The organism is Paraburkholderia sp. BL25I1N1 (genome assembly GCF_003002025.1).
In the GTDB taxonomy this organism is placed as follows: Bacteria; Pseudomonadota; Gammaproteobacteria; order Burkholderiales; family Burkholderiaceae; genus Paraburkholderia.
This window is the reverse complement of record NZ_PVZB01000013.1, coordinates 1-56,766: the sequence shown is the minus strand read 5'-3', so window position 1 is coordinate 56,766 and position 56,766 is coordinate 1. Positions and strand designations below refer to the sequence as shown.

The 56,766-nt window shown below is 61.0% G+C and carries 49 protein-coding genes and 7 pseudogenes (1 of these 56 only partly in view); 24 read left to right on the top strand and 32 right to left on the bottom strand.

The window, feature by feature from the left end; genetic code table 11:
• From B0G73_RS20190 to B0G73_RS20175, 4 genes are all read left to right on the top strand, one after another.
• A protein-coding gene (locus B0G73_RS20190) for a CaiB/BaiF CoA-transferase family protein (RefSeq protein WP_106283058.1) crosses the window boundary here: on the top strand, positions 1-1,137 show its 3' portion. The gene continues 150 nt to the left of window position 1, outside the view; only the last 1,137 of its 1,287 coding nucleotides appear in the window; its start codon lies beyond the left edge, outside the window; its stop codon occupies positions 1,135-1,137.
• 97 nt (positions 1,138-1,234) lie between these two features.
• The gene (locus B0G73_RS20185; protein ID WP_258193386.1) at positions 1,235-1,855 is read left to right on the top strand and encodes a hypothetical protein; all 621 of its coding nucleotides are present in this window, start codon (positions 1,235-1,237) and stop codon (positions 1,853-1,855) included.
• A gap of 373 nt (positions 1,856-2,228) precedes the next feature.
• Positions 2,229-2,753 carry a TetR-like C-terminal domain-containing protein gene (locus tag B0G73_RS20180; protein ID WP_258193385.1) on the top strand — a complete coding sequence of 175 codons (525 nt, stop codon included), beginning with the start codon at positions 2,229-2,231 and terminating at the stop codon, positions 2,751-2,753.
• A 130-nt stretch (positions 2,754-2,883) separates the two neighbouring features.
• Positions 2,884-3,318: a PaaI family thioesterase gene (locus B0G73_RS20175; RefSeq protein ID WP_106283056.1), complete on the top strand. Its 435-nt coding sequence runs from the start codon at positions 2,884-2,886 to the stop codon at positions 3,316-3,318.
• A 137-nt stretch (positions 3,319-3,455) separates the two neighbouring features.
• Here B0G73_RS20175 and B0G73_RS20170 read toward each other — a convergent pair.
• Positions 3,456-3,641, bottom strand: a pseudogene (locus B0G73_RS20170) (SDR family oxidoreductase); the annotation flags it as partial.
• A 42-nt stretch (positions 3,642-3,683) separates the two neighbouring features.
• A complete protein-coding gene (locus B0G73_RS20165) occupies positions 3,684-3,965 on the bottom strand; it encodes a hypothetical protein (protein WP_106283055.1) in 282 nt (93 codons plus the stop codon).
• On the opposite strand from B0G73_RS20165, the gene B0G73_RS20160 reads away from it, so the two are divergent.
• From B0G73_RS20160 to B0G73_RS41335, 5 genes and pseudogenes are all read left to right on the top strand, one after another.
• Positions 3,964-4,206: a hypothetical protein gene (locus B0G73_RS20160; RefSeq protein WP_106283054.1), complete on the top strand. Its 243-nt coding sequence runs from the start codon at positions 3,964-3,966 to the stop codon at positions 4,204-4,206. The genes B0G73_RS20165 and B0G73_RS20160 overlap by 2 nt on opposite strands.
• Before the next feature lie 10 nt (positions 4,207-4,216).
• A complete protein-coding gene (locus B0G73_RS20155; protein WP_106283053.1) occupies positions 4,217-4,513 on the top strand; it encodes a CsbD family protein in 297 nt (98 codons plus the stop codon).
• Between the two features lie 65 nt (positions 4,514-4,578).
• A complete protein-coding gene (locus B0G73_RS20150; protein WP_106283052.1) occupies positions 4,579-4,953 on the top strand; it encodes a phage holin family protein in 375 nt (124 codons plus the stop codon).
• Positions 4,950-5,294 carry a hypothetical protein gene (locus tag B0G73_RS20145; protein WP_258193384.1) on the top strand — a complete coding sequence of 115 codons (345 nt, stop codon included), beginning with the start codon at positions 4,950-4,952 and terminating at the stop codon, positions 5,292-5,294. The genes B0G73_RS20150 and B0G73_RS20145 overlap by 4 nt, the downstream gene beginning before the upstream one ends.
• A pseudogene (locus tag B0G73_RS41335) lies at positions 5,266-5,493 on the top strand (IS3 family transposase); the annotation flags it as partial. The gene B0G73_RS20145 and the pseudogene B0G73_RS41335, both read left to right, overlap by 29 nt.
• Positions 5,494-5,744: 251 nt before the next feature.
• On the opposite strand, the gene B0G73_RS20140 reads toward B0G73_RS41335, so the two are convergent.
• The 3 genes and pseudogenes from B0G73_RS20140 to B0G73_RS40090 all read right to left on the bottom strand — a co-directional run.
• Positions 5,745-6,020 (bottom strand): GlsB/YeaQ/YmgE family stress response membrane protein, encoded by a 276-nt coding sequence (locus tag B0G73_RS20140; protein ID WP_106283231.1) that lies wholly within the window; start codon positions 6,018-6,020, stop codon positions 5,745-5,747.
• Positions 6,021-6,049: 29 nt separating this feature from the next.
• Positions 6,050-6,331 (bottom strand): YqjD family protein, encoded by a 282-nt coding sequence (locus B0G73_RS20135; protein ID WP_106283051.1) that lies wholly within the window; start codon positions 6,329-6,331, stop codon positions 6,050-6,052.
• A gap of 76 nt (positions 6,332-6,407) precedes the next feature.
• Positions 6,408-6,491 (bottom strand): annotated as a pseudogene (locus tag B0G73_RS40090) (DUF892 family protein); the annotation flags it as partial.
• On the opposite strand from B0G73_RS40090, the gene B0G73_RS40565 reads away from it, so the two are divergent.
• On the top strand, positions 6,460-6,615 hold the full coding sequence (locus B0G73_RS40565) for a hypothetical protein (protein ID WP_181196613.1): 156 nt from the start codon (positions 6,460-6,462) through the stop codon (positions 6,613-6,615). The pseudogene B0G73_RS40090 and the gene B0G73_RS40565 sit on opposite strands and share 32 nt — an antisense overlap.
• A 258-nt stretch (positions 6,616-6,873) precedes the next feature.
• Here the strand turns inward: B0G73_RS40565 and B0G73_RS20125 are convergent, their stop codons facing one another.
• Positions 6,874-7,554 (bottom strand): hypothetical protein, encoded by a 681-nt coding sequence (locus B0G73_RS20125; protein ID WP_106283050.1) that lies wholly within the window; start codon positions 7,552-7,554, stop codon positions 6,874-6,876.
• 254 nt (positions 7,555-7,808) lie between these two features.
• On the opposite strand from B0G73_RS20125, the gene B0G73_RS41325 reads away from it, so the two are divergent.
• Entirely contained in the window at positions 7,809-8,096 is a 288-nt protein-coding gene (locus B0G73_RS41325) for a ParB-like protein (RefSeq protein ID WP_258193383.1), read from the top strand.
• Positions 8,097-8,360: 264 nt separating this feature from the next.
• Here B0G73_RS41325 and B0G73_RS20115 read toward each other — a convergent pair whose 3' ends face one another.
• The 8 genes from B0G73_RS20115 to B0G73_RS20075 form a co-directional block, all read right to left on the bottom strand.
• The gene (locus B0G73_RS20115; RefSeq protein WP_258193382.1) at positions 8,361-10,397 is read right to left on the bottom strand and encodes an alkaline phosphatase family protein; all 2,037 of its coding nucleotides are present in this window, start codon (positions 10,395-10,397) and stop codon (positions 8,361-8,363) included.
• Positions 10,398-11,150: 753 nt separating this feature from the next.
• A complete protein-coding gene (locus B0G73_RS20110; protein ID WP_106283049.1) occupies positions 11,151-11,807 on the bottom strand; it encodes a TetR/AcrR family transcriptional regulator in 657 nt (218 codons plus the stop codon).
• Between the two features lie 421 nt (positions 11,808-12,228).
• Positions 12,229-13,092, bottom strand: a complete 864-nt coding sequence (locus B0G73_RS20105) for a 4Fe-4S dicluster domain-containing protein (protein WP_106283048.1) — start codon at positions 13,090-13,092, stop codon at positions 12,229-12,231.
• A 10-nt stretch (positions 13,093-13,102) separates the two neighbouring features.
• A complete protein-coding gene (locus B0G73_RS20100; RefSeq protein WP_106283047.1) occupies positions 13,103-16,081 on the bottom strand; it encodes a molybdopterin-dependent oxidoreductase in 2,979 nt (992 codons plus the stop codon).
• A gap of 271 nt (positions 16,082-16,352) precedes the next feature.
• Positions 16,353-17,093: an OmpW family protein gene (locus B0G73_RS20095; RefSeq protein WP_106283046.1), complete on the bottom strand. Its 741-nt coding sequence runs from the start codon at positions 17,091-17,093 to the stop codon at positions 16,353-16,355.
• Positions 17,094-17,604: 511 nt separating this feature from the next.
• On the bottom strand, positions 17,605-19,629 hold the full coding sequence (locus B0G73_RS20085; protein WP_106283044.1) for an acyl-CoA synthetase: 2,025 nt from the start codon (positions 19,627-19,629) through the stop codon (positions 17,605-17,607).
• On the bottom strand, positions 19,626-20,582 hold the full coding sequence (locus B0G73_RS20080) for a fumarylacetoacetate hydrolase family protein (RefSeq protein WP_106283043.1): 957 nt from the start codon (positions 20,580-20,582) through the stop codon (positions 19,626-19,628). The genes B0G73_RS20085 and B0G73_RS20080 overlap by 4 nt, the downstream gene beginning before the upstream one ends.
• Positions 20,583-20,616: 34 nt before the next feature.
• A complete protein-coding gene (locus B0G73_RS20075) occupies positions 20,617-21,687 on the bottom strand; it encodes a VOC family protein (RefSeq protein ID WP_106283042.1) in 1,071 nt (356 codons plus the stop codon).
• A gap of 1,049 nt (positions 21,688-22,736) precedes the next feature.
• Here B0G73_RS20075 and B0G73_RS20065 point away from each other — a divergent pair.
• Positions 22,737-25,192: pseudogene (locus B0G73_RS20065) on the top strand (DUF3772 domain-containing protein).
• 378 nt (positions 25,193-25,570) lie between these two features.
• Positions 25,571-26,323 (top strand): TetR/AcrR family transcriptional regulator, encoded by a 753-nt coding sequence (locus B0G73_RS20060; protein ID WP_106283040.1) that lies wholly within the window; start codon positions 25,571-25,573, stop codon positions 26,321-26,323.
• A 91-nt stretch (positions 26,324-26,414) separates the two neighbouring features.
• Here the strand turns inward: B0G73_RS20060 and B0G73_RS20055 are convergent, their stop codons facing one another.
• From B0G73_RS20055 to B0G73_RS20025, 7 genes are all read right to left on the bottom strand, one after another.
• On the bottom strand, positions 26,415-26,747 hold the full coding sequence (locus B0G73_RS20055; RefSeq protein WP_106283039.1) for a hypothetical protein: 333 nt from the start codon (positions 26,745-26,747) through the stop codon (positions 26,415-26,417).
• Positions 26,748-26,786: 39 nt separating this feature from the next.
• Positions 26,787-27,464, bottom strand: a complete 678-nt coding sequence (locus B0G73_RS20050) for a membrane integrity-associated transporter subunit PqiC (protein WP_258193381.1) — start codon at positions 27,462-27,464, stop codon at positions 26,787-26,789.
• Entirely contained in the window at positions 27,461-29,056 is a 1,596-nt protein-coding gene (locus tag B0G73_RS20045) for an intermembrane transport protein PqiB (RefSeq protein ID WP_106283038.1), read from the bottom strand. Before B0G73_RS20045 ends, B0G73_RS20050 begins: the two co-directional genes overlap by 4 nt.
• A gap of 65 nt (positions 29,057-29,121) precedes the next feature.
• Positions 29,122-30,462, bottom strand: a complete 1,341-nt coding sequence (locus tag B0G73_RS20040; RefSeq protein ID WP_106283037.1) for a paraquat-inducible protein A — start codon at positions 30,460-30,462, stop codon at positions 29,122-29,124.
• A 183-nt stretch (positions 30,463-30,645) separates the two neighbouring features.
• A complete protein-coding gene (locus B0G73_RS20035; RefSeq protein ID WP_106283228.1) occupies positions 30,646-32,109 on the bottom strand; it encodes an efflux transporter outer membrane subunit in 1,464 nt (487 codons plus the stop codon).
• 2 nt (positions 32,110-32,111) lie between these two features.
• The gene (locus tag B0G73_RS20030) at positions 32,112-35,285 is read right to left on the bottom strand and encodes an efflux RND transporter permease subunit (RefSeq protein WP_106283036.1); all 3,174 of its coding nucleotides are present in this window, start codon (positions 35,283-35,285) and stop codon (positions 32,112-32,114) included.
• The gene (locus B0G73_RS20025; protein ID WP_374957023.1) at positions 35,282-36,460 is read right to left on the bottom strand and encodes an efflux RND transporter periplasmic adaptor subunit; all 1,179 of its coding nucleotides are present in this window, start codon (positions 36,458-36,460) and stop codon (positions 35,282-35,284) included. Before B0G73_RS20025 ends, B0G73_RS20030 begins: the two co-directional genes overlap by 4 nt.
• A gap of 413 nt (positions 36,461-36,873) precedes the next feature.
• On the opposite strand from B0G73_RS20025, the gene B0G73_RS20020 reads away from it, so the two are divergent.
• On the top strand, positions 36,874-37,629 hold the full coding sequence (locus B0G73_RS20020; protein WP_106283035.1) for a TetR/AcrR family transcriptional regulator: 756 nt from the start codon (positions 36,874-36,876) through the stop codon (positions 37,627-37,629).
• Between the two features lie 117 nt (positions 37,630-37,746).
• On the opposite strand, the gene B0G73_RS20015 is transcribed toward B0G73_RS20020, so the two are convergent.
• Entirely contained in the window at positions 37,747-37,878 is a 132-nt protein-coding gene (locus B0G73_RS20015; protein WP_258193407.1) for a hypothetical protein, read from the bottom strand.
• A 687-nt stretch (positions 37,879-38,565) separates the two neighbouring features.
• Positions 38,566-38,748, bottom strand: coding sequence for a hypothetical protein (locus tag B0G73_RS20005; RefSeq protein ID WP_106283226.1), 183 nt, complete (start codon positions 38,746-38,748; stop codon positions 38,566-38,568).
• Positions 38,749-39,268: 520 nt separating this feature from the next.
• Between B0G73_RS20005 and B0G73_RS20000 the strand changes: the two genes are divergently transcribed.
• Positions 39,269-39,640: a hypothetical protein gene (locus tag B0G73_RS20000; RefSeq protein WP_106283033.1), complete on the top strand. Its 372-nt coding sequence runs from the start codon at positions 39,269-39,271 to the stop codon at positions 39,638-39,640.
• A gap of 57 nt (positions 39,641-39,697) precedes the next feature.
• Positions 39,698-39,955 carry a hypothetical protein gene (locus B0G73_RS19995; protein WP_106283032.1) on the top strand — a complete coding sequence of 86 codons (258 nt, stop codon included), beginning with the start codon at positions 39,698-39,700 and terminating at the stop codon, positions 39,953-39,955.
• 252 nt (positions 39,956-40,207) lie between these two features.
• Here B0G73_RS19995 and B0G73_RS19990 read toward each other — a convergent pair whose 3' ends face one another.
• On the bottom strand, positions 40,208-40,825 hold the full coding sequence (locus tag B0G73_RS19990) for a TetR/AcrR family transcriptional regulator (RefSeq protein WP_106283031.1): 618 nt from the start codon (positions 40,823-40,825) through the stop codon (positions 40,208-40,210).
• 189 nt (positions 40,826-41,014) lie between these two features.
• Here B0G73_RS19990 and B0G73_RS19985 point away from each other — a divergent pair, with 189 nt between their 5' ends.
• The 4 genes from B0G73_RS19985 (at position 41,015) to B0G73_RS19970 (ending at position 46,491) form a co-directional block, all read left to right on the top strand.
• Complete coding sequence (locus B0G73_RS19985; protein ID WP_106283030.1) at positions 41,015-42,523, top strand: efflux transporter outer membrane subunit; 1,509 nt, start codon at positions 41,015-41,017, stop codon at positions 42,521-42,523.
• Between the two features lie 17 nt (positions 42,524-42,540).
• Positions 42,541-43,755, top strand: a complete 1,215-nt coding sequence (locus tag B0G73_RS19980; protein WP_106283029.1) for an HlyD family secretion protein — start codon at positions 42,541-42,543, stop codon at positions 43,753-43,755.
• A gap of 12 nt (positions 43,756-43,767) precedes the next feature.
• On the top strand, positions 43,768-45,309 hold the full coding sequence (locus B0G73_RS19975) for a DHA2 family efflux MFS transporter permease subunit (RefSeq protein WP_106283028.1): 1,542 nt from the start codon (positions 43,768-43,770) through the stop codon (positions 45,307-45,309).
• Between the two features lie 105 nt (positions 45,310-45,414).
• Positions 45,415-46,491: an AI-2E family transporter gene (locus tag B0G73_RS19970; RefSeq protein WP_106283225.1), complete on the top strand. Its 1,077-nt coding sequence runs from the start codon at positions 45,415-45,417 to the stop codon at positions 46,489-46,491.
• A gap of 60 nt (positions 46,492-46,551) precedes the next feature.
• Here B0G73_RS19970 and B0G73_RS19965 read toward each other — a convergent pair whose 3' ends face one another.
• Positions 46,552-47,175, bottom strand: coding sequence for a TetR/AcrR family transcriptional regulator (locus tag B0G73_RS19965; RefSeq protein WP_106283027.1), 624 nt, complete (start codon positions 47,173-47,175; stop codon positions 46,552-46,554).
• 197 nt (positions 47,176-47,372) lie between these two features.
• On the opposite strand from B0G73_RS19965, the gene B0G73_RS19960 reads away from it, so the two are divergent.
• Positions 47,373-48,290, top strand: coding sequence for a LysR family transcriptional regulator (locus B0G73_RS19960; RefSeq protein ID WP_106283026.1), 918 nt, complete (start codon positions 47,373-47,375; stop codon positions 48,288-48,290).
• Between the two features lie 221 nt (positions 48,291-48,511).
• Here B0G73_RS19960 and B0G73_RS41315 read toward each other — a convergent pair whose 3' ends face one another.
• The 4 genes and pseudogenes from B0G73_RS41315 to B0G73_RS19935 all read right to left on the bottom strand — a co-directional run bounded on the left by B0G73_RS41315 (position 48,512) and on the right by B0G73_RS19935 (position 50,434).
• Positions 48,512-48,892 (bottom strand): hypothetical protein, encoded by a 381-nt coding sequence (locus B0G73_RS41315; RefSeq protein ID WP_258193406.1) that lies wholly within the window; start codon positions 48,890-48,892, stop codon positions 48,512-48,514.
• A 36-nt stretch (positions 48,893-48,928) separates the two neighbouring features.
• A complete protein-coding gene (locus B0G73_RS19945; protein ID WP_106283025.1) occupies positions 48,929-49,888 on the bottom strand; it encodes a helix-turn-helix domain-containing protein in 960 nt (319 codons plus the stop codon).
• A 13-nt stretch (positions 49,889-49,901) separates the two neighbouring features.
• Positions 49,902-50,102: pseudogene (locus B0G73_RS19940) on the bottom strand (acetoacetate decarboxylase family protein); the annotation flags it as partial.
• A gap of 86 nt (positions 50,103-50,188) precedes the next feature.
• Positions 50,189-50,434 carry a hypothetical protein gene (locus B0G73_RS19935; protein ID WP_106283023.1) on the bottom strand — a complete coding sequence of 82 codons (246 nt, stop codon included), beginning with the start codon at positions 50,432-50,434 and terminating at the stop codon, positions 50,189-50,191.
• 505 nt (positions 50,435-50,939) lie between these two features.
• On the opposite strand from B0G73_RS19935, the gene B0G73_RS19930 reads away from it, so the two are divergent.
• The gene (locus tag B0G73_RS19930; protein WP_106283022.1) at positions 50,940-52,178 is read left to right on the top strand and encodes a CdaR family transcriptional regulator; all 1,239 of its coding nucleotides are present in this window, start codon (positions 50,940-50,942) and stop codon (positions 52,176-52,178) included.
• Between the two features lie 141 nt (positions 52,179-52,319).
• Positions 52,320-53,561 carry a CdaR family transcriptional regulator gene (locus B0G73_RS19925; protein WP_106283021.1) on the top strand — a complete coding sequence of 414 codons (1,242 nt, stop codon included), beginning with the start codon at positions 52,320-52,322 and terminating at the stop codon, positions 53,559-53,561.
• Positions 53,562-53,580: 19 nt separating this feature from the next.
• On the opposite strand, the pseudogene B0G73_RS41920 reads toward B0G73_RS19925, so the two are convergent.
• A pseudogene (locus B0G73_RS41920) lies at positions 53,581-53,748 on the bottom strand (fatty acid--CoA ligase); the annotation flags it as partial.
• A gap of 411 nt (positions 53,749-54,159) precedes the next feature.
• On the opposite strand from B0G73_RS41920, the gene B0G73_RS19915 reads away from it, so the two are divergent.
• On the top strand, positions 54,160-54,609 hold the full coding sequence (locus B0G73_RS19915) for a hypothetical protein (protein WP_106283019.1): 450 nt from the start codon (positions 54,160-54,162) through the stop codon (positions 54,607-54,609).
• 30 nt (positions 54,610-54,639) lie between these two features.
• On the opposite strand, the gene B0G73_RS19910 is transcribed toward B0G73_RS19915, so the two are convergent.
• Together B0G73_RS19910 and B0G73_RS19905 are read right to left on the bottom strand one after the other, a co-directional pair.
• Positions 54,640-56,127 carry an MdtP family multidrug efflux transporter outer membrane subunit gene (locus B0G73_RS19910; RefSeq protein ID WP_106283018.1) on the bottom strand — a complete coding sequence of 496 codons (1,488 nt, stop codon included), beginning with the start codon at positions 56,125-56,127 and terminating at the stop codon, positions 54,640-54,642.
• A pseudogene (locus B0G73_RS19905) lies at positions 56,124-56,766 on the bottom strand (FUSC family protein); the annotation flags it as partial. The pseudogene B0G73_RS19905 and the gene B0G73_RS19910, both read right to left, overlap by 4 nt.

Here is a 56,766-nt window from a genome sequence, read left to right as displayed (position 1 = left end):
CGTGACGGCATGTCCGGCTACTACGCCCAGCAAAATAGCGGCAAGCGCAATATCAGCATCGATCTGAACGCGCCGGGCGCGCGTGAGTTCGTGCTACGCCTGTGCGACGAAGCCGACATTGTCGTCGAAAACTTTCGAGCCGGGACACTCAAGGGTTTCGGACTCGACTACGACACGCTTTCCCGCCGCAATCCAAAGCTGGTCTATGTATCAATCACAGGCTATGGCCAGCGCGGTCCGTGGGCGTCGCGCATGGCTTACGCACCGACCGTGCAGGCCGAAACGGGATTCACGCACAACACGTTGCGACATTTCGACAGTGCAAGCGAGGGCCGCAGATGGACCGATCCCCTATCGCATGCGGACGTCTATGCGGGACTGCAGGCGACCATCGCCGTGCTCGCGGCAGTGCGCAAGCGTGAAGTCACTGGGCGCGGCCAGTATATCGACGTGGCCATGGCGGCAGTGATGCTGTCGATCAACGAGCGCGCGCACCTCGATCTCGCGAGCGTCGATACGGGCGCCGAACCGGGCATCCTCGGCGCCGCCGATGGACCGCATTTCGTCGGCCCCGGTGGCGAAGAGTTCGTGGCGGCGCAAAGCATCGTCGGCAGCAACACGTTTCCGAACTACTTGCGCGCCATGCGCCGTATGGACCTTGCACAGGACCCGCGTTTCAGTACCGCTGAGCGCCGCCTGCAGAACTACAAGGCGCTGCACGCGGTGATCCAGACGTGGATGCTGTCGTTCCGCGATCTCAAGTCGCTCGATGCGCAACTCGACGAGGCCAAAATCGCGATGGGGCAAATTCGTACGCTGAAAGAACTCGCCGAGACCGATTGGGCAAAGCAATGGGGTGCTGTACACGAGATTTCGGATCGTCGCGGCGGGTCGTATCTGATACACGGCTATCCATGGAACTTCTCCGATGACGAGCTTGGCATGCGCAGCGCGCCCGCGTTTCGCGGCGAGCATAACGAGCAGGTGTTCCGCGAAGCAGGAATGGCCGATAGCGAAATACGCCATGCAATCGATACCGGCGTTCTGGTCGGCGGCCCAGTACCGTCCGCAACGAAGATCGGGGCCACCGTTCTTTCGCAAGCGCGTGAGTTACAGAATGTGACGGAAGATCTTTGATCGCCGCGATATGCGTCGTAGTACCTGTATCGACACAAGACATCGGAGGACCGAATGGAAGTGGTCAATCAAGCCCGTCAAGAGGAGGCATCGTCTGATGACGACGCCCTCCTTCCCCACCATCTGGATCTTGAGCGCCGCCTACTTTAGCCTGCTGGCCGCTACCGCCGCACTGTTTTTCTTCTCCCCGACGATACTGCGTGAAGCGGGATTCGGCGGATTCAAAGAGATCGGCCGTGCGGTCGCTGGTGCCTGCGCATTGGGGGCATTGGGCAATGTACTTATCTGCAGCATCGGGGGCAGTGCGCAGCGTCGCCGGATCTTCTGTGCGCTGGCGTCGGTCTTTACTGCTGTGAGCCTTTCGGCGCTCGTTTTCGTATGGCATGGCAGTACGACCGCGACGTTTTTCCTGCTAGTTCTTGGTTTCGCGGGAACGGGAGCCGGTATAACGCTCTTCTGGCAAATGTCTGTCGGTCTTCTCAGCGGCAAGTCGATGGTGGTCGGCGTGCCATTGATCAGTTCCGTCGCCAACATCGCCGGCTTCGTTACACCGTTTCTGATTGGATATGTCCGCGACGCGACGGGCACTTACGCGAGCGGGTTCATTATGATCGCCTGCGTCCAGGCACTCGGCGTCGTGGTGCTTCTTTTCGGCGTGCAACGCATTGTCAGGAAGCGATCGCCCGTTGACGATGTATCGGTTCGATGCCCAATGTGATGAGAAGATGCCGGCGTGGGCGCGCAGGTACTCGTGGTGGGCCCACCGGCAGCCTACCGAGCCATCACGCGGCTAGAATGCCCGTAGCGGACTACGGTTGTCAGCGCGCGATCAGCAATACTGCGTGCCTCTTCGCGCAGAATATATAATCGATTCCTTGTTTTACTCCACGAACGAAGGCCACGTGAGTCCCAAGTCACCTATCGCGAAGAATGCGGATTACCACCACGGCAATCTCCGCAACGCGCTCATCGAAGCGGGGCGCAGTGCGCTCATGGAAGTATCCGCACAGGACTTGAGCCTGCGTTACCTCGCGCGCATGGTGGGCGTATCGGAAGCCGCGCCCTCGCGTCATTTCTCGGGTATCGACGAATTGCTGGCGACGATCGCGGCGAGTGGTTATCGTGATCTCGCTGCGCTGCGCGTTGCGATCCGTGACAGCGAAGATACGGCGCTTTCCAAAGCGTACCGGATGATGCGGGAGTATGTTGAGTTCGCACAGCGCCACAATGGACTGTTCGGCCTGATGATCGGTCCTCGCATCGTCGCGCATCAGGCGTATCCAGAGCTCATCGAGCAAAGTAACCGGTCTTTTGGCTTGTTTTCCGAAACGATCGAGGCACTGGCGATCGAAACTGGCTGGTCCCAGGCCGATCTGAAGCTGGTGACGCACGCCGCGTGGAGCATGGAACATGGTCTCGCCACGCTCATCCTGGCAAATCGCGCACCACGAGCTGACACAAAAGTCTCAATCTCAAAGCTGATCGATTTTGTATTGATGACCTTGCTTAGCGCGATCACGGCCGGTCCGGATCACCTCGAGCGCGTGATCCAGCAATGCGAACTCTCCGGAAAGAAAGCGGTGTCGCGCACGGCTCGCAAACGCGCCAAAGCGTAGTCATCGCCGCTATTGTCCTGATGTCAAGTTTCAGTTAACAGCGCGTTAACTCCGACGACGTTCAATTCCGCGCCAATACATCTACACTTCGAAGCGAATATTCAAACGCAAAGGCGTTTCGGAGGAAGGGATGCAACCATTGGAAATGAGCGGTCTTGAATTGCTGCGTGCAACTGCCTCGGGCCAATTGCCTCGCGCTTCTATGGGAGAGACGATTCCCATGTCGTTTGCCGAGGTCGATGCCGGATATGTGAAGATGACAGCGCGCGCCAGCAGCCAGCATCTGAATCCTCTAGGCGGGGTACACGGCGGCTTCACGGCAACCGTACTGGATTCCGTGACCGGTTGCGCCGTACATTCGATGTTGGAGCCAGGCGTCGGGTATGGCACGATCGACCTGCAAGTGAAAATGTTGCGACCTGTGCCGCGCGATCAGGACGTCGTGGCGGAAGGCAGAACGGTCCATCTCTCGCGGAACATCGCAACCTCCGAAGGTACGTTGAAGTCTCTCGACGGCAAGCTGCTCGCCACGGCAACGGCTACCTGCTTCCTGAAGAGAACCTGAGCCACTCCGACAATGCCCCCGCGGTAGCAGATGGCGAGAAATGCCGTGTGTGACGCGGACGCCTCTCGTAACGGCGCTTGCACATCTGTCGCACGAGATTAGAAACCAGTTCGAGCGCCAGTTCGGCGGCGCCGACCGATCCAGCTTTCGTACATCGCCTGATCTGCGAACAGGGCGCCGGCGAATTTGGTTTTGGTGAGGCCCGGCAGCAACGCATTCACGCGAATGCCAAGCGGCACGCACTCCTTGGCGAATGCGCGCGTCATGTAGACCACGGCCGCCTTTGTACCTTGCGGCGCCTGCGTGACGCTAGCGCCCTGCATCGCCGGCCCTGATCGTGCAGCCCCTACACCACTTGCTCCCGCCTAATGGGTTGCACCCGTGTCTTGCGCGGGTCCGGTCGCCGCACAGGTCGACATCAGCGCGGCAACTGTGAAGTTTCTGAAGCGCAAGTCCATATTCGTCCCCATGGTCACGCGTTCATTGATGTGCGGGCGTGTCGACTCGACAAAGCGCTGCTGACACAGGAGCTTTTTCCATAGCGGCAGCCCGAAATCGCCGGATCCTCCCTCACGCGATCTGATGATCGCCGTGGCCAGGATACAAGCCAGCGGGCGCAACGCTTTGCCGCGGCGATCACTTTCCATGTTCGATCCGTTAATGGACGGGACCGGTATTTTTGTTACCTACGACGAAATCGCGATGGAGCGCCGACTTTGGAAAGCGCAAGCGCTGCGAGCGCGCGTCAACGAATTGCCGAATTGGGCCCGGATTTTGCGCAGCATCTTGCACGCCTCCCGCTGCCGATCCAGTGCTTTGCGCAGGGGCGTGGTTCACGACATTCAAACGAGCGCATTGTTTCGGTGCGGCCTGATCGCACCGACCTGAGGAGCAGACCATGGAAACGACAAACGGAGAAGGAACTGAGAAGGAAGTCGCCGGCGATTTGCAGCCAGCCGCCGGGGACCTGCTCGGCAATGTCGGCGCGCAAGTTAGCGAAACGGCAAGCGAATTGAGTGGCAAAGCGCAGCAACTCTATGCCGACTTTGTGGATGTCGTACGCGAATCTACGGTGGAGCGGCCGCTCGCGGCGCTGGCAATTGCCGCCGGCGTCGGATTCATCCTCGGGGCGTTACGCGCGGCAAATCGCTCGAGGCCCGATAACAGCCGAAGCGACTGGAGAGATCGGGAGTAAGGCCATTTACATCAGGTGGCGCGCCAGGGCGCTTCCACAACAAGCCGACCTCGAGGAGTTCCGCAATGTCCATGCGTTCGAAAGTCACGAAGTGGCGAAACGTCGGCAGATTTTGCGTCGAGCGAGCCACCGATTATGGTGAGTTGCTTGGGGTCGAACTTGAGGAGACCAGGACGCGCCTGGTCCGCGAGTTGAGCGCACTGGTTGCCCTGGCCGTCGCCGGGCTGTTCACACTGTCGTTCGTGTGCATTGCGATCATCGCGACCGCGTGGCGTACACCGTACTTTCTCCAGGTGGTATGGGGCGTTGCCGCGACGTGGCTGGTGGTTTCCGTGATTTCTTTGCTCTTCGTCCGCGCCCAGAAACCTGGACGCTCGCTTCATCTTTTGCAGAGAGAAATCCGGAGCGATCTCGACACGTTAAAGGAGGCGCTGAAATGAACCGCACCGTTAGCATCAGGGAAGCCGAGACCGCCATCCTGCTGCGCATGGCGGAAACACGCGCAGGGCTGCTACTGGCAAATAGCCTCCCACCATCGACCCCGAGCATACGGGGACAGACGCGCTCTCCTGCGCTTGGCCTCGTCGTCTCGCTGACGGAGGCGCCGCGCGTCACGCTGCTGCTGGCGCTATGCGTCGGCGCCATCGTCCTCGGACCTCGCCGGACTGTCGTCGTTGCCGGCCGCTCCGGGATCACCGCATGGCTCGGAGGCACCGTCCGGAAGGTCTTGCGCGGCGAAACCCAGGCTGCAGCGGCAGACAGTCGGTCACGAAGTGCATGATGCGGCGTCGGCTGAACTGGCTGCGTCGCTGATGCGACGTCCCAGCGTGGCGGAGCGCGTGGCAAGGACGTCCGCTGCTGCACTGCGATAACGGCAGCCGGATGAAGGGCGCGACGATGCTCGCCACCCTGAGAAACCCAAGGGCGTGGCCTCGTTCAGCCGGCCCCCGGTGAGTGACGACAACCCGTTCGCGGAATCGCAACGGAAAGAACTAAAACCGGTTGCTTGAAGTGATGCGACAACTGGCGCCGGGCCAACAAGACAGGACCGGCACCAAGGCGTTCCGACGTTGAAATATCGTGCGGAAATGCGCTTTAGTTGATTCGGCGATGAAGATGCGGTCGGGCGCGTCTTCATCGCTTTTCGTTGGTACTCGGCCGCCTGCCGGACTGATTCTGGCCCGGCCCACTCACGGTCGGTAGCGGCCCACCCAGTGTAAAAGTGAGCGCTCTAGAGTGGACGCGTGCGACCTCGGCTGAAAAGTCGCAGAACAGCGAGCAGGATGACCGCGCCAATGAGCGCCGTTATCAATGAGCCGATGATGCCACTGCCCAGATGAAGTCCGAGGGCTCCCCCAAGCCATCCTCCGATAAACGCTCCAACAATTCCGACGATGATATCGACAACGATGCCGAAGCCGCCGCCGTCGACTATACGACCAGCCAGAGCGCCGGCGATGCCGCCAATAATCAGCCAGAAAATGATTCCATGCGAGACCGGGTCCATGTTTCTTTCCCTATAGAGGTAAATCCGCATTAGCGGCGAGCAAGCATTCCGATGATGAGTCCGCCGATGAGTGCCATAGTGACCGCTTTCCACGGAGCCTCATGAACGTAATCGTCGGTCGATTCAGAGACGACACGGTACTTCGTCTTGACCACTTCCTGTGCACCGGCAATCTTGTCCTTCAGGTCGGCCAGAACCCGGGCACCGTTTGGTCGTTCGCGGTCATTGTCGTCGGACTTGGGTGTCGAGCTACTGGCCGGCTGAGATAAACCGGCGGAGCCGCCGTGGGTGGATTGAAGAGACTCGTCCATTTAAACCTCCATTCTGTTAGTGCTCAAGACTGAGCAAGTGGTGTGCCTTCCAGATAGCGCAGCCAATAATCGTGAGAAGCGACTCTGTCATCTGCTTTTCAGCACTGTAAATGTCGGACAGCGAATGAATGAACAAATCCTTCAATGTCCTCGCAGGCATGTCTCTCCTTCAGTCGGTAGGGAACCGCAACTGGAAAAAGCGCGGTGTGAGCGCAGCGGCGCAAACACCATTCGCGCTCGGCAACATGTCTGAACCTGACGGGACACCGGCGCGCAGCGTATGACGAGACGATTCACAAACGTCTCCGGCACTTACTGTCTTGCAAACTTCTTGTTGCAACAAATGGTGCAGCACCGCTTGAATATCTTCGCGATGGGCCGCGGTAGAGACGGTTCGACGCCGGGCGATGAAGACTCGGGTCCCTGGAACGAGGGCGCCGGTTGGCAATTTGTTGAGACGCCCGAACCTGCCGTCACGGCGGCGACGGCTTGGCGTCAGTGAACATATTGGGCGCGGACCTGTCGTCTTCTGGGCCAGTCGCCTACACCGCCCCTCGCACGGACGAAGATGTTGCCGCACTGCCGGCTTCGACCGGCGGCTGATGACGGAATCCGAGGCTTCCTGCCCCCAGCGCTATGATGGCACCGACGAACAGGGCGGCGACGGAGAACCAGCTCGCACGCGCGACGGCACGCGCCGCGGTGTCGGCGGCCTGTCGAGCATCCGCTTCCGCTTGGGGGCTGGACGCTGCTGCTGTGACAGATGCGATAGCGTTGCCCGCCTTTTGCGTCAGGGAATTGATCGGATTGTTTCCCGCATTCGTCTGGTTCGCGGGCGCGCCGATCGCCGCGCCGGCCGACGCGACGTTCCCGACGACACTGACCGCACCGCCAATTAGTGATGCCATCTCGAACACAACGAAAAGAATCATCACCGCCCACGCCAGCAGTCCATGCAGCCAGCCCAGAACTGGCGCGCAGCGGCCCGAAAAGTACGCTCCGGCAAATACGGATACGACGGTCGTGACAATCATCCAGGCGCCTGAGCCGAAACCAAATGCACGGGAAGGGTTTGGCTGGGATAACGGATTGAGCAATGACGCACCGATGGCCGTGCCAAGTACGCTCATTACAAGGTAGACAAGGAGCGAGATAATGACGCCGGTGAAAACCGCACCCCACGAAACGCGCGGCAGTCCTTCTTGGGTTACTAGGAGTCGCATGGCAAGTCTCCGGTTGAATTGGCTGTTTCAGGTGGATTCGCCGGAAATGCCCCGGCACGCGAGACCCCGCAAGCGGCATTCCACTGTCGCTGCTCGGTGCTAACTCAGCGAGCAACTGGGTGAAGTCTGCTGTCCCGATTGTTCCGGTAGCGGACCTGTCGTCACTCGCGCAAGACGACTTCTGACTGACCTTGGAAAACCACCGTTAGACCTATCCGTACGATGTTGAAGGTCGGCGAATATCCTTCACAGCGATGCCGGAACACGCCTGGGAAATGGCCGACGACGAATGTCGAAGCCTCGCGGCGTCGGTGTGCGACGCGGTCGGCTACGAGCAAACGACCGCCCCGGTGGAAGAGTTCCGATGGGCGGACCTGTTTCGCAGCAACCGGCGCTCCACCTGCAATTCCGACCGTTATCGCGTCGCTGATCATCGTGCTCATACATCGCGTGCTTCCGTGGGCGTGTGTCGCCGGATTCGCGCAACAGGTCCGTCGCCATGGAGATGCACAGAACCGCAACGACGGCCAGCGCGGCGATAACGATACCGGTCACGATGATCTCCACGACATGTCTCGTCCGACGGGTTCGGTCAGATTCAGACCGGGCGTGTTGAGCGCAGCAACCGCGCACCGAGCCTTATTGTTGTGATCAGCAGTCGAGCAAAGACCTTCAGGTACGGAGCTCCGACAGGCCAGAAGCGCGGGACCAGTCGGGGTACCAGTGGAGCGAAAGGGAGCGCCGCCGGATGAGCCGCACTCCCCCGTCCTGATTAAGTCCTCACTGCGCGAACGCGCGGGACAGGATCAGAATGGCCACCAGCCCTTACCGCCGCTGCCTCCGTCGTCGTTGCGGGACCGGCCGTCATCGCGTGCGTGATCGTCATGATCGTCGGAGTCCCGCCCGAAGTCGAAAAGATCGAACAGGTCGCCGATCGCGGGCGCATTAACCGGGACGTACGGGTTGTCGCTGCGCTGGACCGGGTTTGGCAGGTTGTCACGGCTGCGCCCCGTAATCGGCGGCAGCCCCCAGTTGCGCTCGATGAATTTGACCAGCGATGCGTGATCCGCGTACCCGTGCGAAATGCGCCCTCCCGACGAATACTTCGACACAGCGATCATTGGAATACGCGATCCATCGCCAAAGAAGTCGATGGGCTGGATGTAGCCTGAATCGTAGTAGCCGCCGCCCTCGTCCGTGGTGATGAGAATCGCCGTAGTGGCCCATAGTTTCGGATCGCTCTTCACCGCATCAACCAGTTTCCTCACGAACGCCTCGTAAAGCCCGAACTTCGACGACGTCGGGTGCCCGTCGAGCAGTCCACCCGGCTTCACGAATGAAACGGCGGGCAGATTGCCGTCGCCGATGTCCGCATACAGATCCGGCAGGTCGGCAAGGTGCGTCTCGCGGACCTGCTGATTTGTCATGATTGACGTCTCATACAGGAACGGATTGCAGATGTTGCAGTAGACGCTTTTCGACGGATCGCTGATGAAGCTGCGCCACCCTTCACCGTAGTACTTCCACGGGATCTTGCGCTCGAGCAGCGTGTCGCCGATTGTGCGCACCGGCGAGGGCGGTATCGTGAACGGCGACTTCGTCCTGTCGAGCACCGTGCCGTCCCCGTTGTAACCCGGGTTGTAATTGTTGAGGAGGTAATAGTGCTTCGGCGCACAATTTGGCTTTGGGTCGTAGGGCAGCGCTTCAAGGTATCGACGGATCGGGCGGACACCGGGCTGGCCGGGATCCGAACAGTTACTGTAGCTGCCGCCCGAGTAGCCGTCCTGCGTGTACCAGTTGTTCGTGCCGGCCAGCGGGTTGGGGTTTTCAATCTGGTCCGACGGCGGCGTTGCCGCGTTGCCGGCGTCGTCGGTGTAGTAGTACGCATCGGCCGCGCCGATCATGATGCTGTTGGCTCCAGTGCCGCCCATCACCGGTTGATGATAGTTGTCGCTCATCGCGTATTGGCGCGCCAGCTGCGTGAAGTACGGCATGTCGCCGTTGTTCACATTGTAGAAGCCGAGCGCATTCGAGCCTTCACCAGTAGTCTGGTCGGTGAAGGGCGTGGGTTGCGGCTTCCCGTTGCTGCCCGCACCGATGCTGGTCTCGACCCACGCGAACAGATCGGCCAGACAGCCGCTGGGATTTGCGTGGCTCGCATGCGCGACTGCGCAGTCCGCCTGCTGCCACGCCTGGTAGAAGCGATGAACCGGACCACCCATGTAGGCATCGTAGAGCGGTGGCTGCAGGAGATACGGACCGTTCAGCAGCGAGTTGTAGTTGGCCACCCGCGAATCCTTCGCATCCGTCGGCAGCCCTGAAGCGCCGGTCAACAGTTGATCGATGTCGGACACCTCCAGAGCGTCGCTTTCGGCTTGCGCGGCCGCATCGTGCGTCAAGAAAGGTGGCGGGCTTGCGTCGCTAGCCGCGGTCGCGGTCCCACCGGTGTTCGGTGCGGGCAGTGTTCCGTACGGAGTTTTGTTCGAGGGGGCGAGCGAGAAGTCGGCCGGTCCCATCAATTGCGCCTGGTATTGCTGAGCCTTTTTGAAGTGTGGGCCTGGTGAGCCGTCCGCGTTGACAATGCCCTGCGACAGCAGGTTCCACACTGATTGACCCCGTTTCGGTTGGTAGGTGCCGAACACGTGGTCAAACGTCCGGTTTTCTCCGACAACCACGATCACATGTTTGATCGGCGTGCGCGTTTCGGACTTGTGGTCATCACCTGCTGCCGTCACGCCTGTGGGCCACGTCGCGAATGCGAGCGCGGCCGCTCCCGCACATGCGCTGAGCGAAACCCGTACGCACACCTTATTGCATCTTTGTGACAAGTGGAACATCGCCATCTCCGTCTCCTTACCGTTGGTTACGACGGTAAGACCTTAGGGTGCGCCGATGAACCTTGGGAGTCGCTGGCATTACACTTAGCTGTCGTTGGGCGGTCCGACCGCGTGAAGCACGATATAAGGCGATGGATTGCTAGTGTGTGTCCGATATCGGCGAGCCCTCGTTACGGCGATGATAGTTCGCTGCCATCGGGTGTGCCGCTTCGTGTCGGGCGGGGAAAAACGGTGCGCGTGGCGACACGCATGTCGATCTATGCGTTCGTCAAGTACGCGAATACGATTCGTACATGACGGCTGCGTCAACTGTGAGGCGCATGCACGCATACGGCGACGAGCCGAACTACACCTCGGGTCGTCACTCGGACGGAGTTGCCGCAGGAAATGGACTGTGCCAGTCCATCCAGTCATATGCATCGCCAGAGTGCGCCCATGCCCAGTTCCTTGCCGAATTCGGACTGGTTGCCTCAACAACAGGATTCTTCACCGAATCGAACTTGCTCGGGTCATTCGTGCTGCTCTCGGCATCGGTATTCTGGAAATTCGTATGCTTGTAATACATAACAGCTTGGAAAACATATAACTATTTGCATCGACCGCTCAAGACCGAAGTGCTGGCGGGGCGGTTATCTCTGGCGAACGAAACGCGAGCAGGATACAGCGCGTCACACAGACGCTTGCCGCTCGACTTCCTCGTACGAGACCTTGGTCGCGGATCCTGTATGCGCACACGACGGCGCTCGGACGTCCGCGGACTCAGTCGGGCACGACCGCGCGATGATCGACCAGCGCCATGTCTTTCGAAGACCGCCACAGTGCACACGAAAAAAATGCGGCAAGCACGGTATGCATCACCTTGTCGCTCATCAATTGCGGATCGCACATTCTGAAAAACTGCACACCATCGCACAGGCTCATCAAGCCAAGCGCGAGAGCGTCGGTCGAGAGAACCATTGGTCCATCATTCCGGTCCGAAATCGTGTCGACGTACGCGCCAATCTGTTCGAACCTGTTGTGCCGGAAGGCACTAAAGCACTCCTGAAACGCGGCATCTCGGCCTGCGAGTAGCTTGGCTTCGACCCAAAGGGGAAAGCAATCGTTTTCAAGAAAAGATCTGCTGTAGTGCGCGACGACGCACTCCTTCATTTCCTCGGCCGTGCCACCCTCCTTCATGATCCCCTGAAGATTCGCTAGCGCCCTATCGTCTTCGCGTCGTAGTAGCTCGATCAGCAGTTCCCGTTTGCCGCCGAAATTCGAATAGAACGCGCCGCGCGTATAGCCAGCCGCCTCTGCGATTTCCTCCACGCTTGTTGCGGCCACGCCTTTTTCAATGAACATCTTCCGCGCAGCCTCAAACAGGAACTCTCGAGTCCGTTCTCTGCGCTGTGAATGTGTCAGGCGTTCGCGCTTCATGGAATAGCGTACCGGTCAGGCCGCCATCCGAGTTGTCGCCAATGGGCGCGTGTGTCAGATGACGCGTTTCAAAATGGTTCAGTCAATAACGGATATGTGTCTCACAGACTGCAACCAAATGACATTAGACTCAATACTGATGCTTACGTCAAATTGATTAATAGGGTCTCCAACAAAGTGCGCTGGGTACACGGGGCGTCGTAGCGAAAAGCGGAATCCGGAAAAAGGTACGGAATGGTCAGACGAGGCGCCAGAACGCCCTTCGTGAGGAATCGGTGCAGTATGTCGAGAGCGCCTTCGTCGCGTTGGAATGTGTTCTAGCGACAGGGCGCTCCGTTCGAGTGGCCCAGCGACTGCCTATGCAGCTAGTCCGCCGATGAGCGGGGCCCATCGCTCTCAGCAAAGCAGCTTCATTGCGCGATCATGCGACCACAGCGTCATTAGTGGCCTGGACGACACTGACCTCGCCCAGGTAAGCGCTTTCGCCCAGTTCGCATTCGCACGAAGCGTTGCCGAGGTCATGACGGATCTCGACCCGGTACATGCCGCTTCCCTTCACCAGGCCGCCGAACCTGAAATCACCGAAGCCGTCCGAGACAGTTTCAGCCAGCTTCTCGTTGCCGGCGTACAGGGCCACTGCTGCATCCGCGACGCACTCGACCACGTCACCGATACGCGCGCTGACGCTTCCGCCAATGAAGCAGGTTTCCCAGCGCTCGAGGCCGCTATACCAGACGCGAGGCTTTGCGCCCAGGTTGGGCCGCAACACTTTGAGTCCCTCGCGCCGGGCCTTTTCTGCCATCGTTGCATCATCGAGTTTGACCGTCTCGAAGACGTCGGTGGGACATGACTGCTGGCAACGCGGCTGAGGCCAACCCTGATCGAGCAAATGGGCGTCGAAGATCCAGGTCTGCGGCAGTTGCAGTTCTTCATTCCAGACGATCGCCTTGTACGGGCAGGACTTCACGATGTCCTTGCGGCCCCGCGCCTTGTCCGGGTCGATGATGACGATGCCGTCGGCGCGCTTGCGAATGGCGTCGCCGCCCACCCGCATGCAAGGTGCTTCGTCGCAGTGGTTGCACATGACAGGCAGATACGTGGTCTCAACCATATGCGAATCGCCCTGAACACGGCGCAGGATACGCACCGTGCTGTCGGCGTCGGCTGCGGCGGGCGCGGCATAACCTGGGAAGTCGTTGCCGACGTGCTCGTCCCGCGCGGCAATGACGCAGTTCTGGCAGTTCTCGCAACGCCCGACTTTGATAACCAGATTCCACTTGCTCATTCCATGTTCCTCACGCTGCGCGACCGAGCATGAACGCCTCGGCACTTCTCCATTTTTCGACCTGCACCAGGCAGGAATTGGGACTCATGCTGCTCGTGCCGGCGGTTTGAGGCCGGTCGGGGGTCAGCATATTCATACAACCGCCGATCTCGACGCGCTCGCCATCGATTTCAATCAGCTTGAATTCAGCACTTGCCTCGTACGACTTGACCACTCCCGCGGTGACCAGCGCCGAGACGTCGGCCGCGCAGATCACGGCGCCACGGTCGTTGTAGACCTTGACGAGGTCACGATGGGCAATGCCTCGAATGGCCGCATCGGCCGGACCAAGCCTCAGCAGCCAGAAGCGGTGGCCGCCAATCAGCGCGCGATGGTCCTCGACACTGTTGACCGAGGAGTTCTTGCCGTCACAGTGGGTATGGAAGCTGTAACGGCTGTGAGTGGCGATCAACTGCAACGGATAACGCTGAGCCAGGTTCGAGCGCAGCCCCTCCCACGAGGGGATATACCGGTTAAGTGGTGGCCGCTCGGGATTGTCCGCAGTGTGCCGCTTCAGCAACTCGGGCACGAACTCCAGCTTGCCGCTCGGCGTCTGCAGGCCCATGCCGAATTTTTCCGAAAACTGGGACGGCAGCGGATGGGGTTCCTGCAGGTCCTTGCGCCGTCCCTCCGCGAACCAGCGCATGTCCACCGGGTGGCGCAATTCGGATTTCTCGGGCGGCACGACGAAATAGCCCTTGCGGCAGAACTCGCGCCACGAAATGTGATCGGGCAGATCCGACGAGTCGAAGACCCGCCTGACCCAATCCAGTTCACTGCACCCCTCGGTGAACACCCCGCCAAGGCCCAGCCGCGTCAGGATGGCGGCGAAGATGTCGTAGTCGGAACGGGACTCGCCCAAAGGCTCAATGCACTTGTGCTGCAGTGTCATCACGCGATGATTGACCGTGCTAAACCCGTGGTGGGCATAGCCGCCGGAATTCGCCCATTCGCCGATATCCCAGCGCTCCAGCGCGGTACATGCAGGCAGGATGATGTCGGCGAACTGGGCCTCGCCCTCCATCCAGATCGACTGGTTGACCACGAACTCGATGCTCGGATGCCGGTAGGCCTCGGGCCAGCGTCCGGAATTCGTCACCGTGCTGAAGGCGGACCCGCCGTAGCGGTAGATCATGTGGATGGGCGAATAGCCGGGCATGGGGTAGCTGAACGGCGCGAACTGGGCTTCCTGCGACATGCCGTCCCAAAGGTAGCCCGTCGCATGGCCGTTGATAATGGCGTCGGGCAGTTGCTGCCGCGGGACCATTTGCTTGACCGGATTCATGGACAGAATGTGCGGCATGCGCTGGTAATTGTTCACCGCATTGGCGGTCCACGCCAGGTCGCCGGATATGCCGCCGTCCGCGTAGCCAGGGAAATAGAAATGGAGGTCGTGGGGCACGCCGGCTTCAAGGCAGCCGAAATTGACCCCCGGCTTACCCCAGCCCTGCATCGCCATCATCATGATCATGCACCGCGCCCATTGCGCTCCGGTCGCACCTCGACCTGCTCCACCGAATCCCGCGCCGGTCATCCCCACCGCGAGATGGACCTTCCTGTTCCCCCATCGGCGCGCAAGCGCACGAACATCTTTGGCGGGCACACCGGTCTCGCTCTCCTGCCACTCGGGAGTCTTGGGAACGCCATCGGATTCGCCGAGAAGATAGGCCCTCCACTCGTCGAATCCGGTCGTGCGCGTGGCAACGTAATCCTTGTCGTACAGGTCCTCCACTGCCCACACATACATGATGGCGGTGGCGAGCGCGGCATCGGTTTGTGGCCGGACCGGAATCCAGCGCCCGCCCAGCAATTGCGCGGTCGGGTTGCAGTGCGGGTCGATATGAACGAACTCAATGCCGAGCTCCTTGGCCCACAGGCGCCGCGGCGTGCCCTCGAATCCCGCGTAGGCCCCGTTGGTACTTTCTGGGTCGCAGGACCAGAAGACGATCATGTCGGCTTCCTGCAGGCAATCCTCCACTCCACCATAGCCGGATGGCACGCCGACGCGCATCGAGTTGCCGAAATGATGCATGGCACCCCAGTACCAGCCTTCCCAGCTGTCCGGATTGGCCGCGACCCGGGTGAAGCCGATCAGGTTGGCAAAGCGCGTCAGTGCGCTGAGGTAGTAGCCCACGTTGCCCCACTGGTGATGAGACGACATCGGGAAAGTGATGGAACCGGGACCGTGAACGCGCTTCTGCCGGTTGATCTCCCTGGCGACAATGTCCAGGGCCTCGTCCCAGCTGATACGCACATAGCCGGATTTGCCCCGGTTCTGTGGATTGCGCTCGCCGTCAGGGTCGAAGTCGACCCGCTTCATCGGATGAAGGATGCGCTTGTCGGAATAGACGAGTGACTTGAGCGTCAAGGCGTGGGGTGCTACCAGGCTACGCCGTGGCGGGCTGAAACGGCGTCCGCGCGCCTCGATCACATAACTGGGCGCATCCGTGCTGTCCAGTTCGATGGGAGTCACCCGAACGACGCGGCCATCCTTGACGTAGACGAACAGAGGACCGCCGTTGGTACAGGTGGTGTAGCGGCGCGTGCCATCGCGCAGAGGCGTGCCCATCGGCAGGCCGACGGTGCGCATCATGCCCAGGGTCTGCATTAGCCAAACCAGCAGTTCGTCCTCGCCGTCGGTCACCACCTTGTAATTCTTGGCAGCGTGGATGATCTCGCCCTGGTCAGGGTTCGGAGAAAGGAATTTCAGGGCGGTGGCGACATCCTTGAAGGCCATGCGCACATCGGCCCGCGGATGCTTGCCGGCGCGCGACCGCACGCGCCCGTTCCTGAATGTGATGACGCGGCCGACGCTTTCATCCATCAGTCCGATCCAGGCCACGAGATCGCGCTCCTTCAGGCGATCACGATAAGCGGGAAAGCGGCGTGCCGTCAGGTCAAGAACCTTGGGCAAGGCAAACAGAATGGTCTTGAGGACCTGTCGTTTCATTATTCAATCCAAAGAAAAGCTTCGTTTGCTGCGCAAGCGCAGGCATGACGGCATGACTGACCGCTTCCCCGGGCGGGCGAGTGGCCCGGGCGAGCGCGGCCATGTCAGGCTGTAAGTCAGAGACCCGGCAACGCCGGGCTCCATTGCAGCAACATGTCGCAATCGACCGCGAAATCGCGGACCGCAGCCAGGTCCGGGTGGCAAAAGATTACGTCCATGTCTTCGATGAGCGTTCAAATCTCTCGATTCGTGCATTGGCGATCTCTACGCGCTAGAACGTATAGGCGACGTTCAGGAAGACGTTAATGGGATCGATTCGCAGCGTCGATCTGGAAACGATGTGTGTCCCAGTTGCGGTCGTCCCGTCCAGGGTAAGGTGAGTCTTTAGTGGAACGTAACCGACAGCGGTTCCGACAGACCAGTGTTTTGTGATCGCATAATTTGCCCCGATTTCAAATACCGGATTCCAGGACGAACTGAGTGACGCGTGTGCCGAGCCGCCCGGACCAAGGTTATCCGTGACAAACTGACTATTGGTTGTCCGAACCTGTGTGAACCATGTGTAGTTCACCCCTAATCCGACGAAAGGACGGAATTTCGACTGGGCTGCAAACAGGTGGTATCGAAGGACGATAGCGGGCGGGATCGGTCTCGTCGACCCGAGGGTTCCATACTTCTTGAGCGTGCCATCGCCAACCAAGTTCACTGTGAGTGGCAGTCCAATAAGCGTGGCGACGCCGATGTTGTCGGTGACGTAATATTCGGTGGTAATTCCCATCGTATCCGTGGAACTCGCGTGCGCGCCGGTGCCGGAAAGTTGCTGATTCACCGTAACGCCGCCGACGCTTTCTACTGTGAGCGGCGTTGCATTTCCCTGTGGCGCGACGTGAAGCCGCCCTGTCGAAAGCGTTATGCTTCCTGCCGACTGCGCATTGGCATTGCCGATGAACGCAGCCGAGCAGATGCAAGCCACCACACCTACCGAACTGATTGCGCGTTTGTAATTCCGCATGTCTCTCCTCCTGTCGCTCTGTTTCGAAATTTTTATGAATCATCGGTGTCGCAACTGGATCTACCCGAATGATTTTTTTCCTCATTTCGTATAACTAAACACATGCCACGTACTCCGATCACCCCGCGTCCTGGTAAGCGTGTATGGCCTGGCGTTCCGTCTCAGGCGGGAACACGCACCACGTACCGTCGCGGTGCCGGAAGAAAAAGAATCCAAGCGGGCCTTCCGGTAGCAGTAGTTCGATACGCACGCAGGGTCTCTGATTCGAGCGTGCGCGACTGAATCGAGTAACGCGAACCGGCGTCGAAGAAGTCGGCCCAAGCCATTTTTCAACCTGCGAACGCAAAGACCGTTCTGCTCCGATACTCATCCTCTCTGTCCCTCAACAATTAGGTGTTCTAATCTCGAAACACTTGCGGGTGTCAGTACCGCGACTTCGCGGCGCCTACGCTCGATTAATCTTTAATCCGGGTGCGTGACTGAACGCATCCATGTGATGTCGTGGCTCGTGTCACGTTGCGCTGCCCTGCGCATCTGCCCCTGCTGAGTCTTCCTCTCCCAACGGTTGCTCTGCCCGTGACGGCCTCGCGGCGGCCGAGACAGAAAATGCGAACGGAAAGCGCCCGAGCGCGGATGTCGCCAATGCTTCAAACGCGGGGTCGGCAAGTTCGACGTGGAGCGACATTCCGCGCGAGGCGTCATCAATGAGGCGAACGGTTGCATCCGCGACGCCAGCTTCCACAAGCGCCGACTTCAGGGCGTCTACCGTTTCGCGCCGTTTAAGCGCTGGTTTGAAGATCTTGCCGACACCGGTCAGTGGCATCGCATCCACGATCCGTATCCCCTTCGGCAACGCGGCGCGCTCGTTGATCTCGTGACGCAGAAACTCGGCCAGTTCCGCTTCGGTTGCGGTTGTGCCTGGCTTCAGTTGGACATAGGCGACCGGCAACTCGCCCGCGTGCATATCGGGGCGCCCTACAGCCGCGGCGATCTGGACTGAGGGATGGCGATGCAATGGTTCCTCGATTGCCGCAGGGTCGATGTTGTGTCCGCCCCGGATAATGAGTTCCTTCTTGCGGCCGGTGAGCCAGAAGTAGCCGTCAGTGTCGCAGCGTCCGAGATCGCCGGTATTGAGCCACCGCCCGCCGTCGCCGCCGTCCATCCAGATGCCATTGTTCTGCTCCGGCCGCGTATAGCCAGCGAACACATTGGGCCCCGAGATAACCAGCTGGCCGACCTCATCCGCAACGCAATCCCGAACATAGCGGCCAGCTTCATCGACCACTACGGCTTTCATTGCCTGCCCTGGAAGACGCAGACCAATCGAACCGACCCTGCGCTCTCCAACCGGCGGGTTCACGCTGCTAACGCAGGTACCTTCGGTGAGGCCGTAGCCTTCGAGGATTCTTATTCCTGTACGATCCTGGAAAGTGCGAAGCAGTTCCACCGGCATGGGGGCGGCACCGCACAGGCCATACTCGAGCGAACTGATATCGTGTTCGCCAACCGGAACGTCGAGCAGCGATCCGTAGAGTGTCGGGACACCGCTGAAGAAGTTAATGCGGTAATGCTCGACGATTTCCCAGAAACGATTTACAACGCCCTCGCCCCTGTAACCTTGCGGTGTGCCGAGTACGACGTGGGCACCACGCGAGAGCGCCAGCAGACCTGTCACCATCACGGCGTTGACATGGAAAAGCGGTAGCCCGCAAAAAATCGTTTTCCCTGGACCAATGCTGTCGCCGAAGAATTGACCGGCGTTCCACGCATTGGCCACCTCATTGCCGTGTCGGCGAACCGCAATCTTCGGCAGCCCCGTGGTGCCGCCCGTGCAGAAGAAGGACGAGACATCATCGCTGCTCATCCGACCGCTGGTGTTGACCGCCTCCCCCCATTCCCTCGCGATTGCGGTGCTGAAATCGTGGATGCCGACATGTGCAGGCACGGCACCGTGCACGCCGCCAGGGCCATGCAGATGTGAACCCTCACCACGTCGAAGTACCCTGGCGGCAAGTCCCTTTTCGCCCGGCATGCGGGCGGCCGGATTCACGAGTACCAGATGCTGCAGGCAAGGGAGCTTGTGCAGCACTGCCTGCACCTTCTGCCAGAGGTCGGTTCCGGGCAGTGGCGCCAGGGTGACGAGCACGCACGCGCATGACGCGTTGAGCAGTTCGCCGATGGCATCACTCTCAAGCAGCGGATTGATCGCGCAGACAATGCCGGCGGCTTCCCCGCCCCAGATCACGAAGTGCGTCTCAGGGAGATTCGGCAGAACGTAAGCGATAACGGAGTCGCGCTGTACTCCCAGGCGCGCAAACATGTTCGCGGTTCGCGTGACATCGCGCACGAATTCGCTGTACGTCCAGCACTCTGCGTGCCGGTGGTCGTCGGCCGTTGCAAAGAACGAAAGTGCGGGTGCCGACGGATTAATCGCCGCGCCCCGGCAGATCATCTCGTACGTGCTCGACGGGAGATCCACCGGCAGCCCCTGCGTTTCGATGGCAAGGACTTCGTCCATGTTTGCGATACCTTTCATGCGGCCTGTTCCACAACGACGTTATGCTGCACGCCCAGATCGATCGAGCGATCGTAGCTGGCGATGTGCGCCTCCACGACGTCTCCCACCCGCAGGTACTGCGGCCTTTCCTCCTGCATCTTCAGGAAAAGACGCCATTTTTCCGCGTCCGGCAGCTGCGCCGCGGCGCGTTGCTTTTCGGGTGATGGAATGCTCAATGCACAGCCGGACGGCGTGCCCGTCGCGAGAAGATCGCCAGTGTGCAGATCATGCACGCCTGAAAGCTCCGTCAAGGTTTCTGCCGGTCCATAGACAAGACCCGCGGTCGTGTCATTCTGGCGGACGGTTCCGTTTACCGTCAGCGTCAGCACGAGTTCCTTCAACTTCGGAATATCGTGTTTCTCAAGGAGGCAAAGGTAAGGGCCGACAGGGCCGAACGTGCGATAGCTCTTGCCCTTGTAGAACTGCATCTGCGGAATCTGGATGTCGCGCGCGGAATAGTCGTTGACGATAACGGCGCCAGCGATGTACTCATGCAAGTTCTCTTCGGTGACAGTCTTTCGCGACCTGATGCCGCGTTTGAGGACAAGACCGAGTTCGATCTCGTAGTCGAGGAACTGCACCTCCCTAGGCTTCACGACGGATGAGTCGGCGGGAACGATGCAGCTCGTCGCCTTCGTGAAGATCATGTTGAACTTCTTCACATCCGGATCCATGCCGGACTCGATCATATGCTGGCGATAGTTCGCGCCCTGGCAAAGGAACTGCTGGTTGTCAGTAATGGGCGACAGCCAGTCCACCTCCGACTCGGGAATCGTCGAACCGCCTAGCACCAGCAGCCGTTCGACTGGATTCGCCTCGATGAACTCGGCGGTCGTGTTGAACTCGCCGGGAATCGGCGTAATCGCGCCGTTGGCGACGATGCCCCATTGGGCGCGGCCATAGTGACTGTAATGCAGAACATGAAGTGCCATTTATCGATCTCCGGTTTCTATTGAAGGGTTTGGTTCAGGCGAAAATCTTTGCCAGCGAGCGCAGCTTGCTCAGCGTCAGGTCGGGGCTGCGGCGCAGGTTCCTGAAGAGCGCCGCGATGCTCGCAGGCGTGAATTTGGGCTTTGTAAAACTGCGCGGCATTGTCGGCCCCCATTGCGCCATCGCTTCGCGGCTCACCGCGTGCACACCCGCCGGCGCATCCGCCGTAAAGAGATCGCCGTCGCAATAGTGTTCGTGCTTGTCGCCCCACGGGTCCTGCCAGTAGTCGAATATCTGGCTGCCCAAAATATGCCGGCCGATCCCCCAAGCGTGCGTCCAGCCCTTTTCGCGCAAGACGCGCTGCCCCATGCCGACCGCGTCGGCATCGACGACTTCGTAGGCGCTATGGCTGTAGGTGGGCAGGAAGCCTTGTGCAAGCGCGAGAGTATGGTGGTCGGCCGGCTTGTCACCCAGATCGAGCCGCATGAACGCGACGACGGGCGAGCCATCGCGAAGTACCTGTACGTCGCTTGGGATAAAGCCGAAATGCTGCGTATACCATGCGCAGGTTTCCTGATAGTCGACAAGCTCAAGCACGACATGTCCGAGCCGGACGATTTCCGGCGCGCACTCGGGCGGTCGCTGCGTCGCGTTAATCCGGACAGCCGCACCCGCGGAATTAAACGGCAATGGCGGCCGATGGGATAGCGTCGACGCCGGCGATTGGTCCCAAATCGCATCGATGCGAAAGCCTGAAGGGTCGGTCAGTCGTACCAGATAGCCGCCGCCGGGCAAGGGAGACCGTTCGACGTCCGAGGCGCCCGGCAGTTTTGCAAGTGCATCAAGCTCGGCCCTGTTATCGACCTGCAGACCGAATCCAACGAACCGGGACTTTGGTGCCTTCCGGACGACATAGCAAAAGTGCGAAGCACCCGTTCCCCGCAACAGGAGGAGGTCTTCACTGCGCAACACCGTCTGTAGTCCGAAATCAATGAGAAATTGCTCGGCTTTATCGAGGTCTGGTCGGTCGAATATCAGATAGGCCAATGCCGACGCTTTTGTCGTGGGATTGGGGTGACGGCTCGGCTGTGCGGTAGTCAGTTTCATGGCAATGGGAAATCAGACGGGTCGGATGAAGTATGCAGCTTCCAGGGTTCGCGCGCTGATGAGACGGCGGGGCTGCGCTTGCAAGGCAAGTCTTTCGCGCACGAGCCGATTTGCATCGGCGGCCGGAGTGTCCTGGCCGATCGTCGCGTGCGATCGATCGGACCGAAGCAGCCCGTTCGACGGGCACGAGCCCGCAAAGAAATGCGGCTTCGAGGTCTTCCCAACTATCGTGTTGGGCGAGACGAAGCCGTTGCTCCCGATGGGCAATCTGGCCATGCCGCTTGACGGCGCGGCACCCGCCTTTGCTGCTGTCTCCACAGTCACTCCATCTGTCGTTTGGCGTTTGCCATGTTGTCTGTAACGCTGGCTCTCTGCCGTCGTTAGTGACATTAAAGTCATCGCTGATACTTTTGTCAATATAGAGATTCCATCTATACATGGACTGAGGACGCCTCGACCTGTCATGCCCGACGCCACAAATCGCCGGGCAGCAAAGCGTCCCAGCCATACGGCGCCAGTCGCCCCGATCGACGTGCCAGAAGATTATCTGAACCGTACAGTTTATTTTTGTTGACAGATGCGCTCCCCATAACTAGACTGATCGTACTGGAAAAGAGGGCAAGGGAGCGCGGGAGCATGCAAGAGAGCATGAATATTCAGAGTCGAAACCTTCAACGGTCCCGCCGCATTCGATCAAGATGACCATCCGCGACCCACAGTTTCTGGCTCATCCACACGGACACCGCATCGCGACCGATGTATGTCCCAAATAAATGAAATAGTCGCTTCGCGCGCCCTACCCCTCATCCAGACTGCCAAATGCTGACGTGCAACCATCCCATCTGTTTCCGAGATCGTCATATGACGGCAAATGCTGAGCATTTCCCAAGTCAGTGCGGCAGCCGATTTCCCGCCCGGCCGCGTCCGAATGCAACTCCGCTCACATACGTATCGCGCGCATGAGCCAGATTTCGCCAGTGCATACTCTTCGCCACCTTCACGTCGTGCGACAAGTGGTTGCCGTCATACTTCGCCTTATCGCGCTCATCATGTTCGGCCTGGCCAGCGCCGCTCTGAATGCGGCGGCGCTGCCGCCCTCCAGTCTGGACGCTCCCGCTGATGTTTCGCCCTCCGTGGGCGGAGGTTCCATCGCTTTGCAAACGCTCAATGCGCTGCAGAATAGACAGGACCAGATACGGCAGCGTGCTTCGACGGCAACAAGCGATGCGCAGTTGTTCGAACTGGATGCACTGGGCCGGCACGTCGCCGAAGACGTCGACAGGCTGATAACCACGTCGCTGGAGCCTGATCGCGCGAAAACGCATGCACAGCTCGACGTACTCGGAGCCGCACCCGCTTCCGAATCCGCAGCGGAAACGCCCGCAGTCGCCCAACAGCGCAATGTGCTCGCTGCTGAGCAGTTACAACTCGACGCCGAAATCAGGCAAGCGGCAACCATCAAGGAAAACCTTGCCAAGCTGAGCGCGCAGATCACCCGACTGCTGCACAACCATCTAAAGGATCAGTTGGCCCTTCGTTCCGACAGCGTAGTCAGCACCGCGTTCTGGGCGCCCGCGTTCCATCCCGACACAGCTGATTATCAGCGTCTGCGAGACTTCACTGGGCAGATCCAAGGGCAGATTCAATCGACGTGGCAAAAAGGGCATCGGGCCGTAACCGCGCTGCTTGTGCTGTTGGCTCTAGCCATCGCGACGATTGGCACGCGGCTTCTTGACAGAGCATCGGAACGGTTCTGCCTGCACCGCCTCCCGGAAGGCCGGTTACGGCGCAGCGCGATGGCGATCTCGACCGTATTCGCGTCCGTGGCGACCACTATATGTGTCGTTGATCTATTCTATTTCGCGTTGACCCGCCAGCAGGCGGTGCCCGCTACGCTGCAGGGCTTCGCCAGCGAATTCATCAAACACGTGGTGACCTGCGCGTTGGTTGTTGCTCTCGGCCGGGCATTGCTTAGCACACGACATCCGTCATGGCGGTTGCCGGCCATCGCAGATCCGGTCGCTCGCGCGCTACGTCCTTTCCCATGGATACTGGCCGCACTGTTGCTATTTTCAGGTGCGGTCGAGCAACTCAACCGCGCAATCGACACGAGTCTGCAAATTACCCTCTTTACTCGTGGCGTGGTTGCGTTAGTGGTCGCGCTAACCATCGGTATGTCGCTTTTACGAGCAAACCGGGTACGCCGTGCGCTTGCCGCTGCAGGAGAATCGCCCGAGGCTCGTTCGACTCTCGCCGGGATTATTCACGCCGCCGTCTGCCTTGCCGTCGGCGCTTCTCTGATTGCGTTACTTTGTGGCTATATTTCGTTTGCGCGGTTCCTGACCTACGAACTGGTCTGGTTCGATCTCGTACTGAGCAGCGTTTATCTGCTGACAAAGCTCGCCCATGATGTTTCCGAAAGCGTGTTTTCCCCATGCCACGCCAGCGGCAAAGCAGTCGGGCAACTATTCGGACTACAAGAAGTCCATCTCGCACAGGTCGCAACGATCCTGTCTGGCGTTCTGCGTAGCGCATTGATACTGGCTGCAGTCATCGCACTGCTCACGGGGGGCTCGGGACGACGCCATCAGACCTGATCGACAGCATTCTCAGCGTGCTCGGCGGCGAGCGCTTACACGCGCTCAATATTGTTCCCGCCCATATTTTTAGCGCTATCTTTACCTGCGCATTATGTCTGTATCTGGTTGGACTCGTCCGCAAATGGCTCGACACCGAGTTTCTGCCCAAGACGCAAATGAGTTCAGGTATGCGCGCGTCGCTGCTAACGGTGTTCTCCAATGTCGGCTATGTCCTTGTCGCGCTGCAAACCTTTTCCGCACTCGGTGTGAAATGGCATAACCTGGCGTGGATCGTCAGCGCATTGTCAGTAGGTATCGGCTTTGGTCTGCAGGAGATCGTTAAAAACTTCATCTCCGGACTAACATTGCTTGCGGAACGGCCGGTCAAAGTAGGCGACATGATCAGTATCACCGGCATTGAAGGCGACATCCGGCGTATCAGTGTACGTGCAACCGAAATACAGCTCGCGGACAGATCAACGGTAATCGTTCCCAATTCACACCTGATTTCGCAGAATGTGCGGAACGTGACAATGGGAAACAAAACGCAGGGAGTTGTCACGCTGAGCCTTACGTTTGCGCTGGACATCGACCCGGAGCAGGTACGCGATGTTCTTCTGGAAGCTTACCTGGATCATCCATCGGTTCTCGACCGCCCCGCGCCTTCGGTGATCTTCAGCCAGTTGACGCCTGAGGGAATGACACTGACCGCCACCGGATATGTCGCCAGCCCCAGGATCGCCGGCGACACGAGAAGTGATCTGCTATTTGCAATCCTGAAGCGATTACGTGCTTCGGAAATACCGCTGTCGATCTCTCGAACGGTCGTAGTCCGAGGTATGAGCGGTAGCATTTCGAACCAACAACCCACAGATCGCAATCCCGGACCGGCGGAGCTTCGGATTCCGTCTACAGTCATCGAATAGATAGTCATCCAAAATAGCACGCCTGAAATTTTTGACTTCTACAATGGCGCGAAATACGCGCAAGCTTTCAAGCCGCGTCAAGCCCTCTACAGACGTCTTGCCTTTGAACTGCCGACCAATGAGTCGTCGCACAAACGACTTGATCCCGCCCGCGCCCATCAGATAACAGGTCTTGACTGCACGGTCGCATTCATTGCGAGATCCAGTGACGCTGCCGGGCGACTGGTTGCTCGCCGAAGGCTGCCATCTCGACAGTCACTCCATATGTCGTACATTAGACCAGCCTCTTTTGCCGTTGACACTAACATCATGGTTGCGTACTTTGTCAATGTAGACGTTTGAATCTATACTTGGGCATGCCCAGGATCGGATCCATCAATGCCTAACCCATCAAATCGCCGGACAGCAAAGCCCGCAGCCCCTGCCGCACCGTCCCCGGCTCCCGTCGCAGAAGAGCGCGAGCCACGCGGCGCGCGCCGCAAGCGCGAGACGCGCGCCCGACTGCTCGACTCCGCCCTCAGGCTCATGGCTGAGAGAGGCATGGAAGGCGTAGCGATCAACGAGATCACCGAGGCTGCCGACGTCGGCTTCGGTTCGTTCTACAACCACTTTGAATCGAAAGAAGAGATTTACTCGACGCTTGTCGACAACGTCTTCAAGGACTTCGCGGACGTGCTGGACCGTGTTGCCAGTGGCCTTTCCGATCCGGCCGAGGTGGTTTCCGTCGCCGTGCGCCACACGGTGATGCGCGCGCGGCGCGACCCCGTATGGGGACGTTTCCTGATACGCGAAGGGTTTTCAGCGCGCGCGCTGAGCCGCGGTCTTGGTCAACGGCTGCTGCGAGACATCGCCAACGGTATTGCGGCCAAGCGCTTTGTGCTTGCAGACCCGCTGATGGGCTTTCTTTCAGTGGGGGGCACCGTGCTGTCCGTGATTGCCGCGGACCTGAATTTCGTCGCTCCCGGCGCACCCGCGTCGAACGTACTCAAGGAACTTGGGTTTAGTGGAGAGCACTTGCCCGAGCGTACAGCAGCCACGCTGTTGTACACACTCGGGATCAAGCGGGCAGAGGCGGAGAAGATCGCGGCGCGTCCGCTGCCTGCCGTCGACGAAAGGACTGAAGCCGTTTGAGTTCGAGGGCCCGGTCACACTAATTCCGACGGCTTGGCCGCCTGAAATCAGCCGCCAGCGTGGCGGACCGGGGAACAAGTCCGGTCGACCGCTAGCGATAGAATCCGCCGGCTAAAGCCTTGACACTAGCAATGAGCTCGCGCTCCTGGTCGTCGAGAGCTTCGCTGTGGCACTTCGCAAGTTCGCTAAGCGCTCGCGACAGAGTTCTGACCGGATGAGACGCCGACGGCAAAAACGGCCACGCATGGAGCAGGTAGATGAGTGGCGTAATCTCGCGGCGTTCGCACCAGCGATCAAAGAGCACGATGCACACGTCATTGGCCTCCTTACGCAAGCAGGAATCGTCGTTCCCGCTGCTGTTGCAAGGCTCGGTCCCGACGATATTGAATGTTCCCGCGTAGGTGCGGTGGCGGTTTCGTTCCATGTTCCTTCCGGTGCGCGGTGCGCCAATTCCTGCATCGGTTCAGCCCGCCAGAGCTGGGCATGACAACGCCGAGCCTCCCGTGCCGGCAGGCACGCGCGCCGGCGCAATCGCCGACGCCGACAATTCCCGGACGGCGTCGCCAATTTGAGTGCCTATCCTTCTCACTGCGACTCGATGGCCGTTGACGAGTGCATCGTAGCCGGCCGATACGGGCTGGCTGACTATGCTGCGGCAGGTCAATGTTCGTGAGTCGTTCGACTTGCGTACACTCCAGGTGACGTCAATCAACGCGTGTGAGCCCGGCCACGACTCAAAACGCTGCACGTCGACGGAGACCTGATACGTGCGAGCGTCCTCAGCATGACCTGGCTGGAACGTGTCGGGTCGGCCCGTCGGCCGAGTCGCGGCTGCGAGCAGCGCATTGCGGATCTCGTCTGCAAGCGGCGATGCCCAGCGCTCGTCTTCCAGAATCCTGACGCGCGCCGCATCGTCCTGTACGACGATCTGGCTCCTTGCCACTGAAACCGGCACCTTCGCCACGCGCATGTCGATCCAGAAGGCAGGACTGACCGTGACGCTTTCACGCGTCGGTTCCCTGTCAGTGCCGAGGGTATAGAAGTGTGCCGGCGGGGAAGCACAGGCGCTCAGCGCGGCGAGACCCACGAAGGTTGCAATACGGGCGACCGCGCGCCACGCGCGGGATTGGATGAGGTTCACCGTTGATCTCCTTTCTTCCCGAACAGGAGCGCCTGGGGATGACGTTCCAGATAATCGGCGAGCGCATTGAGGGATTGCAGGGTGCGCGTGAGTTCCTGCATCGCATCCTGGACGTCCGACTGCATGGGCGCCGTCTGCCGGAGCGTCGTTTCGGCGGTACTGAAGGTTTTCTGCGCCGCCGCTAGCGTGTCGCGGGCTTGTGGAACGACCTCTGTGTCCATGTGACCAAACAGCTTGTTGGCGTTTTCAAGTGCACCGTTAAGGTTGGCTCCGATCCTGTCGAACGGCACCTGATTCAGCTTCCTCGCAATGTCGGCTATCTGCACCTGAAGTTCGTCAAGGGTGTTCGGCACAGTCGGCAGTTCAATAGGATTGCGATGTACATCGACACTCGCCCGAGGCGCTTTCGGAAACATGTCGAGTGCCACGAATAGCTGGCCTGTCAGCAGATTGCCGGTCCGCAACTGACCGCGCATTCCTTCCATGACGAGGTGTTCCAGCAACTCATGACCACCCTGCGAGTTCGGAGCCGGTAGCGCTTCGTTAGAGCGCCGGCTGAGCCGGTCGGGATACAGCGCCAGCGATACCTTCATGCTGAAACTCTTCTCCTTTTCGTTGTATTCGATACCGATGTCCGTCACCTGCCCCAGCGCGATGCCTCTAAGGTCGACAGGCGCGCCGACAGACAGGCCACGCAGCGACTGGTTGAACCGCATCACGACATTGAGCGGCGCGCCGTCGGGCTCGCGCATCGCGTCCGACTCGTCCGATGCGAGCCGGAACACGGCCTTGTCCCCGGCCGGTTGTCCGGCGTCCTGACCCGGCGGCGACTGGAACGCCAGGCCTCCGACAACCACCGTCGCCAAAGATTGTGTATTGAGCTTCAATCCGTTCGAATCCAGACGAAGGTCAACACCGCTTGCGTGCCACCACCGTGTATTGGTGCCGACATATTGATCAAACGGGGCGGTGACGAAAACATTGACGATGACGCCGGTGCCATGCGGATCGAGCGAGAAGCCGACCACCTGGCCTACCTTGACGCGATGGTAGAAGATCGGAGCGCCGATATCGACGGAGCCCAAAGACTCCCCTCTCAGCGTGTACTGATGCCCCCGCTGCCCAGAAGTGACAATAGGCGGACTTTCGAGCCCGACAAACGCGGCTTGGCTTTCCGAAGACTGCCCGACGTCGACACCGATGTACGCGCCGGACAGCAGCGTACCGAGGCCCGAGATGCCGTTAGCGCCCACGCGCGGACGAACCACCCAGAAGCGCGTGCCTCGGTTCGCGAACTTTCCTGCCTGCTTGATCAGATCGATCGTGACGATGACATGCTGCAGATCCTTTGACAGCGCGACCGACTGAACCGAACCGATCTCCACGTCCTTGTATTTGACCTTCGTTTTGCCCGCCTCCATGCCCTCAGCGTTGCTGAATGTGACCGTCACCGTCGGCCCCTTGTCGGTGACGGATTTGACTACCAGCGCAACACCGATCAGCGCACAGATGAGTGGCACTAACCAGATGAGGGAGGGAATCCAGCGTTTTCGCGGTTTGATGTCAGGTCTGGGTGGCGTGGGAAGATGCATCGATCGTGGAGTGGGTAGAAAATATGAGGTTATTGAGAAGCGCGGAAGCCGCTAAAGGAATTCGTTCATGGCCGTGAACCACGCGCTGGCTCGCAGCGCACGTTGTCCCAGATCAGCCGCGGATCGAACTGATGCGACGCGAGCATGGTGAGAATCACCACCGCGCCGAAGGCCAACGCGCCCGGACCGGCAGTGACAACGGCAAACGAACCGAAGTGCACCAACGCGACCGTCAGTGCGACAACGAAGACGTCGAGCATCGACCACCGGCCTACGCACTCGACGAGCCGATGCAGCCTCGCGCGTTCGAGCGGCTGCCAGTCCGGACTGCGACGGGCTGCGACGATCTGCAGCGTGAGAATTGCGAGTTTGAGCATCGGCACCACGACGCTGGCTACGAACACGACGACGGCGAGCGGCCAGTCGCCTGAAGTCCAGAAGTACGCCACACCGCCGAGGATCGTGTCGTCCTCCGAGTGGCCGAGGGACGACGCGTGCATGATAGGCAACAGGTTCGCGGGTAGGTAGGCGAGTGCCGCGGCAAGAACGAGGCTCGACGTGCGCGTCACGCTATCGGGATGGCGCGTGTGGAGCACGGATTCGCACCGGGAGCAGCGCTGGTCCGACGATCCCGCAATGTGCTTCTGCACCAGTCCACAGGTATGACACGCCATGAGCCCGGCGCGCCGCGCCGTCCAATGCACCGCCGGCGCGCGCTTCCGCCCGAAGAACCTCAGCCGTCGCGAGGCGCACCGGCGCTTTACCCTGGTCCAGCGGATCTCGGTGGGTCGTCGAAGCTTTATTTCGTCCCGCGCTGACCACAGCACGCGCGGGTCGAAAGCGCCGAGAAACGCCAACATCAACGTGAGTGCGCCGAATGCAAACAGTCCTGGCCCAGGGATCACCTGCGCCATGCTGACCATTTTCACGATCGTGATGACCACGCCGAGCATGAACACTTCGACCATGCCCCATGGACGGATGAGCTGCACGACGCGAAGCATTCGATTGAAATGACGTACTACCTTGCCAAGGCGCAGCGGAACAAGCACATAGAGAAGCGCGAGGAGTTCGATCAGCGGAAACAGGATCGCTGAACACAACACCATCGTTGCGACGATGCGCATGTGGCCCGTCCATAACGCCCACACCGCGCCAAGTAACGTCGCCTCCGAGGTCATACCGTTGGTCTGCAGTTGTATGACCGGGAAAGCCTGCGCTATACAGAATGTGATCAAAGCTGCGACGGTGAGCGCACCAATCCGGTCGAGGGGCACGCTCGCTCCCTGCGTTCCTTTCAGGCTCGCACGGCAACGCGAGCAACTCGCTGCCTGCCCGTCCCGCAGCAGAGGCTTGCGAAACAGCAGATCGCACTCGTGACAGGCGATCAGTTTCTTATATTCCATACTGGGAACTGGACAACCTGAAGTTGTGGCGCGTTCGATGCACGTGAAGTCCGGCTTGACCCTTCCCTGTACGTCGGCGCATTGTCATTTCGGATTGAAAACGACTGCTCCGATACCGGCGGTACAGTCAAGGAAGAGCGGCCTGACTGGCAGGCCGCCCTCCGCGGCTTCATCGACGCGCGATCATTGCGTCGACGCTGTTTGCGGGTTGCCTGGCGGCAGTTCGCCCATCGACTGAAACAGTGCAGCGGTATCGGTCATGCGCTGGCTTGCCGCGCGCACGGCGCCGATCTGTGCGCTGAGAAAGCGCTGCTCGCTGGCATGCTCCGCCGTTGACGGCAGCGAACCCATGCGGCGGCGCGACGCGGTATCGTCGAACGCCGCCTGCGCGGCCTGTGCCGCTGCTGCAGTCGACGCGAGTGTCTGTGCGTCGTTATCCAGCGCGGCAAGCGAATCCGCGACATTCTGGAACGCCGACAGAACGGTGGACTTGTAGTTCAGCACCGCCGCATCGTAAGCATCGATTGACGCCTTGCGGTGCGCGAACAGCGCGCCGCCATGGAAAATCGGCTGCGACAGTCCCGCACCGATCGCCCACAGCCCGCCCGCGCCCGAGAGAACCGCCGGCCAGCTAAAGCCGCCGCGGCCCATCGAAGCCGTCAGCGACAGGCTCGGAAAGAGCTGCGCGGTCGCAGCGCCGACATCGGCGGCAGCGGCTTTCACGGCGGCGTCGGCTGCCTGAACGTCGGGGCGCGAACGCAGCAGGTCCGACGGCACCACGACGGGCACGTGTTCAGGCAAGCTCAGGCTGTCGAGGTCGGGAACCGCCGGCGCGTTGTCCGGCGTGCGGCCCATGAGCACCGCGAGCGCGTGAATTGCCGTGGCGCGCTGCTGGCGTAACGCAGGAAGACTCGCCGCGGCCGAAGCCGCATCCTGCGTCGACCCAAGCGCCTGCACACGCGAGACCGAGCCGAGTGCGTAGCGTTGCTGGTCCTCGTCCGCGGCCGTCCTGGCCACGGCGACGAGCCGTTCGGTGAGCGTGATCTGGCGATCGAGTGCCGCCACGCTGATCGTCGTACCGACGATGTTTGCCGCGAGCGCGCGCCGCGCCGCCTCCAGTTGATACGCCTGCACGTCTACGCGAGCGGCGCTGGCCGCGTTCGCCGAACGGGTCGCACCGAACAGGTCGAACGTGTAGGACGCGAGAAACTGTCCGGCAAAAAAGTTGTAGCGAACCTCACTGGGGCCGAGGCCGGGCACAACCGGTGAACGCCCGCGATCGACCTGTGCGGCAGCATCGATTGAAGGCAGCGTCGATGCGCCGACCTGGGCGCGCAGTTCCTGCTGCGCGGCTGCGAGCGTGCGCTGCGCAGCCCCGAGCGTGGGGCTGTTGCCCAAGCCTTCCTCGACCAGTGCACTCAGCGCGTCCGACCGGTAAAGCCGCCACCATTGCGGAACGCCCACTGCGCCGACATCGAACTGCTGCGCGACGCCGGCCGCGGTGACGGTCCTGGCCGGTTGTGCTTCGGCACCGTAGTGCACGGGCGAAGGCATCGCCGGGGGCGCGCCGTTCGGGCCGAACGTGCAGGCCGTCAGTGCGATGGCCGCAGCCACGGCCATCACGGATGTCTTGTAGTCGAAGCTCATCATCAAACCTCCGTATGCTCGGCGACGACCGGTTGCATTCCGCGCTCGTCGTGCCGGACCCTGAAGCACGCCGCGTACAGCGCGGGCAGGAAGAACACGGTCAGTACTGTGGCGATCGTGATGCCGCCCATCAGCGCGGTCGCCATCGGACCGAAGAAGCCCGAGCGCAGCAGCGGAATGAGGGCGAGCACGGCGGCCGCAGCCGTCAGCATGATCGGCCTGAAACGCCTTATCGTTGCGCCGATAATCGCGTCGAAGCGCGCATGCCCTGCCGCGATATCCTGATCGATCTGGTCGACCAGAATCACGGAGTTGCGCATGATGATGCCGAACATCGCAATCACGCCCAGCAGCGCGACGAAGCCGAAGGGCTTGCCGAACAGCAGCAGCGCGGCCACGACGCCGATCAGGCCGAGCGGCGCCGTCAGCACGACGATGAAGGTCCGCGCGAAGTTCTTGAGCTGGATCATCAACAACAGCAGCACGGCGATGATCATCAACGGCATTTCGGCGTTAATCGACGTCTGGCCCTTCACGCTTTCTTCGACCGCGCCGCCCACCTGAATGCGATAGCCGACCGGCAGCCTGGCGGTTTGCGCCGCGAGCGCACGTTCGATGTCGTGGGTCACGTCGATGCCCTGCGCGTCGCCCCGCACGTCCGCCTGCACCGTGATAGTCGGCTGGCGGTCACGTTGCCAGATGACGCCGTACTCGAGCGTATTGCGCACGTGCCCGAGCGAGGCGAGCGGCACTGGGCCGTTGGGAGTCGGCATTGCGAGGCTCGTAAGCTGTGCCGGGTCGACGCGTTCGGTTTTTGGCGCACGCAGATCGACACTGATCAGCTTATCGCGCTCGCGGTACTGCGTCACCGTGTAGCCCGACAGCGTCATCGCGAGGAAGTTCGATACATCTTCCGAGCTGACACCAAGCTGGCGCGCCCGGTTCTGGTCGATCTCGAACGAGATCGAGCGCTCCGCCGGCTCGTCCCAGTCGAACTGCACGTTGCGCGTACGCGGATCAGCGCGGACCTTGTCCGACACGTCTTGAGCGATCGATCGCACGGTCGCGATATCGTCGCCACTCACGCGGAATTTGATCGGGAAGCCGACCGGCGGACCATTCTCGAGCCGGGAGACGCGCGCCCGCACGCCGGAGAAATCCTTCTCGAGCTTGCCGTCGAGCCAGCGCATCAGTTCCTCGCGGTTTTCCACGCTCTTAGCCGTAATCACGAATTGCGCGAAATTCGGCTGCTGAAGCTGCTGGTCGAGTGTCAGGTAAAAACGCGGCGCGCCCGTGCCAACAAAGTCGACGAAGTGGTCGATTTCGGCTTTGCCGTCGAGCACCGCTTCCAGGCGCTTCGCTTCACGCAGCGTCGCTTCGAACGAGGCGCCTTCCGGCAACCGCAAATCGACCAGCAGTTCCGGCCGTTCCGAGTTCGGGAAGAACTGCTGCGGCACGCGCGTGAAGGCCAGCATGGAAATCGCGAAAAGCACGACGGTGACGCCGAGCACGACCCATCGACGCTCGACGCACCACGCAACCCACCCCGACAGGTGCCGGTAGAAGCCGGTGTTGCCGATTTCATGCGGATCATGGTGTGCACCGCCGGGTTGAGGCTTGCGTTCCGGCAGCAGGTAATAACCCAGCAATGGCACCAGCACGACGGCCGCGAACCACGAAACGATCAGCGCGATGGCCGACACTTCGAAGATCGAACGCGTGTATTCGCCGGTGCTGGATTTAGCCAGCGCAATCGGCAGGAAGCCGCATACGGTGACGAGCGTGCCTGTCAGCATCGGGAATGCCGTGCTGGTATACGCGAACGCTGCAGAGCGCGCCCGGCTCCAGCCCTCCTCCAGCTTCACCGCCATCATTTCGACGGCGATGATCGCGTCGTCGACGAGCAGGCCCAGCGCGAGCACGAGCGTACCGAGCGAAACCTTGTCAAGCCCGATATTGAACATGTGCATGCAAAGCGCCGTCACCGCCAGCACGATCGGAATCGTGATCACGACGACCATGCCCGTGCGCAATCCAAGCGAGACGAGGCTCACGACCAGCACGATCGCCACCGCTTCGCCAACCGATTTCACGAACTCGTCCACCGAGTGCTTGACCGCGTGCGGCATGCTCGACACCGGCGCGAGTTTCAGACCCGCCGGCAGCGTGGCCTGCAGTTCGGCGGCTTTTGCGTCGAGCGCCTTGCCGAGGTCGATCACGTCGCCGCCCTTTTGCATCGTCACGCCGATGCCGAGCACCGCCTGGCCGCCGACGCGCATCTGGATCGCCGGCGGGTCGTCGTAACCGCGCGTGACCTTCGCGATGTCGCCCAGCCGGAACGTGCGCCTGTTGATGGTGATGAGCATGTCGGAGAGCGCCTGCACATCCTTGAGCGCGCCGCTCGGCCGCACGAACACGCGGTCGTCCGCGGTCGTGACGGTGCCGACGGGCGCCACGGCATTCTGTGCGTCGATCGCCTGCGCGAGCTGCTGCGGCGTGATCGAAAGCCGCGTGAGCTGCGCATTCGATATCTCGACGAAGATGCGCTGATCGGGATCGCCGAAATAGTCGACCTTCGCCACCCCGGGTACGCGCAGCAGGACCGTGCGCAGCTTGTCAGCGTAGTCGTGCAGTTGCGCCGGCGAAAAGCCGTCGCCTTCAAGCGCATAGATGTTGGTGTAGACGTCACCGAACTCGTCGTTGAAAAACGGGCCGACCGTGCCCTTCGGCAGCGTCGCGGCAATGTCGCCGACCTTCTTGCGCACCTGATACCAGGTTTCCGGCACTTCCTTGACGGGGGCCGAGTCCTTCATGGCGAAGAAGATCATCGACTCGCCCGGGCGCGAGTAGCTCTTGATGTTGTCGATGTTCGGCGCGGCCTGCAACTGGCGGCCGATCCGGTCAGTGATCTGTTCCTGCACTTCGCGCGCAGTCGCACCAGGCCAGTAGGTCTTGATCACCATCGTGCGGAAGGTGAACGGCGGATCCTCCGACTGCGCGAGTTTCGTATAACCGATCACGCCGAAAAGCGTGGCGAGGCCAATCAGAAAGATCACGAGCTGCTGATGACGCAGCGCCCAGGCGGAAAGATTGAAGCCGCCTTCGCCAGATCTGTCTTCGCCGGAAGACGGGACAGGCGAGCTCTTGCGCACGGATTCATCGTCGCGTGAGTTCATGACGGGGAATCCTCCGGATGCAGCGGCGCCACCACCTGCACATGCTGGCCTGTGCTCACGGCGTGTACGCCCTGCACCATGACTCGGTCGCCGTCGTGGAGGCCCGATGCGATGGAGACCGTGCGCTCGTCATATCGCTGCACCGTCACAGGGCGCAACTCGAGCGTATCGGTGCCGGCACGCACCACCCAGACTGCGGGGTGCTCGCCTTGGTGAAAAAGCGCTGTCACAGGTATCGTGAACGGCTGTGTGGCTGCCGCATTGCCGACGGCATTGAACGCAACGGTCGCGGTCATGCCGGGGCGCACTTCAGGGCTGGGCGCGCTCAGGGTGAGCTTGATGCGCCATGTCCGGCTTTGCGGATCTGCGCTGGGAGAGACCTCGCGCACGCGAGCTTCGAACAGCTTGCCGGGCAATGCAGGCAGTCTGACGCGCGCCATGCTGCCGACTGTCACCGAGCTAAGCGTCTGCTCGGCAGCGTCGCAGATGATATCTACGTCGCCTGTCCAGTCGAGATGATAGATGGATTGGGTTGCCTGAACATTCTGGCCCGTGTCGGCGTCCTCCGACGTAATCACGCCGTCGTGATCCGCTGTCAGCGTCGCATAGCGCAGATTGTCCGACGCGAGCGCCATCTGCGCGAGCGCCGAGTCGCGCTGCGCAGTAGCGGAAGCGTACGCGTCCTGCGTCTGTTCAAGCTGCGCAGGTGCAATCAGGTTTGCTTGCGCCTGCGCTTGATCCCGATTGAGCTGCTGCGTCGCGTAGACAAACCGGTGTTCGGCGGCATCGAGTTGCGCCCGCGCGTTCGCCAGATTACTGCGCAGATCCGTCGGATCGAGGAGCGCAACGGCCTGCCCCGCCTTGACCGCGTCGCCGAGACGAACGCGCCGTTCGATGATCTTGCCGCCCACCCTGAACGAAAGCGCCGTGGAGTAGCGAGCCTGCACCTGAGCCGGCAGCGAAGCACTTACCGTGCGCCCGTCAGCGTGCACGGCCACGGCGACCACGGGCTTCGGCTCCGGAGCGGCCGCTTCGCGCGGGTGGCATGCCGAGAACAGGACCGCGCAGCAGGCCGCAAGCGCCACGCGTGCGCATTGCAGAGATTGGACGAAGGAAGGTAAGAAGCAACGCGCGGGCGCCTGCGCGATAAGGCCGGAATGTTTCACGATGTTCACAAGACGGGCAATAACCCAAGTAAGAAAGTTTCCTCATGCGGTGCAAACCTGAAGTGCCGGTAAGCACAGTTTGCTATCAGCGAGGACCTACAAAACCAGCTCTGTTGATACGTTAGTTGTCCTTCTTTAGACGTACATGTCGGGGCACGCCACCCGGGTACCACTCACGCTGTCAGTGGTCGACGCCGCGCCCGCTTAAGCCTAGGCCCAATGATCTGCCAGCCTGTCAGTTTCGCCCGAAGACCTGTCGAGACCGGAAAGGCATTTTTTCGCTCCGTCGCCATTAATCAGCTCTGCGTACGTCCGGTTGCGGGGCGGCCGGAATGAGATTAGACCCATTACTGATAAACTTGTCAACCATGACATATAAATCTAGAATCTGAACATCGAACAAATAAGATTGCGAAGCCGACATGCCAGACGCCCTAAACCCGCGCACCAGGCGCGCACGCGCGCTCAAGGCGCCAGTCGCACCCCGCGACGCCGTCAACGGGAGCTTCCCGCGCGGCGCCCGTCGCAAACGCGAGACGCGCGCCCGCCTGCTGGACGCTGCGCTGCAACTGGTGGCGGCCAATGGCTTGAGCTCCGTGACCATTAATGAAATCACCGCGGCAGCCGACGTCGGGTTCGGCTCTTTCTACAACCACTTTGAGTCAAAGGAAGGTATCTTCACGGCGCTGATCGAATGGCTGTTCGAGGAATTCGCAAATTCGCTCGATCGCCTCGCCGCGGGGTTGTCCGATCCGGCGGAAGTGATCGCCGTCTCAGTGCGTCATACGCTGTTGCGGGCCCACCGCGAGCCGGTTTGGGGGCAACTTCTCATCCGCGAAGGCTTGTCGCCGCGCGCGCTCAGCAGGGGTCTCGGCCTGCGCCTGCTGCGCGACAGCGAGAAGGGCATTTTAGAAAGGCGCTTTGTGATCGCGGATCGGCTCGTGTCCGTTATCTCCGTGATCGGCACGGTGCTCGCGGGAATTGCCGGCGAACTGCAATTAGCCCTCTCGTCGAAGCGCACAGTTCGTGCGCGAAAAGCGCTTCGCTCGAAGGAGGAGAAGTTTGCGCAGCGAACCGCCGCCATCGTGTTGCAGGCGTTCGGTCTCCCACGTGTAGAGGCCGAGCGCATCGCACGACGTCCACTGCCCAGCGTTCCCGCCGGTCAGACCTTGCCGTGAAGGCGCGATTAGCGCGAGCTTTGCGCCCCTTCGCATCTGCGGGCGCACGGCCAAGATACAGAATCGGACGGTAGGCGCGATCGCGCCGCACTTCTGATCAGACGAACGCGCCGCCGGTCAGATCTGGTAAAGGGCACTCACGAGATAGCGACGGCGCAGTTCCCGCGATGACGATGCGAGGATGGCGCTGACCGGCAAAGCCAGCAGCGCACCGAAGAATCCGAACAGCCGCCCAAAGCCGGCACGCAAAGATCTCCGCAAAGATGATCGAGTGGCTTTCGTCGCTGGGTCGAAGTGTCGGCGGAAGCCACCGTCTTAACCGCGGGACCCGGCGATGATGCGGTCGCCCGCCGGCGCAGCCGTCAGATTCGCGTCGCAACTTTAGCGGCGCTGCGAGTCATCCTGGCATTACCCTGTTGACGTGACGGGTCTTGCGGTGTCGCCGGCGTACGGGAGCCTATCTGCGATCGCCCGCCAGGTCGCCCGGCGACCTAAATCCACAATGGAGGCGCCTTCGGATGGGGCTGCGGCATCATCGCCGGTGCAGCCATCGCGGGAACGACAATCGCAATGACCCGAGGTGTCGGCATCACGATCGTGGAGCAACCGCAGACCATCGCAGCGAGCGGGAACGGGCACAGCAAGGCGAAAAAGAAGCGCGATCGTCGCATCATTCCTGCCACCGATGCAGCGAATCGTTCAGGTTTTGGTCGAACAGTTATGAGTGACATCTCCGCGGTTGATACAGCGTGCGCTGGCGTTGGGGACGACTCTCCTACGCCATTTCGTGGACAGGACTAATGATAACAATATCATATTTGATGATTAACATCGTCGTAGATTTAGAAAAATGCAAGCGCACTGCACCAGCGGTCGCAATGCGCCGCGCGCTGCGTTGCCGTCCGGTTCGCGGACGGCGGCAGACGCGCGGAGGGGTCAATGCGTGAGGACGCTCGTCTGCGCGGCTAGGCGCTCGACCTCGAGTAGCGCCTGGCCAAGCACATCGATAGCCCCATTCGTGGTGGAGGCCGTAGCAGCGCTGCGCAATGCATGCTGAACGACTTCATGAATGACTTCCGTGTTCGATGAACCGACCTGGAACATGATTTGGTGTGCCATAAGCATTCCTGCGTAAATAGCGAAGTGTGTATGAGTGGATGCAGTATAAGCAAAGCGCGCCATCATTCGACGCGCGCAACTATGAGTTGCGAGATCTTCAATACACGGGGTTTGCGTGAACCGCGAATCGCGGGCAGCAGAACAACAAGCGGAAGCTATTCCCATACTCACGTCCGGTCTTATTAATGAACCTCTGTCGAGGCGTCCACGCTCGATCGGCTGATATCGTTGACGTGACGCCCAGTTTGAAACCGCCGAAGCAACTGCGGTACGTGTCATTCAGATGGTCCGCAGCGTCCGTGCCTTCGGACACGGTATAGAAGCGCGCGGCGCTCCAAGGCAATCGGCTGCGAGGCTTGCAGCGACGGCAACTCTCCGTTGCTCCGGGGGATGCTTGTAAGCAGACGGTAACTGACTAAACTGGCACCAACGAACTGGCAAACAGCACTCATGCCTCGCCAGACCGTTGTTCCCCAAACACCGCGTCTCCTGCATCCGACGCTCGATATGGAGTCTGATCATGCAAAAGTCGAAGACCTTCCTCCCCGCCCCTGTTGTCGCGTCACTCCTGTCCTTCTCGACCACCGCATTCGCTAACAGCGATGCTCCCCAAAAGTATGAGCCAGCGGCTGCGCAAACGGTTCAGCGTAAAGCGGTTGAGGGTCAAACGGTCGGCTACCACGACCGCACGAGCGCCGCTACACGACATGCAATGGACTTTCAGGCGGTGTTAGCCCGCGTAGAAGCCCAACGGCAGGCGTTCAACAACTACGGCGGGGTGGATAGTTCGTCCGCTTCCCGCCCCTCAGACAACGTAGCGTCGAATCGATCCGTCGACTTCAGTACCGCAACGGCGCCCTGGCGTTACAAGGCAATCCTGGCCGCGCGCTGATACGGCCTGCGGCTGCCAATCGCATCAAATTCAGGGCAACCAGCTGGAAAAATTGAAATGAAAAAGATCTTCGCCGTACTGTTCGCATTCCTTACCAGCACATCTGTGCTTGCGCAAAGCAATCTGCCGCAGCAATTCCCATTGCAGCAGCTTCCCTCCACCGGACAGTCCCCCACGAAGCAGCTTTCACAGGGTGGGCCGCAGCTTCCGCACCCTCCACAGCTTCCGCAACTTCCGAACCAGCTTCCGAACCAGCTTCCGAACCAGCTTCCGACACAAGCGTCGACCCAAGTACCGACCCAGCTTCCGAAATAACCCGTATGGCCGCGCAAGCGCCGCAACCATACCTGAGAGACTGGCGATTGTCGCGCCTACCCCGATTCTGTTCGTCGCGGTAGGCATGCATGCGATGCATGACGGTGTTTGCCATATGACGTCCGCAACTCGCTGGCCGCGACACCGTGGCTGGTCGAGCAATAGACTGGGGTTGGGCGGAGCCGCCCACCTGGCGAAACGGTGGCGGCTCGCCTGCGATCTCCCGAGTTCCGCGACCGTCCAGGCGCCTGCCTATGCGACGTCACCTTTGTCCATCGGCCCATAGGCGGCCAGAAACACGTCGACCGCTCTTTGAACGACTTTGGCGACGTTGCGGGAACTGGTATCCGCCGGCACACCCAGCAGGCAAAGTTCCAGCAACTCCGCTTCATATAGCCCGCGCAGATGCGCGGTCGCGACGTCTGCGTTACAGCTGCGCAGCTGCCCGCCGTCAATCGCCTGCTGCAGGAAGTCAGCCACCATTTGCCAGCCGACCTTCGGCCCGCGGTCATAAAACAGGGCGCCGGCGTGCGAGCGGCCGCCTTCGTGATTTGCTAGACGGCGCACCGCCAGTATCTGCGGCTTGAGCGTGGCGGCGAGATAGTGCTTGCCGAACCTCAGCAGTGTCTCGCGAATCGGCAGCGAGGTTTTGAGTAGCTCCGTCGCTACTTTGGCTTCCTCCGCGGCGGCCATCATGACGTCCGCGAACATCAGATCCTTGGACTCGAAATAGCTGTAGAGCGTGGCTTTTGATCCGCCTGCCCGCGCCGCGATCTCGGACATGGATGCCCGTTCGAACCCCACTTCGCAAAACACCTGGAACGCGGCGTCGACGATCGCCTGCCGCTTTTCTTCTGTCTTCACCCTCATTTTCAATGCCCTCCTTCTCTCTGCAAGACCGATCAACGACATGGCCGGCGGCGACACCGTGACCGGCCTTCGACTTCCAATGGTGTGATCTTATCATATCTGAACCGTACAGTTTATTTCTGTTGACAGGCGTGAACCGTATAACTAGACTGCCCGGTATCGCAAAGGAGCGAAAAGGAGCGGGAGATCATGCAAGAGAGCACGGACATTCGGAGTCAGGTGAAACCGGTTAGGCTGGCCATCGCTTTCGCGTTCGCGATAGTGGTGAGCGCTTGCGCACAACTGCCCGACATGCCGCAGACGCCGGTCACGAAAGACATCAGCAGCTATGAGACTGCGCAGAGTCTCAGTGCGGTCGGCGGCAAACAGGGCAGCTCGGCGTCAGCGTGGCCTACCGATCAGTGGTGGCTCGGCTACAACGATCCGCAACTGAACGCGCTGATCGGAGAAGCGCTCCAGGATGAGCCGACACTGGCGGCCGCCCAGGCGCGGCTGCATAACGCCGAGGCGTCGGCGCAGGTGGCCGGCGCGGCGCTGCTGCCCGAAATCGACGCGGACGGCTCGGTCCAGAAGAAAAAACAGAGCTACAACAACGGTATTCCCTCGGATTTCGTTCCCCACGGATGGCGCCCCTACGGCAGCGCCGAGCTGAACTTCAACTACGAAATCGACTTCTGGGGCAAGAATCGCGCGGCGCTGGCCGCCGCTACGTCGGAGCTCGACGCCGCACGCGCCGATGCCGCACAGGCCCGCATGGTTCTCTCGGCGTCGATCGCGGCAGCGTATGCCGACCTCGTGCGTCTGTTCGCCGAACGCGACAGTGCGCAGGCGGCACTGCAGGTGCGCACGCAATCCGCACAGCTGTTCCGGGAGCGTTTCGCCAACGGGCTCGAAACGCAGGCAGGTGTGAAGCAGGCGGAGTCGAAGCAGCAAAGCGCGCAGGCCGACCTGCTCGCGCTGGATGAATCGGTGGCACTCGAGCGCAACCAGATCGCCGCGCTGATGGGCGCCGGTCCCGACCGCGGCTTGCGCATCGCACGGCCGGCCGTCGATCTGACGCAGCCTGCAGAGATGCCCGCCAACCTTGGACTCGGCCTGCTTGGCCGCCGTCCGGACGTGGTGATTGCCCGCCTGCGCGTAGAGGCGGCGGCGAAGCGGATCGACGTCGCGCGAGCCGGGTTTTATCCCGACATCACGCTCGGCGCGTCGATCGGCTTCCAGTCGCTTGGCCTGAACATGCTGACGAATGCGGCTTCGCTGGCCGGCAACTTCGGTCCGGCGATCACACTGCCCATCTTCAATGGCGGACGTTTGCGCGGCGAACTGCGCGGCGCGCGGGCGACTTACGACGAGGCGGTCGCGAACTACGACGAAACGCTGACGAAGGCGCTGCACGACGTGGCCGACGTGGCCGCAAGCAAACGCGCGCTGGCGGACCGGCTGCAAGCAACCCAAGCCGCCTACGACGACGCAGCCCAGGCGCACCAGGTCGCGCTCGATCGCTATCGTGCCGGCCTTGCCGGTTATCTCGAGGTGCTGAACGCCGCCGACACGATGACCTCGGCACAGCGCCAGCTCGCCGATATCCGCTCGCGCACCTTCTCACTCGATGTCGCGCTCGTGCGCGCTCTCGGCGGCGGATATCAGGCCAGCACGCCGGCCGCGACCGACGCAACCCATCCCAACAAGCAAAGCTGATTTCAAGGACTCCGATCATGTCTGAAACCCAATTCATCAAAACCAGCGAGTCGCTGATGCCGGACTCGCCCGCTTCCGCTGCTTCCGCTGCTCCCGCCGATACCGGTGCCGCTGCCCCCGCTCCCCCTTCGAACCGCAAGAAGCTGTTCGCGCTGCTCGGCGGCGCCATTCTCGTCGCCGGTCTCGCCTACGCAAGCTACTGGCACTTCATCGCGTCGCACCACGTGTCGACCGATAACGCGTACACCGCAGCCGAAGTCGCGTCGATCACGCCGGCGGTGAGCGGGATTGTCAGGAGCGTTCCGGTCGTGAATACACAGCAGGTACATAAGGGCGACGTATTGGTGGTCATCGATGACACCGACGCAAAGATTGCACTCGCGCAGGCTGAGGCCGATGTGGGCCGCGCCGAACGCAAAGTTCGCGGCTATGTCGCGACGGATACGCAACTGAGCGCGCAGGTCAGTGCGCGCGCAGCCGACCAGACCCGGATGGCCGCGCAGATCGCATCGGCCCAGGCCGACTTTGACCGCGCGGCGATCGACCTGCAGCGCCGCGAAGTGCTGAGCCACACCGGGAGCGTATCCGGTGAAGAGCTGAGCAACGCGCGCGCTGCGTTTGCCACCGCCAGGGCGGCGCTCGACGCAGCCCGCGCTGCGGCCTTGCAGGCGAAGGCAAGCCGCGACGCCGCAGTCGGCTCGCTCGAGGCGAACAAGGTACTGATTGCGGACACGACGGTCGAAACCAATCCAGAGGTCCTGCTCGCACGTGCGAAGCGCGATCAGGCACGCGTCGATCTCGAGCGCACCGTGCTGCGCGCGCCGGTCGACGGTGTCGTCGCGAGCCGCGAGGTTCAGGCGGGGCAGCGCGTTCAGACCGGCGCGGCGTTGATGTCGGTCGTGCCGATCGAATCCGTCTACGTCGATGCCAATTTCAAGGAGACGCAGCTCGGCAAGGTGCGCATCGGACAGCCGGTGGAACTGGAGTCGGACCTGTACGGCAGCAAGGTCGTCTATCACGGCAAGGTCGCGGGCCTGGCCGGCGGCTCAGGCTCGGCGTTCGCAATGATTCCCGCGCAGAACGCGACCGGCAACTGGATCAAGGTGGTGCAGCGCCTGCCGGTGCGCGTCAGGATCGATCCGGCCGAGCTTCGCGCGCACCCGCTCGGCATCAACCTGTCGATGGAAGCGACGGTCGACACGCGCGGCGGCAACGACGCGCCCGCTCACTAAGGATCCGCCGCCATGTCTTCCAGTCAGGTCAATGACATCGCATTGCCGCCGCTGTCCGGCCCCATGCTGATTCTCGCGGCGGTGATGATCGCCGCCGCCAACTTTGTCGCGGTGCTGGACAGCACCATTGCGAACGTGTCCGTGGCGACCATTTCCGGTGCACTCGGCTCCTCGACGAGCCAGGGCACGTACGTCATCACGTCGTATGCGGTGGCCGAAGCGATCACGGTTCCGCTGACCGGCTGGCTCGCGAGCCGCTTCGGGACGGTACGCGTGTTCATCGCGGCGCTGGTCATGTTCGGACTGGGCTCGGCACTGTGCGGAATGGCGACGTCGCTCACCACGCTGGTGCTGTTCCGTGTGCTCCAGGGCCTCGCGGGCGGCCCGCTCATGCCTCTCTCGCAAACCCTGCTGCTGCGCATCTTCCCGAAGGAGAAGACGGCCGCTGCGCTCGGCCTGTGGAGCATGACGACACTGCTGGCGCCGGTGATGGGGCCTGTGCTGGGCGGTGTCATCTGCGACGACTACCACTGGTCCTACATCTTCTTCATCAACGTGCCGGTGTCGCTGATCTGCGCATACGCCGGATGGATGCTGCTCAAGCGCTATGAATCCGAGAAGATACGGATGCGGATCGACACTGTTGGCCTAGTGTTACTGGTCATCTGGGTCTCGGCGCTGCAGATCATGATCGATGAGGGCAAGGATAAGGACTGGTTCAGCTCGCTCGAAATTCGCGTACTCGCGGTGACTGCGGTGATTGGCTTCCTGGCTTTCCTCATCTGGGAGCTGACCGAGCGTAACCCCATCGTCGATCTACGGGTGTTCCGCCATCGTGGCTTTGGTGCGAGCGTGGTGACCATGACGCTGGCGTTCGGCGCGTACTTCGGCGCCACCGTGCTCACGCCACTGTGGTTGCAGAGCAATATGGGGTACACGGCCACGTGGGCCGGCTACGCGACGGCGACCACCGGCATCTTCGCGGTCGTCTCCGCGCCGCTTGCGGCCAAACTGTCAACGAAGTTCGATGGACGCTGGCTCGTGTTTGCCGGCGTGATGTGGCTTGGCTCGGTGACGCTGTTCCGCACCCATGCGAATTCGGATATGGACTTCTGGCAGGTGGCGTTGCCGCTGTTGCTGCAAGGCGTGGGACTACCGTTCTTCTTCGTCCCGACGACGAGCCTCGGCCTAAGCAGTGTCGAGGAGCCCGAAACGGCTTCGGCAGCGGGACTAATGAGCTTCTGCCGGACCTTCGGCGGAGCGATTGCCACGTCGGTCGTCAACACGTTGTGGGAGAACAAGACCAAGTACAACCGCGCGGAGTTGTCCGGCCTCGTCGACCAGGCCGGCCACTTCACGGCCTCGCTGACGGGCTCCGGCTGGAGCGCACATCAGGCGCAGGCGCAGATCAGCAACATGGTCGAGTCGCAAGCGGTGATGCTGGCCACCAACCAGCTGTTCTTCAGCATCGCATGCTGCTTTGTCATTGGCGCACTTGCGATCTGGATTGCGCCCAAACCAACGCGTGTGGCCGATACGTCGCAGGCGCACTGAGCGCGGGGGGCGCGCGTGCGCGCCCCTCTCATTTGAATGGCGACACTGATGACCCTGCCCGATACGCCGCAGTCTTTTCTGCGCTGTCAGTTGCGGGTCACCCGAATACGACTCTCAACCATGCCCCTGACCTCCTATCAACGCCAGGCTCTCGTCTGGAGCGCCATCGCCGCTGGCCTCGGTATTCTTCTATGGATCCTGCGACCGGTTCTCACGCCATTCCTGCTCGGCGCGCTCGTCGCGTACATGTTGCAGCCAGGCGTCGAGTGGCTGGTGCGCAAGCGTGTGCCGCGTACGGTGGCCGTGCTCCTGATGATGCTCCTGTTCGCATCGCTCCTGACCCTGCTGCCGCTGCTTGCGTTCGCCGTGATCCACAAGGAAGGACCCGAGCTCGCGAAGAACATTCCCGTCTTCATCGCCGGCCTGAACGCGTGGCTGCAACCGAAGCTGGCACTGCTGGGCGTCAGCTACTCACTCGACCTGCCCGCAGTCCGCCACCTGCTGACAGGCGACACGATCGGCAACGGCCAGACCGTCATACTCGCCGCCGGGCGGTACGTGCGTACAGGCAGCAACGTCGTGCTTCCTGTTGTCAGCAACCTCATACTGGTGCCGCTTGTCCTTTTCTATCAGCTTTACGACAGGCACCAGATATTCGCGCGGATGGAAAGTCTTGTGCCGCGGCGCTGGGTCTGCAAGATCCGGGGACTCGTGACCGAGATGGACCACATGTTGTCGCAATACTTGCGCGGCCAGTTGCTCGTGATGGGCGTGCTCGCCGTGTTCTACCCGGTAGCGTTGACTCTGGCCGGCCTCGACATTGCGTTGCCCATCGGACTCTTCACCGGCTTCGCGGTGTTCATCCCCTACGTGGGTTTCGCCCTGGGACTCGCCTTTGCCCTTCTTGCCGCGCTTCTGCAATTTGGCGGCTGGTACGGCATCGGCGCAGTCGCAGCCGTGTACGGAGTTGGCCAGGTTCTCGAAAGTTCTTTTCTTGTTCCCAGACTCGTGGGTAACCGCATCGGTCTACACCCGCTCGCGGTGATCTTCGCCCTGCTTGCATTTGGCGAACTTTTTGGCTTTTTTGGCGTGCTGCTCGCGCTGCCGGTCAGTGCGATCCTTGCGGCGCTGCTGGGCGACCTGCGCCGCCGCTATGTGGCCAGTGCGCTTTATAAGGATTGACCCCCGGTTTGCCCTGGATGCCGATCTGCCGCCCGGACAATGCGGGCGGCAGCCCGATGATCAGTGCGTGGTTTGTGCGGCGTCCGTCGGCCCGTACGCGGCCATGAACACGTCGACCGCTCTCTGGACGACCTTCGCGATGTTGCGGGGGCTGGTATCGGCCGGCACGCCAAACAGGCAGAGCTCCATCAGCTCAGCCTCATACAGCGTGCGCAGATGCGCTGTCGCGATGGCTGCGTTACAGTTGCGCAGCTGCCCGGCGTCAATCAATTGCTCCAGGAAGACAGCCACCGTTTGCCAGCCGAGCTTCGGCCCGCGCTCATAAAACAGGGCGCCGATCTTTGACCGGCCGCCTTCGCGGTGCGCGAGACGGCGTATCGCGAGCAGTTGCGGTTTCAGCACCGCAACCAGATAGTGCGTGCCGAAGCTCGCCAGTGCATCGCGAACCGGCGTGGAGGTCTTGAGCAGCTCGAACGCCGCTCCGACTTCCTCCTCCGCGGCGGCGGTCATGAACTCAGTGAACATCTCTTCCTTCGACTCGAAGTAGCTGTAGAGCGTGGCTTTCGAACCGCCTGCCCGTGCCGCGATCTCGGACATCGACGCGTGCTCGAATCCCACCTCACTGAACACCTCAAACGCGGCGTCAACAATCGCCTGCCGCTTGGCTTCCGTTTTGCCCCTCATCGGGCTCTCCTTTTGTTTATACGATCGAATCGACGACGCCGCCGGCGGCGACACATCTGATCAATCTTCCGTCTTTACACGTGCGGACTTTAACATAACTGAACTGTATGGTTTATTTACGTTGACGGCAACAGTATGTTTCACTATACTGAACCGTATGGTTTTGAATTTCGATTCACTCTGGATTGCGAACACTTATGGACCATCTCGAAACGCTGCGAACCTTTTGTACCGTCGTCGAAATGCAGAGCTTCACGCACGCCGCCAATGCATTGGGCATCTCAAAGACAGTGGTCTCCCGCGCGATCACCGGGCTCGAAACCAGGCTTGGCGTGCGTCTTTTTCAGCGCACGACCCGACACCTCGCACTCACTGAATCCGGGGAGGAGTTTTATGGCGGCTGCTCGCGCGTGGTTGCTGAACTGGACGTGCTCGAGGCCGGTGCCGGGGAGCGCGCACGGGAGCCTGCAGGGGTACTGCGGCTCGTCGCCCACACCACGGCGGCGCTAATAGAGCTGCCACCGCTGATCGCTGGTTTCCGTGCCCGGTATCCAGCTGTGCAGCTCGAATTGACGCTCGCGGAACGGACAGTGGATCTGATCAAGGAAGCCTTCGATCTCGGCATAGTGCTGCCGTTCATGCTGACCAGCGAGCTGACGATCACCCGTTCGTTGTGCCGCCTGCCCCTCGCCGTAGTGGGCTCACCCAGCTATCTGCAGGGGCGCCGGCTGCCGCAAAGGCCCAACGATCTCGCCGCATTCCGTTTCGTGACAATCCTCGCCTCGATCAGCGAACCACAACTGCGGTTCCGGCGCGGTGGCGAACAGATTGCCGTGCCACTGGAACACGACGTGTCGACCAACAACGCAGCGTTGAACAAGGAACTGGTAGTGAGCGGTGCAGGTCTCGGCGTGTTGCCGCTGACGATGGTCGGCAAGGAGCTGGACGATGGCCGGCTGATACACCTGCTGCCCGACTTCGAGCTCATGAGCGGGGACGCCGAACTCAGGCTCGCATATCGGGACCGGAGCCTGATGACCGCGAAGGTCCGGGCGTTCATCGACTATACGACGTCATACTTCGACGCGCGCGCTGCTCAGGCGGGCCATGCGTAACAGCAGCGAGCTGTGGCTGGGGGCAGTGGCGGGCCGTCCTGATTGCCGGATGCTCATGCAAACCTTCCCTACTCTCGTCGTTTGCGAGCATTGTGACAGCGTGTACCGCCGCCGCGCGCTGCGGGCAATGTTCGGCAGTTCTGTATCGCGCAAGCCAGCTCAAAGTCGATCTGGCGCTTTGGCAATGGTTAGTATCACGTAATTTTTCTTAGCGCTATTCGCTAGTGCAATAAGCGCTGTTTGCACATGTAGATGCCTTCCGCTTTTTTCGGCGGTTTCGTCGGATGGGCGAATTCAAAGTGCGAAGCGAGTAGCAGTTGATGCCAGAATCCAGCCTCGCTTGTCTGACTGTCCGGACGGCGGTTCCACACCACCAGTGGTCGCATCACTCTAGACGTGCAGTGCCATCCAGGCGGTAAGACTAGCTGGCCGAAATTGACCAGGGCGCGGTCGTTGAGCACAAGCGGCTTGGCCACGTGCTTCAGGTCTCGCACGCGATCCACGCACAACGAGATATCCCAACGGAGACGATACTCGGGCTCGACATCGTCGCCGGGGGTTGCTGCGGCGTCGGTCAGCCCGTTAAGGCGGGAGGCGACCATTCCATCTATTTAGCCAGGAAGCGGATCATTTCTCAATCAGCCGCCCTTAAGCTGCTGGGGAGTCCGGCCGGTCCATCGGCGAATCACGCGCACAAAATGCGAGGCATCCGAGAATCCGGCGCGTCGGCCAATCTCAGCGGTTGTTACGCGATCAAATGCCCGTGACTGGAGCATACGTACCGCCGCTTCCATCCTGGCTTTCAACAACTGTTGACCGAACGTCTCGCCGCTGTTTGCCAGAACCCGGTGCACGGTGCGAAGCGACACATTCAACATTGCTGCAATGTCGCTTGCAGTTAGCTGCGGCTCAGTACGACGCTGCATGATGCACTCGTGAATCCGTTCAAGCAGGGATCGCTCCACAGGTGGCGTCCTGAGTGATTGGCCTGAAAGCTCATGGGCCGTAAGCGCAAGCAACGCACCGACCTGATCGGCGAGAACGGATTCAGCCAGCGGCGCGCGCAGGGCAAACTCCGGCGAGAGCTGGTTCACATAGCTTGACAGCACTCGCCCCCATCCGGAGTCTGCTGAAATTCTCCGACCGGTCAGGGTCTCCACATTCGAGCCCCACATGGCCAGCCATTCTGGTGGGAGCGTCAAGTTCAGGAAGTCGTACGTGTCTGGACAATTCATCTCGAACTCAAGCTGTGAATCGAAAAGTACCAACTCGCCGGGCAGAAGCCGCGCCTGGCCGCGGTGCGTCATCGTCCACGGGAGATTACGGCTCATAACCAGGTGAAACGAACGACCTCGACTCTGCGCGATCTCACGTTTGGTGGTCAGCGCATCGTGTGCTGATCCACGCGTAGCGGTTAGCGTGATCATGCCGAGCGGGGCGCTCAGGAGACTCGACTCGAACTGGCACGGCGATTGGCAATCAATCGCCATCGGCAGGAGCGCAGAGGCGAGAACGTCGGTCCAGTATTCGAGCCGCCGCACCGGCGGCACATCTTGCGTCGACAACCGCGCAATCGAACGTGGCTCGACACTCGACATATCCTGGATCTCCTTAACGTGATTTTCTGATGGCAGCTTCGGCGAGAGGGCGGTACTTATAGGTCGTGGATGCGGTGGCGACACGCACGCCGTTGTAGTCGAGTGTGCCGGCGAGGCTGTCTCCGCCGACCTCAGGCCTCGGGGACACGAACACCTTGGAAAAGCCAAGAATCTCCCGTCCCGCAGTGACGCCGGCCAGATTGTCGAGATACGCCGAATGCCTGTAGCCGGGTGAGCAGCTTCAGGATGTGGTGTCTTTCGCGACTGCGGCTGCCGTCATCAGATTGCCGACCTGCGCGGTTAAGTAGCCGAGCGAGGCGGCGACACCATCGGCGCTTCAGTTGGCTGGCGACGGGTACGCCGCGCCCGGACCTCCGGATCATCGACAGGCAGGAACGCGCGGCTTGCATGAATCCGTGGATCGCGAATGACCTCGCTCGCCATCTGAACGACCCCGTAGTTCACGCGTGCCTCGTCGAATGCTTCTTTCCAGTCCATCAAGGTGCACCTCGGAACCACGGGATCGAAGATTTGAACGAGATCCATTTCAATCTATCATCGGTAACGACGTTGAGACATTGGACAAATCAACGAAGATGATTGTGTGTTTGTACAGTTTGGAACTGCAGCGCCCGCCACCGCAGCGTTGCTAGACAGGGCGAGCTCCCCTACGTCACCGTCTTGCGCTCTCCCGCCCGGGGGTGGTTTCGACCGTGCCCGCCCACGTCTAACAACGACCACACACGTCCTCGATGCGATCCACGGGTTGTACAGGAACTATGCGGCCCATATCGTGCAAACAGGCGTCCGGATGCAACTTAGCGTCGGAAAACTGTGACCGCTATGGCCGCCGGTCGCCGTACGAACCGCCATGCATGGCCGCAAGGAGGTAGACACCAGCGAACGTCGGCTGTCCCGGCGCATTGTGGAATTCCACAAGATATCCAGGCGATTTCCACGAATAACTCAAGTGGGTGCGCTGGTAGAGTGCGAATACCCGATGGGTGTCGTCCGCCCGATTTGACAATTAAGGTGGATTGCTTTGAGAAGAATGCCAATTATCAGCAATCGCTTGCGCGAAAAAACAGCTGCCCTGGCGCACAACCCGTCTCCACTGATTGACCGCGTGTATGCAACGCTGACGAGCCCCAACGAATACCAGGCGCTGACTCCCGCGCTGAGACATGACGTTGCCGAATCGATTACGTTTTCAGTCAACCTGTGGTTCAAGTCGCTTCTTTCCGGTGAGCTACCCACGGCCGCAGATCTCAGCGGCTTCGAGCAACTGGTGCATCGGAGCGTTCACCAGTTCGTTCCGCTCAACCTTGTCTTGCGTGCGCTTCGTCAGAGTTCGCGCGAGCTGTGGCGGGCGTATATCGAACTGGGCAAGCCCGACGGCAAACTGGTCGAGGAGCTTCTGTTCGACGTTTCGCCGTATTTCTTCGATTACTTCGAAGTCATGGTGCGAAGCATTGCGCGAGCCTATCGGGACGAGCAGCATCGGCAGACGCGATGGCGTAACTCTCTTCGTCAACTACTCTGCAATATTTTGTTCTATTCGCCCCATGACGCGAAGTCGTTTCGCAAGACTGCAGAGGCGCTCGGACTCGATTTCTCCGCGCCGCGCATTGCACTGGCACTGGACGTCGAGGTGACGGGTATTGATTCGTCCACGAGGGAAGATGAATTTGAACGCATATCATTAGCCGCGTCCCGGCATCTGAAAGTGGCGCCGGACGATCTGATGCGAGCTTGGCATCGCGAGCGTCTGATTATCTGGGTGCCATGCGTCCGGGGAGATTCCATCACGCGCAGCGACCGGCTCGTAACAGATCGTGCCGCCAGCCTTGCGCTCGGGTTGCCACATGTGCAGAGAATTGGCGTGGGCTTGATGAACGAGGGGGCAAGCGGTTGGGCACGTTCCGCCGAGGAAGCGCTGAAGGCCATTGATTTCTCGCCGAAACGTCATGACAGAAACAGGGTTTCCCTGTATTCGTCGATCGTCATGGCGGAATGTGCCCGTCACACGGATACCGCATCGCGCTACCTGTCGGCGCTCCTGCAGCAGTTATCGAGCGAACCCGATCTCGTTTCGACGCTGGAAGTCTATCTGGAGAAAAATCAGCGTCGCAAACAGTCTGCGCTCGTGCTGGGCATCCATCCCAATACGCTGAACTACCGGATCGAACGCATCGAATCTCTGCTGGGCGCCAGTCTCGACGACGTCGGCTGGATTTCGAAGCTGGATATCGCACTCAAGCTGCGCCGTTCAACGCTAGCTGGCTGTTGAGTCGTACCGGCGGACGTCCTGCATGCCCGCAGATCCATCATCTGCGCCGCGTGATGTCGTATAGTGTCCTTGCCGACGGGCGTCACTGTTCAATGCCCGACGTGCACCTGCACAAACGCATCTCCAGGGACGGGTCCCACGATGACGGTCAGCATCCCAACGATCAGCGAGCGCTTGCGTGAACGCACGGCTCAACTTGCGGCGAACCCGGCGGCCGTGATCGATCGTACCTATGAGGTGCTGATAAGCATGGAGGGCTACAAAACCCTCGCGCCCTCCGTCAGGCAGGATATCGCCGCGTCAATCAATCTGACGGCGAGTTTGTGGTACCAGTCGCTCCTGACGGGCAAATCGCCGTCGGCAGAGGAGATGGATCGCTTCCGTGAATTCGGCTGCCGGCGCGTTCACCAGCGCGTGCCGCTGCAGGCCGTGCTGCGAGCCTTCCGCCTCGGGTCGCGTGAAATCTGGCGCACGTACATCGATCTGGGCGAGAACGAAAAAACCCTCGTCGACGAGTTGCTGTTCGCCATCTCGCCGTACCTCTTCGATTTCTTCGACGTCATGGCGCAGAACATCGCGCAAAGCTATCTCGAAGAGCAGTACCAGCAAGCGCGCTGGCGGGAAGCATTGCGTCATCAGCTTTACAGCATTGTCTTTCATTCACCCGACGACCACGCTGGGTTTCGGGAAATTGCGGAAGCGCTGGGCCTCGATTCCACCGCGCCACGTGTCGCGCTGGCCATCGACATCGAACTGCCTGCTCATACGTCCTACGAGCGTGAACGGGAACTCGATCGCATCGCGCTTGCGTCAGCCCGTCATGTGTCTGCTGCGCCGGACGATCTGGTGCGCGCCTGGCATCGCGGCCGGATGATTCTGTGGGTGCCTTGCCTGCGAGGCGATTCGATCAATCGAACCGATCGCCAGATGACCGAGCGGGCCAACGCGATGATCGCTGCGATACCGGAGCTTCGCGGTATCGGCGTCGGCCTGATGAATGAGGGTGCGTCGGGTTGGTCGGCTTCTGTCGACGAAGCGATGAGAGCATTGGACTTCGTATCGAAAAGCGGAAGCCAACCGCAAGTCGCGATGTATTCGAGCATTCTCATCGAAGAAAGCGCGCGCCATGCGTCAAACGCGCTGCGCTATCTCGTCTCTCTGCTCGAACAGCTATCTACCGAACCCGAACTTGTGACAACGCTGCAAACCTACTTCGACCAGGGACAGCGACGCGGACAGTCGGCCGCCGCTCTGGGCATTCACCCGAACACGCTGAACTACAGGATTGAGCGCGTTGAGGCGTTGCTTGGGGCGAGCCTCGATGATGTCAGCTGGATTGCGAGGCTCGATATCGCCCTCAAGCTACGTCGGGCGGAAAAGTAGATGCCGATCTCCTGTTCCAGGCGAGGGGCGGGATGCGCTCGCGCAGCGTCGTATAGGTCGTCCGCACCTGTCCGCGATACACGATCTCATGGTCCGACGCCTGAACGAATGGCGTATGCAACAGTCGCTTGATTAGCAATGGGTAGGCATAAGCCGAGGGCGCGGCGGCCTGGACATCGTCCCGCATCTGAATCTCCTTAAGTCCTGAACTGGATGACGGGCAGACACGGCTTCATCCCTGCTTTGGCGTACTGTGTCGTCCCAATAGGCAAATGATCGGCGCGAATGCGCTCTGGAAATATCCCCTGAGCGGGGGAGCGAGACAGGGTGATGCGGGAGGGAACACGGCTGTTCGGCAACGGCTAATCGCCGCCGGCGTTGGGTGGCTAAGCGTTTTCACCTGGAAACGTTCCTCACTGCTGCCATGCAACGCTGACCGGATTTTTTCTCTGCGGGCGGTCTACGCCGCCTTCTCAGTCCTTGAACTAAAACCGGAGCGGCCAGCGTAAGCGCGAAGCTTGCGTCGCACACGTATCGTGGAAAATGCACGCGCCGGCGCTAATATGGATAACAGTGATTAGCAGGGAGAAAATGCGCTATGAACCCATCGATCATCCCCGCACTGTCTGCACTCGTCGGCGCCGCCATCGGCGGCCTGACATCGGTCCTGGCTTCGTGGCTGACCCAACGCACGCAGGTTCGCGCGGAATGGCGGGCACATGACCGAGTCCGGCGGCAGGATCTGTACAGGGAATTTATCGAAGAAGCGGCGAAGTGCTATGTCGACGCGCTGCAACACCACGAGCCGGACCTCCCTGCGCTCGGCAACCTCTACGCGAAGATCAGCCGCATGCGGGTGCAATCATCGCGTGAAGTCGCGGATGAAGCCGACGTGATCGGACGCAAGATCGTGGACACTTACCTCGCGCCGGACAAGACCTTCATCGAGATTCGCGAGCTGCTCGCGGACGGCTCGATCGACATCCTCGGCAAGTTTGGCGACCTGTGCCACGCGGAATTTGAGACGCTGCGCGCCCAGCAGTTCTGAAACCCGCTGACGAGCCGCTCATTTCTTCATTCATCGCGGCTTGAGTACGACCGGCGGATCAGCGAGATAACCGCCGCCGAGCGCCTTCGTCAAAGCAATCTCCTGACTGAGCACTTGACCGTTGAGCGTAAGCAGGGCGACCTGTTCCGCGATCACCGGCTGGCGCGCTTCGAGCGCCGCGAGCCGGCTCGTGAGTCCGCGTTGATAATAGGCTTCCACACTGTCCCTCGTGAATGTAACCGATTCGATCCGCTGCTTCTGCAAAGCCGTCTGCGCATCGAGAGACTGCAGACGGCTGCCCGTCTGTGCGACATCGCGTACGGCGTTGAGAACGGCCTGGTTGTACTGCTCGATCAACAGGTTGCTCCCCTCGCGCGCGCCGCTCAGGTTTGCGTTGAGCCTGCCGCCGTCGAAGATCGGTAAGTACAGGCCCGGAATCAGGTTGATCTGCTGGCTCGCATGCGTGAAGAGATCGGCGAGGTGCAAAGCGTTGAAGCCAAAAAATGCCTTGATGTCGAAGCTCGGATAAAACGCCGCCTTTGCCGCGTCGATTCGGTCGAACGATGACTCTACATACCATCGCATCGCCTGTAGGTCGGGCCGCCGGGCCAGCAGTTCGTACGACAACGTCGCCGGCAAGGCCGCCTGCGAACGTGGCAGTGCGACGGGCTCGATCGTCGGCAGCCCAGCGGGTCCGGCGCCGACCAGTGCCCGCATCGATTCGCGAAGTTGCTTGATCTGCCCTTGTGCCGACACGATCTGGCGTTCGATGGCCAGTTGCTGCGCTCGTGCTTCTTCGAGCAGGGTGCGGGCTTCGAGGCCGCGCGCCGCGCGCGCTTCGTGTGCTTGCACTGCGAACACCGCTACCTCATGCGAGTCACTCAGCAGATCGATCAGCTGATAAGTCGTTTGAATGCCGTAGTACAGCTGCGCGACATCCGTCGAGATTTCGAGCTCGACGGCGGACGTCTCGGCGAGCCGCGCATTGCTCACGCCAAGCGACGCGGCGACCTGCGCGCGCTGCTTGCCCCAGATATCGACGTTCAGACTTGCGCCGAGCCCGACGATGCCTTCGGTGTACCAAGGGCCCGTCAGCCCCAACGCCGGTTCGTTCATCGCGAACGGGCCAATAAAGCCGTTCGCGGAAACGTGCTGGCGATCCAGCAGGCCAAGCGCCACCACTTGAAGGCTCGACCCTGTCCTGACAAGCTCCACGTCCGACTTCGCCTGCGCGACGCGGGTTCGCGCAATCACCATCGTCGGCGCATCGGCGAGCGCCTGATCGATCAGCGCGTCGAGTTGCGCGTCGCGATAGCGGTCCCACCAGCGCGCCGCGGGCCAACCCTCTCGCGCAAGATGGATGTCCTCAGCAAGATTAATCTGCTCGGGCGCGATCTCGGTATAGGGCGTGCCGTTGTGATGGATCAGCGCGCACCCCGACAGCACGGACGATAGCCACGCGACGCTTACAAAGCATCGGCGCCATCGCCTGGCGTGCAAACCCGATCGCGTATTCATGTTCGTACGGCCTGTGAAGAGCTTGTCGTGACGGGCGCCTCGATGCGCCAGTCCGGCAGCCCTGCGACCTGCCGCGACAGATCTTCCGCGGCAACGATGAGCGGCTGATCGGCCGGTTCGACGGCCTGGGCCGCAATTCCGATGAGTTGCGGGGCGTGCGCCTCAGGCGGGCTGACGGCAAGCTCGTCTGCGTATCGGTTGACCTCGGCGTAAGCCTCGACCTGAGCCGCCCGAGCAGCGCCCACGGCCTGCGGGCTCGATGACCCCGCTTGAGCCACCAGCGCCTTGTGCAGCGCATCGCCAGCGAGCATGATCTCGCGCCCCTGCGCGAGGACTGTTTGTGCGTGCAACGTTAGTTGGGACTGTTCCGCTTCTTGCCAGCCGGGCTCGAGTGCGACGCGCGACAGGGTCGCTTCGCAGTCGGCCAGTACGGCCCACGCCTGCAACTGGCGCTGCGCATACGGCAACACATCCCGTTCGTCGCTCCCAACCTCTGGCGCGCGTAGCTGGGCCGCAATCGCACGCAGCATCGTCGCGAGTTTTTGCCGCAGCACGTCGCCCTCGCCCTCGCGCCAGAACGACATCTGCACGAACGTCGCCACACCGACGCCCAGCAGAATGCCGACCAGCCGGTCGCGT

Excerpts from the sequence above, each read along its gene's own strand:
- B0G73_RS20185 (WP_258193386.1), top strand. The coding sequence starts at position 1,235 with ATGACGACGCCCTCCTTCCCCACCATCTGGATCTTGAGCGCCGCCTAC.
- B0G73_RS20175 (WP_106283056.1), top strand. The coding sequence starts at position 2,884 with ATGCAACCATTGGAAATGAGCGGTCTTGAATTGCTGCGTGCAACTGCC.
- B0G73_RS20160 (WP_106283054.1), top strand. The coding sequence starts at position 3,964 with ATGTTCGATCCGTTAATGGACGGGACCGGTATTTTTGTTACCTACGAC.
- B0G73_RS20165 (WP_106283055.1), bottom strand. The coding sequence starts at position 3,965 with ATGGAAAGTGATCGCCGCGGCAAAGCGTTGCGCCCGCTGGCTTGTATC.
- B0G73_RS20155 (WP_106283053.1), top strand. The coding sequence starts at position 4,217 with ATGGAAACGACAAACGGAGAAGGAACTGAGAAGGAAGTCGCCGGCGAT.
- B0G73_RS20150 (WP_106283052.1), top strand. The coding sequence starts at position 4,579 with ATGTCCATGCGTTCGAAAGTCACGAAGTGGCGAAACGTCGGCAGATTT.
- B0G73_RS20145 (WP_258193384.1), top strand. The coding sequence starts at position 4,950 with ATGAACCGCACCGTTAGCATCAGGGAAGCCGAGACCGCCATCCTGCTG.
- B0G73_RS20140 (WP_106283231.1), bottom strand. The coding sequence starts at position 6,020 with ATGGACCCGGTCTCGCATGGAATCATTTTCTGGCTGATTATTGGCGGC.
- B0G73_RS20135 (WP_106283051.1), bottom strand. The coding sequence starts at position 6,331 with ATGGACGAGTCTCTTCAATCCACCCACGGCGGCTCCGCCGGTTTATCT.
- B0G73_RS40565 (WP_181196613.1), top strand. The coding sequence starts at position 6,460 with ATGAACAAATCCTTCAATGTCCTCGCAGGCATGTCTCTCCTTCAGTCG.
- B0G73_RS20125 (WP_106283050.1), bottom strand. The coding sequence starts at position 7,554 with ATGCGACTCCTAGTAACCCAAGAAGGACTGCCGCGCGTTTCGTGGGGT.
- B0G73_RS41325 (WP_258193383.1), top strand. The coding sequence starts at position 7,809 with ATGCCGGAACACGCCTGGGAAATGGCCGACGACGAATGTCGAAGCCTC.
- B0G73_RS20115 (WP_258193382.1), bottom strand. The coding sequence starts at position 10,397 with ATGGCGATGTTCCACTTGTCACAAAGATGCAATAAGGTGTGCGTACGG.
- B0G73_RS20110 (WP_106283049.1), bottom strand. The coding sequence starts at position 11,807 with ATGAAGCGCGAACGCCTGACACATTCACAGCGCAGAGAACGGACTCGA.
- B0G73_RS20105 (WP_106283048.1), bottom strand. The coding sequence starts at position 13,092 with ATGAGCAAGTGGAATCTGGTTATCAAAGTCGGGCGTTGCGAGAACTGC.
- B0G73_RS20100 (WP_106283047.1), bottom strand. The coding sequence starts at position 16,081 with ATGAAACGACAGGTCCTCAAGACCATTCTGTTTGCCTTGCCCAAGGTT.
- B0G73_RS20095 (WP_106283046.1), bottom strand. The coding sequence starts at position 17,093 with ATGCGGAATTACAAACGCGCAATCAGTTCGGTAGGTGTGGTGGCTTGC.
- B0G73_RS20085 (WP_106283044.1), bottom strand. The coding sequence starts at position 19,629 with ATGAAAGGTATCGCAAACATGGACGAAGTCCTTGCCATCGAAACGCAG.
- B0G73_RS20080 (WP_106283043.1), bottom strand. The coding sequence starts at position 20,582 with ATGGCACTTCATGTTCTGCATTACAGTCACTATGGCCGCGCCCAATGG.
- B0G73_RS20075 (WP_106283042.1), bottom strand. The coding sequence starts at position 21,687 with ATGAAACTGACTACCGCACAGCCGAGCCGTCACCCCAATCCCACGACA.
- B0G73_RS20060 (WP_106283040.1), top strand. The coding sequence starts at position 25,571 with ATGCCTAACCCATCAAATCGCCGGACAGCAAAGCCCGCAGCCCCTGCC.
- B0G73_RS20055 (WP_106283039.1), bottom strand. The coding sequence starts at position 26,747 with ATGGAACGAAACCGCCACCGCACCTACGCGGGAACATTCAATATCGTC.
- B0G73_RS20045 (WP_106283038.1), bottom strand. The coding sequence starts at position 29,056 with ATGCATCTTCCCACGCCACCCAGACCTGACATCAAACCGCGAAAACGC.
- B0G73_RS20040 (WP_106283037.1), bottom strand. The coding sequence starts at position 30,462 with ATGGAATATAAGAAACTGATCGCCTGTCACGAGTGCGATCTGCTGTTT.
- B0G73_RS20035 (WP_106283228.1), bottom strand. The coding sequence starts at position 32,109 with ATGAGCTTCGACTACAAGACATCCGTGATGGCCGTGGCTGCGGCCATC.
- B0G73_RS20030 (WP_106283036.1), bottom strand. The coding sequence starts at position 35,285 with ATGAACTCACGCGACGATGAATCCGTGCGCAAGAGCTCGCCTGTCCCG.
- B0G73_RS20020 (WP_106283035.1), top strand. The coding sequence starts at position 36,874 with ATGCCAGACGCCCTAAACCCGCGCACCAGGCGCGCACGCGCGCTCAAG.
- B0G73_RS20005 (WP_106283226.1), bottom strand. The coding sequence starts at position 38,748 with ATGGCACACCAAATCATGTTCCAGGTCGGTTCATCGAACACGGAAGTC.
- B0G73_RS20000 (WP_106283033.1), top strand. The coding sequence starts at position 39,269 with ATGCAAAAGTCGAAGACCTTCCTCCCCGCCCCTGTTGTCGCGTCACTC.
- B0G73_RS19995 (WP_106283032.1), top strand. The coding sequence starts at position 39,698 with ATGAAAAAGATCTTCGCCGTACTGTTCGCATTCCTTACCAGCACATCT.
- B0G73_RS19990 (WP_106283031.1), bottom strand. The coding sequence starts at position 40,825 with ATGAGGGTGAAGACAGAAGAAAAGCGGCAGGCGATCGTCGACGCCGCG.
- B0G73_RS19985 (WP_106283030.1), top strand. The coding sequence starts at position 41,015 with ATGCAAGAGAGCACGGACATTCGGAGTCAGGTGAAACCGGTTAGGCTG.
- B0G73_RS19980 (WP_106283029.1), top strand. The coding sequence starts at position 42,541 with ATGTCTGAAACCCAATTCATCAAAACCAGCGAGTCGCTGATGCCGGAC.
- B0G73_RS19975 (WP_106283028.1), top strand. The coding sequence starts at position 43,768 with ATGTCTTCCAGTCAGGTCAATGACATCGCATTGCCGCCGCTGTCCGGC.
- B0G73_RS19965 (WP_106283027.1), bottom strand. The coding sequence starts at position 47,175 with ATGAGGGGCAAAACGGAAGCCAAGCGGCAGGCGATTGTTGACGCCGCG.
- B0G73_RS19960 (WP_106283026.1), top strand. The coding sequence starts at position 47,373 with ATGGACCATCTCGAAACGCTGCGAACCTTTTGTACCGTCGTCGAAATG.
- B0G73_RS41315 (WP_258193406.1), bottom strand. The coding sequence starts at position 48,892 with ATGGTCGCCTCCCGCCTTAACGGGCTGACCGACGCCGCAGCAACCCCC.
- B0G73_RS19945 (WP_106283025.1), bottom strand. The coding sequence starts at position 49,888 with ATGTCGAGTGTCGAGCCACGTTCGATTGCGCGGTTGTCGACGCAAGAT.
- B0G73_RS19935 (WP_106283023.1), bottom strand. The coding sequence starts at position 50,434 with ATGGATCTCGTTCAAATCTTCGATCCCGTGGTTCCGAGGTGCACCTTG.
- B0G73_RS19930 (WP_106283022.1), top strand. The coding sequence starts at position 50,940 with ATGCCAATTATCAGCAATCGCTTGCGCGAAAAAACAGCTGCCCTGGCG.
- B0G73_RS19925 (WP_106283021.1), top strand. The coding sequence starts at position 52,320 with ATGACGGTCAGCATCCCAACGATCAGCGAGCGCTTGCGTGAACGCACG.
- B0G73_RS19915 (WP_106283019.1), top strand. The coding sequence starts at position 54,160 with ATGAACCCATCGATCATCCCCGCACTGTCTGCACTCGTCGGCGCCGCC.
- B0G73_RS19910 (WP_106283018.1), bottom strand. The coding sequence starts at position 56,127 with ATGAATACGCGATCGGGTTTGCACGCCAGGCGATGGCGCCGATGCTTT.